At 46.7% G+C, this 52,722-nt stretch carries 44 protein-coding genes and 1 pseudogene; 12 read left to right on the top strand and 33 right to left on the bottom strand.

The features are described 5' to 3' along the window. Positions 1 to 47: 47 nt before the first annotated feature. Positions 48 to 2,075, bottom strand: a complete 2,028-nt coding sequence (locus WIG73_RS00285; RefSeq protein ID WP_337398769.1) for a beta-galactosidase — start codon at positions 2,073 to 2,075, stop codon at positions 48 to 50. 3 nt (positions 2,076 to 2,078) lie between these two features. Continuing rightward, positions 2,079 to 4,610 carry a GH116 family glycosyl-hydrolase gene (locus tag WIG73_RS00280; RefSeq protein WP_337398768.1) on the bottom strand — a complete coding sequence of 844 codons (2,532 nt, stop codon included), beginning with the start codon at positions 4,608 to 4,610 and terminating at the stop codon, positions 2,079 to 2,081. Between the two features lie 120 nt (positions 4,611 to 4,730). Here WIG73_RS00280 and WIG73_RS00275 point away from each other — a divergent pair, with 120 nt between their 5' ends. After that, on the top strand, positions 4,731 to 4,919 hold the full coding sequence (locus WIG73_RS00275) for a DUF1540 domain-containing protein (RefSeq protein ID WP_177678010.1): 189 nt from the start codon (positions 4,731 to 4,733) through the stop codon (positions 4,917 to 4,919). A gap of 20 nt (positions 4,920 to 4,939) precedes the next feature. On the opposite strand, the gene WIG73_RS00270 is transcribed toward WIG73_RS00275, so the two are convergent. The 5 genes from WIG73_RS00270 to WIG73_RS00250 form a co-directional block, all read right to left on the bottom strand. After that, the gene (locus WIG73_RS00270; RefSeq protein ID WP_337398767.1) at positions 4,940 to 5,914 is read right to left on the bottom strand and encodes a GGDEF domain-containing protein; all 975 of its coding nucleotides are present in this window, start codon (positions 5,912 to 5,914) and stop codon (positions 4,940 to 4,942) included. A gap of 123 nt (positions 5,915 to 6,037) precedes the next feature. Further along, the gene (locus tag WIG73_RS00265) at positions 6,038 to 7,840 is read right to left on the bottom strand and encodes an ABC transporter ATP-binding protein (RefSeq protein ID WP_337398772.1); all 1,803 of its coding nucleotides are present in this window, start codon (positions 7,838 to 7,840) and stop codon (positions 6,038 to 6,040) included. Positions 7,841 to 7,915: 75 nt separating this feature from the next. After that, positions 7,916 to 9,652, bottom strand: coding sequence for an ABC transporter ATP-binding protein (locus WIG73_RS00260; protein ID WP_337398766.1), 1,737 nt, complete (start codon positions 9,650 to 9,652; stop codon positions 7,916 to 7,918). Then, positions 9,649 to 10,110 (bottom strand): MarR family winged helix-turn-helix transcriptional regulator, encoded by a 462-nt coding sequence (locus WIG73_RS00255; protein ID WP_337398765.1) that lies wholly within the window; start codon positions 10,108 to 10,110, stop codon positions 9,649 to 9,651. The genes WIG73_RS00260 and WIG73_RS00255 overlap by 4 nt, the downstream gene beginning before the upstream one ends. Before the next feature lie 102 nt (positions 10,111 to 10,212). After that, positions 10,213 to 10,470, bottom strand: a complete 258-nt coding sequence (locus WIG73_RS00250; protein ID WP_337398764.1) for a hypothetical protein — start codon at positions 10,468 to 10,470, stop codon at positions 10,213 to 10,215. 198 nt (positions 10,471 to 10,668) lie between these two features. Here WIG73_RS00250 and WIG73_RS00245 point away from each other — a divergent pair, with 198 nt between their 5' ends. Beyond that, complete coding sequence (locus WIG73_RS00245; protein ID WP_337398763.1) at positions 10,669 to 14,124, top strand: SGNH/GDSL hydrolase family protein; 3,456 nt, start codon at positions 10,669 to 10,671, stop codon at positions 14,122 to 14,124. A gap of 90 nt (positions 14,125 to 14,214) precedes the next feature. Beyond that, a complete protein-coding gene (locus WIG73_RS00240) occupies positions 14,215 to 14,457 on the top strand; it encodes a hypothetical protein (RefSeq protein ID WP_177678271.1) in 243 nt (80 codons plus the stop codon). Between the two features lie 296 nt (positions 14,458 to 14,753). Here WIG73_RS00240 and WIG73_RS00235 read toward each other — a convergent pair whose 3' ends face one another. The 11 genes from WIG73_RS00235 to WIG73_RS00185 form a co-directional block, all read right to left on the bottom strand. Next, positions 14,754 to 15,875: a zf-HC2 domain-containing protein gene (locus WIG73_RS00235; RefSeq protein ID WP_337398762.1), complete on the bottom strand. Its 1,122-nt coding sequence runs from the start codon at positions 15,873 to 15,875 to the stop codon at positions 14,754 to 14,756. A gap of 40 nt (positions 15,876 to 15,915) precedes the next feature. Further along, entirely contained in the window at positions 15,916 to 16,497 is a 582-nt protein-coding gene (locus tag WIG73_RS00230; protein ID WP_249313632.1) for a sigma-70 family RNA polymerase sigma factor, read from the bottom strand. Positions 16,498 to 16,596: 99 nt separating this feature from the next. Next, positions 16,597 to 17,076: a deaminase gene (locus tag WIG73_RS00225; protein ID WP_249313631.1), complete on the bottom strand. Its 480-nt coding sequence runs from the start codon at positions 17,074 to 17,076 to the stop codon at positions 16,597 to 16,599. 8 nt (positions 17,077 to 17,084) lie between these two features. Further along, entirely contained in the window at positions 17,085 to 17,522 is a 438-nt protein-coding gene (rpiB, locus tag WIG73_RS00220; protein WP_337398761.1) for a ribose 5-phosphate isomerase B, read from the bottom strand. Position 17,523: 1 nt separating this feature from the next. Further along, the gene (gene tsaB, locus WIG73_RS00215) at positions 17,524 to 18,231 is read right to left on the bottom strand and encodes a tRNA (adenosine(37)-N6)-threonylcarbamoyltransferase complex dimerization subunit type 1 TsaB (protein ID WP_337398760.1); all 708 of its coding nucleotides are present in this window, start codon (positions 18,229 to 18,231) and stop codon (positions 17,524 to 17,526) included. Between the two features lie 3 nt (positions 18,232 to 18,234). Then, entirely contained in the window at positions 18,235 to 18,654 is a 420-nt protein-coding gene (gene tsaE / locus WIG73_RS00210; protein WP_177678259.1) for a tRNA (adenosine(37)-N6)-threonylcarbamoyltransferase complex ATPase subunit type 1 TsaE, read from the bottom strand. Positions 18,655 to 18,657: 3 nt separating this feature from the next. After that, complete coding sequence (locus WIG73_RS00205) at positions 18,658 to 19,356, bottom strand: hypothetical protein (RefSeq protein ID WP_337398759.1); 699 nt, start codon at positions 19,354 to 19,356, stop codon at positions 18,658 to 18,660. A 137-nt stretch (positions 19,357 to 19,493) separates the two neighbouring features. Continuing rightward, entirely contained in the window at positions 19,494 to 21,365 is a 1,872-nt protein-coding gene (locus WIG73_RS00200; protein ID WP_337398758.1) for a hypothetical protein, read from the bottom strand. 105 nt (positions 21,366 to 21,470) lie between these two features. Continuing rightward, complete coding sequence (locus WIG73_RS00195; RefSeq protein WP_249313626.1) at positions 21,471 to 21,776, bottom strand: helix-turn-helix domain-containing protein; 306 nt, start codon at positions 21,774 to 21,776, stop codon at positions 21,471 to 21,473. Between the two features lie 98 nt (positions 21,777 to 21,874). After that, positions 21,875 to 22,645, bottom strand: coding sequence for a TIM barrel protein (locus tag WIG73_RS00190; protein ID WP_337398757.1), 771 nt, complete (start codon positions 22,643 to 22,645; stop codon positions 21,875 to 21,877). Positions 22,646 to 22,804: 159 nt separating this feature from the next. Then, positions 22,805 to 23,062, bottom strand: coding sequence for a helix-turn-helix transcriptional regulator (locus WIG73_RS00185; protein ID WP_177678247.1), 258 nt, complete (start codon positions 23,060 to 23,062; stop codon positions 22,805 to 22,807). A 122-nt stretch (positions 23,063 to 23,184) separates the two neighbouring features. Here WIG73_RS00185 and WIG73_RS00180 point away from each other — a divergent pair, with 122 nt between their 5' ends. Further along, positions 23,185 to 23,550, top strand: coding sequence for a hypothetical protein (locus WIG73_RS00180; RefSeq protein ID WP_177678245.1), 366 nt, complete (start codon positions 23,185 to 23,187; stop codon positions 23,548 to 23,550). Positions 23,551 to 23,704: 154 nt separating this feature from the next. Beyond that, complete coding sequence (rbr, locus tag WIG73_RS00175) at positions 23,705 to 24,238, top strand: rubrerythrin (protein ID WP_177679871.1); 534 nt, start codon at positions 23,705 to 23,707, stop codon at positions 24,236 to 24,238. A gap of 42 nt (positions 24,239 to 24,280) precedes the next feature. Here the strand turns inward: rbr and WIG73_RS00170 are convergent, their stop codons facing one another. From WIG73_RS00170 to rlmD, 10 genes and pseudogenes are all read right to left on the bottom strand, one after another. Next, positions 24,281 to 25,861 carry an FAD-dependent protein gene (locus tag WIG73_RS00170; protein WP_337398756.1) on the bottom strand — a complete coding sequence of 527 codons (1,581 nt, stop codon included), beginning with the start codon at positions 25,859 to 25,861 and terminating at the stop codon, positions 24,281 to 24,283. A gap of 6 nt (positions 25,862 to 25,867) precedes the next feature. Then, positions 25,868 to 26,971 carry a radical SAM family heme chaperone HemW gene (gene hemW, locus WIG73_RS00165; RefSeq protein ID WP_337398755.1) on the bottom strand — a complete coding sequence of 368 codons (1,104 nt, stop codon included), beginning with the start codon at positions 26,969 to 26,971 and terminating at the stop codon, positions 25,868 to 25,870. Positions 26,972 to 26,986: 15 nt separating this feature from the next. Then, on the bottom strand, positions 26,987 to 28,795 hold the full coding sequence (gene lepA / locus WIG73_RS00160) for a translation elongation factor 4 (RefSeq protein ID WP_337398771.1): 1,809 nt from the start codon (positions 28,793 to 28,795) through the stop codon (positions 26,987 to 26,989). Between the two features lie 16 nt (positions 28,796 to 28,811). After that, on the bottom strand, positions 28,812 to 29,933 hold the full coding sequence (locus tag WIG73_RS00155; RefSeq protein ID WP_337398754.1) for an SEC-C metal-binding domain-containing protein: 1,122 nt from the start codon (positions 29,931 to 29,933) through the stop codon (positions 28,812 to 28,814). Positions 29,934 to 29,949: 16 nt separating this feature from the next. After that, positions 29,950 to 30,780 carry a histidinol-phosphatase HisJ family protein gene (locus WIG73_RS00150; RefSeq protein ID WP_337398753.1) on the bottom strand — a complete coding sequence of 277 codons (831 nt, stop codon included), beginning with the start codon at positions 30,778 to 30,780 and terminating at the stop codon, positions 29,950 to 29,952. 536 nt (positions 30,781 to 31,316) lie between these two features. Next, complete coding sequence (gene ypeB, locus WIG73_RS00145; RefSeq protein ID WP_337398752.1) at positions 31,317 to 32,681, bottom strand: germination protein YpeB; 1,365 nt, start codon at positions 32,679 to 32,681, stop codon at positions 31,317 to 31,319. Positions 32,682 to 32,695: 14 nt separating this feature from the next. Continuing rightward, positions 32,696 to 33,049: pseudogene (locus tag WIG73_RS00140) on the bottom strand (cell wall hydrolase); the annotation flags it as partial. A gap of 221 nt (positions 33,050 to 33,270) precedes the next feature. After that, complete coding sequence (locus WIG73_RS00135; protein WP_337398751.1) at positions 33,271 to 33,990, bottom strand: alpha/beta hydrolase family protein; 720 nt, start codon at positions 33,988 to 33,990, stop codon at positions 33,271 to 33,273. A 30-nt stretch (positions 33,991 to 34,020) separates the two neighbouring features. Next, complete coding sequence (locus WIG73_RS00130) at positions 34,021 to 34,695, bottom strand: ElyC/SanA/YdcF family protein (protein ID WP_337398750.1); 675 nt, start codon at positions 34,693 to 34,695, stop codon at positions 34,021 to 34,023. Between the two features lie 59 nt (positions 34,696 to 34,754). Further along, complete coding sequence (gene rlmD, locus WIG73_RS00125) at positions 34,755 to 36,119, bottom strand: 23S rRNA (uracil(1939)-C(5))-methyltransferase RlmD (protein ID WP_337398749.1); 1,365 nt, start codon at positions 36,117 to 36,119, stop codon at positions 34,755 to 34,757. A 159-nt stretch (positions 36,120 to 36,278) separates the two neighbouring features. Here rlmD and WIG73_RS00120 point away from each other — a divergent pair, with 159 nt between their 5' ends. The 6 genes from WIG73_RS00120 to WIG73_RS00095 all read left to right on the top strand — a co-directional run bounded on the left by WIG73_RS00120 (position 36,279) and on the right by WIG73_RS00095 (position 45,504). Continuing rightward, positions 36,279 to 37,412, top strand: coding sequence for an MraY family glycosyltransferase (locus WIG73_RS00120; RefSeq protein ID WP_249313606.1), 1,134 nt, complete (start codon positions 36,279 to 36,281; stop codon positions 37,410 to 37,412). A 97-nt stretch (positions 37,413 to 37,509) separates the two neighbouring features. After that, the gene (wecB, locus tag WIG73_RS00115; RefSeq protein WP_177679860.1) at positions 37,510 to 38,661 is read left to right on the top strand and encodes a UDP-N-acetylglucosamine 2-epimerase (non-hydrolyzing); all 1,152 of its coding nucleotides are present in this window, start codon (positions 37,510 to 37,512) and stop codon (positions 38,659 to 38,661) included. Between the two features lie 14 nt (positions 38,662 to 38,675). Next, positions 38,676 to 39,005, top strand: coding sequence for a hypothetical protein (locus WIG73_RS00110; RefSeq protein WP_337398748.1), 330 nt, complete (start codon positions 38,676 to 38,678; stop codon positions 39,003 to 39,005). A gap of 49 nt (positions 39,006 to 39,054) precedes the next feature. Then, a complete protein-coding gene (locus WIG73_RS00105; RefSeq protein WP_337398747.1) occupies positions 39,055 to 40,356 on the top strand; it encodes a potassium transporter TrkG in 1,302 nt (433 codons plus the stop codon). A 24-nt stretch (positions 40,357 to 40,380) separates the two neighbouring features. Beyond that, positions 40,381 to 42,111 (top strand): sialidase family protein, encoded by a 1,731-nt coding sequence (locus tag WIG73_RS00100; protein ID WP_337398746.1) that lies wholly within the window; start codon positions 40,381 to 40,383, stop codon positions 42,109 to 42,111. 30 nt (positions 42,112 to 42,141) lie between these two features. Beyond that, positions 42,142 to 45,504 (top strand): PD-(D/E)XK nuclease family protein, encoded by a 3,363-nt coding sequence (locus WIG73_RS00095; protein ID WP_337398745.1) that lies wholly within the window; start codon positions 42,142 to 42,144, stop codon positions 45,502 to 45,504. A gap of 89 nt (positions 45,505 to 45,593) precedes the next feature. Here the strand turns inward: WIG73_RS00095 and WIG73_RS00090 are convergent, their stop codons facing one another. After that, positions 45,594 to 45,947, bottom strand: coding sequence for a helix-turn-helix transcriptional regulator (locus WIG73_RS00090; RefSeq protein ID WP_337398770.1), 354 nt, complete (start codon positions 45,945 to 45,947; stop codon positions 45,594 to 45,596). 282 nt (positions 45,948 to 46,229) lie between these two features. Beyond that, positions 46,230 to 46,880 (bottom strand): hypothetical protein, encoded by a 651-nt coding sequence (locus WIG73_RS00085; RefSeq protein ID WP_337398744.1) that lies wholly within the window; start codon positions 46,878 to 46,880, stop codon positions 46,230 to 46,232. Between the two features lie 174 nt (positions 46,881 to 47,054). On the opposite strand from WIG73_RS00085, the gene WIG73_RS00080 reads away from it, so the two are divergent. Beyond that, complete coding sequence (locus WIG73_RS00080; RefSeq protein ID WP_337398743.1) at positions 47,055 to 49,403, top strand: M13-type metalloendopeptidase; 2,349 nt, start codon at positions 47,055 to 47,057, stop codon at positions 49,401 to 49,403. Between the two features lie 278 nt (positions 49,404 to 49,681). Here WIG73_RS00080 and WIG73_RS00075 read toward each other — a convergent pair whose 3' ends face one another. From WIG73_RS00075 to WIG73_RS00065, 3 genes are all read right to left on the bottom strand, one after another. Continuing rightward, the gene (locus tag WIG73_RS00075; protein ID WP_337398742.1) at positions 49,682 to 51,034 is read right to left on the bottom strand and encodes an FAD-binding protein; all 1,353 of its coding nucleotides are present in this window, start codon (positions 51,032 to 51,034) and stop codon (positions 49,682 to 49,684) included. 3 nt (positions 51,035 to 51,037) lie between these two features. Beyond that, positions 51,038 to 52,507 (bottom strand): xylulokinase, encoded by a 1,470-nt coding sequence (gene xylB / locus WIG73_RS00070; protein ID WP_337398741.1) that lies wholly within the window; start codon positions 52,505 to 52,507, stop codon positions 51,038 to 51,040. Beyond that, on the bottom strand, positions 52,504 to 52,722 hold a 219-nt coding region (locus tag WIG73_RS00065; RefSeq protein ID WP_337398740.1), incomplete at its 5' end, for a DUF4867 family protein. The genes WIG73_RS00065 and xylB, both read right to left, overlap by 4 nt.

Raw genomic sequence — 52,722 nt, 5'->3', positions numbered from 1 at the left:
GAATAACACATCCCTCTCCTTTTGTCAACCCCCTTTTTTATCTTTTTTTAAATTTTTATTGCAATATATCCTTTCGGAGCAATTTTAATACTTTTTCCAAGCTGTTTTCCGGTAATTGCACATGTGCAGTTTTTCTCTGCTTGGACATGAGCATCTTCCCGTTTAAAGTTAAATATATAGTATACAATGCCGCCACCGCTACATTCCCTTGTAATAACCTCAACACCTTTTCCAAAGGTGAAAGGCGTTTTTGCGACACTTGCTTCTTTTAGAATTGTATCTAATAATTTTTTTGTGCAGTCGTCGTCAAACGCTGTTCCTATGTAATAAGCCGTTCCTTTTTGATAACTGTTTTTGCTGACAATCATTTCTCCCCGGCGATAAGAATTTGCAAAGGTTCCGATGGGCTCTGCCCCTTTGCTCTCCAAAACGTCCAGCCAATATTTGTCTTTTCCTTGAAAACTGCCAAAATCAATCGTTGCAACAGTATCTTCAAAAACCGGTTCTATTTCAGAAATGTTTACGCCGAACACCTCTGTCAGCCCGCAGGGGCCCGACTCGCTGATAGCTACATTGTCTGTATCTTTAATCGCCGTTAGAAAGGTGCCTACCAGGGTGCCTCCGGCAGCAGTATATGCTTTCAGCTTTTCCACTGCTTCGTCACAGATAACAAACATATTCGGAACAATTACCGTTTTATAGTCTGAAAAATCGTTCTTCCATGATATAACGTCAGCGCTGTAGCCTAGCTCTTTCAGCGCCGTGTAAAGTTTGCAGGCATAACCGATGTAGGAATGTTCATGCTTGACAGGCTTAATGCGGAGCGCCCACAGAGAGTTGTAGTCAATCAAAATTGCCGTATCTGCTTTTTTCACCTGGGAATGTTCTAAAACCGCGCTGTGTTCCTTTAAATGTTCCATTGTCCTTTGGAATTCAAAATATCGGCGCCTGGGTACGCGGTCCTGGTCAATTAGCGCATAGTTTAACTGCTCTGCACCGGAGCAGAAAATTTTATACTGAAAATGCACCACAGCGCCTGCGTCTGATGCAAAGGTGTGCATAACTGAATTTTCAATTGCGCCGGGATATGGCTGCAGCCTGCCCTCGCCGGACCACAAACCGTGGCCGCCGCCGATGGAAAACTCCAGCATCCAGAACTTTTCGTTTCTAATTACATTTCTGGCAAAGGAATTTTCAAAGGAGGAATTGTCCATATTGTCGCGGTACAAATCCGGGTAGGCGTCTAAGCCGAATACGTCGGCTGTTTGAAACATTTTAAAATAATCCACGCCGTTTGTGCCAAATCCTGTGGTATTTGTCGTTATTTTCTTATCCGTATATAATTTCAGTATGTCCGCTTGCAAATTAAAATATTCAATGAAACTGTCGCTTGCAAACCGCTCAAAATTGAGGCGCAGGGACGGGCTGTCAAAATAACTTTTGATGAGCGGCATCGCGTCGCGCTCTGTGGGAGCAATGGGCAGTTCAATCTGGTTAAAATCAGTATAGCTCTGCCCCCAGAACCGCAGTTCCCAGCTTTGATTTAAATTTTCTGTGGTTTGGTAACGTTCTTTCACCGACCGGATAAACTTTCCGCGGCAAACATCACAGTGGCATCTGCCGCTGCCCTCCTGGGCAAACTCGTTGCCGATTTGAAAACCGATAACATAAGGATTTTTCCCAAATGTTTCACCAATTTTTTCTACAATTTTTTTTGTAAAACCGCGGTATGTTTCGTTGTTGTAACAATAGTGGTGCCGCGCGCCGAAATCACGCCGAACGCCGCGGTTATCCACATAGGCAATTTCCGGATAGTTTCTCGACATCCAGGCAGGTGGACACGCCGTGGGCGTGCAGATAATTGTCTGAATTCCCATTTTTCCCAAATCGTTTACGGCACGCTCAATTGTGGAAAAGTCGTAAACACCCTCTGACGGCTCTAACACATCCCAGCAGAACTCGCCCATTCTTACCACGTTTGCGCCGGATTCTTTAATGAGCTTTAAGTCCGTTTGATATGCTTCTTCCTCATAAATATGTTCGGGATAAAATGAAAATCCATACAATAAATCCATTGTTTATTTCTCCTGTTCTATAATAATTTCTTTTTGCACGTTTTCTGCCGCCACGCACAAAACGCCGTTTTCAAACGAAAACGCTGTTTTTTCTCCGTCTACCGTTACTGTTTTTATATCTTTTATATAAGGCAGGCGGATTTTATTCGCCGTAAGGCGCCCGCCCTTGATGATAATTTTTGTTATCGTTTCTGTCTTTTCATAAACTCCCCAGCCGCAGTCTAAGCTCCAAATGGTTTTAAAGTAAGGCTGGTTTAAAAGAGGGTCAAACCCAATGGTTTTGTTGGGCATGTCAAAATAAAACCCGCTGAAAATGGGTATTAAGGCAAAGCTTGCCATTGAGCGGGCATAGTTGCTGCCGCACTCAATTTCGTTCCACGGGTTGCGGTTTGCACCGTTGTAGCGGCCGCGCACGCCGCGGACAATTTCTAATCCCTCGTCAATCATTCCCTCGCTGATCATAAGGCCCGCCAGCTGATATTCAAAACCGTGCATGGTTTCTTCGCAGTAAGGCACGGGAATCACCGGCTTATACACGTCTTTAGGATAGGCGCAGATAATTGCCCCGCTGTCGTCATTTACGGCAAAATTCCGCCACATATTGGAAATAGACCGCATGGATTTTACAAAATTCAGCTCATACATGTTTTTCAGTGCGGTTTTCACCTGGGCTTTATCAAAAATTTCACCCAGCCCGCAAAGGTTTGCGTGCCACTGTCCGCAAAGCTGGTCAATTTCGCTGCCCCCGGCAATTTGATATTTCATTTCACCGGCTTCACTGTTCCAATAGGTGTCTGCCACACCGAAGTGCTCTAAAATCTGTTTATTGCCCAGGTCCACCTCCTGAACAAAATAGTTTCCGTTAAACAGATGTTCTTTCGTATATTGTTTTCCGTTTTCAAACAATTCACGATACTCGGCGGCTTTGTCATGAAAGCCTAAATGCTCTGCCATTTCGGCTCCCGCTTTTAATGCGGCCAAATAAAATCCCTGAAGCCAGGAGGACGGACCAAACAACTCCATGTCCAGCGTGTGGTGCTGCCTGCCCTCTAACACGCCGTCGTGATTTTTGTCCCACTGGCATATATTTTTGTCGCTCCAGGCGTAGTCAATTACCTTCATCACTTTGTCAAAGTGCCGTTTCAGCCACTCGTCGTCTCCGCTGATTTTCCATTCCCGATAGGTTTTAATTACCGCGCCCATCTGCCCGTCTACGCAGGGAATGTGCGTGTGCGGCGCGGCACCCAAAGGAAGCCTTAACCGAAACTGCATTTCCCCGTCTTCGCTTGTACTGTATGTAAACTCTAAATCGTGGATAGAACGCTCTAATGACGGGAATAAAAAGCACAGAGCATAGGCATAGTTCCACACGTGCTGACATGTTCCCTCGCAGGAACCGGCTTTTTCGTGCACGCCCTCCCAGCCGTAAAACTCGCCGTTTTCCAGCCGGAGCACTGTAGGCGATTTGATAACCGACAGCGTAGAAGCCGCGGCGTCAATCACGGCGCTGTCCAGCGTAGAGGAAAACAAGGCAGAACGGTATTCGTCCGTTTCGCTGTAGAGCCGTTCCCATTCATGGAGCGAATACGCCGCAGATTGAACAGAATTTTCAAAAACGGTTGCATAATAGTTTTTCCAGGTTTTACCTTTCACTTCTGGGGCTTCGTCCCAGTAATTGCAGTTGTTAGGTATGTTCCAGGAGATCACAAACCGAAAATTGCCTTTTTGCTGCGGAGAAAGCGATTCAGACACCATCAGCGCGCATATATCATGAACGCCGGTTTCCTCATAATGCCGCTCCCGCAGCCGGTCGGTTTCCAATAGTTCGCGCCAATAAACTGAAATGCCGTCGCACCAGCCGCCGCGATACCAATATTCCTGAACAGAAGCGTTATTTGTGTCTGTCGCCAGACACAGGTCTCCGTAGGCTATTTCCTCTTGATCTGCCCCGGCGTTTGAAAGCTTGATGAAAGAAATATCTCCGACCTGCCCCGCTTCATTTTTCGAAACGTCAAAGGGGTTTTGAAGAGAAAACGAAACAGAAAATTCCACTTCCGCGCCGGTTTTATTTTCATATGAAATTTCAAAAAACGCCGCCGGAATTGACGAACTGTCGCAGTCGCCCGGGATAAGCGGGTTAAACGCTGTAAGCACCACGGCTCCAGGAAAATCATCGTCCGTAAACGTTAGCTTTGCAACCGGGAACTCACCTAAAAAGGAGCAATTTTTAAAATGGGAAAGCCCGCACATAGACTCTTTGTCCGGCCCGAAACCAAAGCCTGAATACATTTGCTGCTTGTAAGTGCCTGTCAGGTCCTTCAAAATGTCGCCGTTCAAAACCTTAACAAACGTTTTGCCGTTCTTTTCCTTCACACGGACAACAATATTGGTATAGCCGTTTGCGCCGCCCTTGTTGGGACGGTTAAAAATCTCCCAGTCGATTAGCCGGCCGTTGCCTGCAAGGCCAATGGAACCAGTTCCGATTCCTCCTAAGGGAAATGAAATTTCGTTTAAATACTCTCTCTCGTATAACAAAAAAATCCCTCCGCAAAATAAAATTTAGTTCATTTTATCACACGCAAAATTCCATGTCAATTCTTTCGAATAAAATAAATTTATTTGCAAAGGATAACAATTGTAAAGGAGGTTATTATTATGTCATGTTGTTGTAAACCAGAAAAAACACAATCGCCCATTGCAGGTATTTCCTGTGATGTGACAAACTGCGAATATCACGGGGAGGGCCAGGAGTGCAAGGCTTCTGAAATTAAAGTTTGCTCCTGCGACCCAGTTCAGCAGTGCAGCGTGCAGTGTGCAACGTTTGTGCCTAAGGGCGGAAGATAGGTTTGAAAAAACGGCGCAGTTTAAACAACTGCGCCGTTTTCTTTCCGTATTGTTTTTTGTTGATACATCCTTTTGTCAGCCCCGCTTAACAGTTCTTTCAGGCCTACCGCATCACAGGGATAAGTTGAAATTCCGTAGCTCACACCAAAAAACGGAAACCTGTGTATTCCGGAAACCAGTTCTTTTAATTCGTTCATTCCGTCAATTTTTCGTCTTATTTCTTCTTTTTCCCCACCCAAATGCAAGAAGATAAACTCATCCCCCGAAATGCGGTATAATCTGCCCAATCCGTTCAATGCTTTTCCGGCGCGATCAGAGAAAACCTTTAAATATTCGTCCCCCATGCTGTGGCCGAACAGGTCGTTGATGCTTTTAAAATTATCTAAGTCCATAAAATAAATGGAAAATGGTTCGTTTAATTCCATGACAATCTCCAAATCATCATAAAACGAATTTTTGTTATTCAGTCCTGTGGTAACATCAATTTCACTCTTTTGTTTAAACCGCTCTGCGTTGCTTTCCGCCTTCGCTAAGCGATAAAATACTACGCAGCTTAAAACCATTCCGCCCCCTGCAGGAAAGCTTGTGAAAAACTGCACCCCACGGCTTTCTCCCGATTGAAAAGGCAATTCTGCAGCAAATAGAAAAACAAGCCAGCAAACAGACGCTAATAGAAACAATTTTTGTGTCCGTTTCACAGTATGGTCTATGATAAATAAGAATGCCCCGTGAAGAAAACCCCAGAAAAAATAGATGCTTACAAGATAGAATCCGGTTTGAAAAAGTAAAACAGCCGCGCTGAAATAACAGTCCGGTACAAACAAAGCGGCCTGTTTTGCCAGTAGGAACACGAAAAACGAATAGACCAGCGAAGCGCACAGAACCATACCTGCTATCACTGGCTGCCGGCGCACCTTTCCGCAGCAGGCATGGAACGAAAATACAGTTATAAGCATTGCCTGCAAAAGCACCAAAACAAAATAAAACAGTTCCAAACTGCCACCTCCAGACACATCTATTATCTTTCATTATACGTTTTTGCACCTTTTATGTCAAGTAAATTAATACTTTTGTCAAGCAAAAAAATTAAGCACGGTGAAAATCACCGTGCTTTCCAATTAGTCTAATTCTTTTTGTCCTGTGCAGAGCTCATAATACCTGCCGCCCAATTGAAACAGCTCGTTGTGGTTTCCGCGCTCAATAATCTCGCCGTTTTCCAAAACCATAATTGCGTCAGCATTTCTCACAGTAGACAGTCTGTGAGCAATGACAAATGTGGTTCTGTCTGCCATCAAACGATCCATGCCGTGCTCAATGTGACGCTCTGTTCTGGTATCAACCGAGCTTGTAGCCTCGTCCAGCACCAAAATCGGCGCTTTTGAAATCGCCGCCCGGGCAATGTTTAAAAGCTGACGCTGCCCCTGGGAAAGATTTGCGCCGTCACCCGACAAAACCGTGTTATACCCGTCGGACAGCCGCATAATAAATGAGTGTGCGCTGGCTGTCTTTGCCGCGGCGATAACCTCCTCATCGGTGGCATCAAGCCTGCCGTAGCGAATATTTTCCATCACCGTACCAGTGAACAAATGGGTATCCTGAAGCACCATTGCAATGTTCTGCCGCAGAAAATCCCGCTTATAATCGCAGATATCAATTCCATCAATGGCAATCTTGCCGCTGCCAATGTCATAAAACCTGTTTAACAGGTTGGTGATGGTAGTCTTTCCCGCACCGGTAGAGCCAACAAAGGCAATTTTCTGCCCTGGGTGTGCATAAAGAGAAATATTTTTTAAAATTATTTTGTCCGGATTGTAGCCAAAGGTGACATTTTCCAAGACCACGTCGCCGTGAATTTTTTCAGGCGCAACTGCTTTTGGCTTGTCGTCTGCTTCCGGCTCACGGTCCATAATTTGAAATACCCGCTCGGCACCAGCCAAAGCTGAAAACACAGTAGTCATCTGCATGGAAACTTCATTAATCGGCTGTGAAAACTGTCTGGAATAGTTTACAAAAACCGTGAGACCGCCAATGTCAAATTTGCCTAATGCACAGAGCACACCGCCAATGCCTGCAGTCAGCGCATAACAAACCTGGCTCATATTCCCCATGACCGGGCCCATAATGCCGCCGAAGAACTGGGCAAAAAACTGTTTGCCTTTCAGGTCGTCGTTCAAAAGTCCAAATTCTGCTTTGCAGTCTTCCTCGTGATTGAACACCTTCACAACCTTCTGACCTGTAACCGACTCTTCAATGTAACCGTTTAAGGCACCAAGCGCCGCCTGCTGCTGGGAGTAATATTTGCGGCTGCGCTTTGCAATCATGCCGCCGCCTTTCACAAAAATGGGAACAAACACAACCGTAATCAACGAAAGCCATATGTTGGTGTAAAGCATCATGGCAAAAGTTCCCACCAGAGAAATGATACCGGACGCCACCGTCATAACGGAGGAATCTAACATCATTCCAATATTATCAACATCGTTTGTAAACCGGCTCATAATTTCTCCGGTATTTTCCGTGTCGTAAAAACGCACCGGCAGCTTTTGCACCTTGTGAAACAGGTCGTTGCGGATTGCCTCAATGGTGCTCTGCGAAACAGAAAGCATAATGCGGTTCTGCAAATATGTGGAAATAACACCCACAAAATAAATCGATGCCAAAACTGCCAGCGCAAACGCAAATCCCTCAAGCCTGCCCGCCGCTATATAGTCGTTAATAATAGGTCGCAGCATGTAGGATCCCACAATCTGTGAAATTGCACGAGCCAGCATGAAAAACAGCGCAATGCCAATTCTGAATTTATATTTTGAAAGGTAACGGTAGAGCCTTAGCAGCACATTTTTTGTGTCTTTCGGCCTCCCGCTTCCGCCGGAGCCGTGCCTGCCGCCACGAGGGCCACCACCCGGCCCGCCTCCGGGCATGGGTTGTGCGCCAGCTGCGGCTCTTGGTGAACTGTTGTAACGCTTCGTTAAAACTTCTAATGTTCTTGCGGCCATTTATGCATTCGCCTCCTTTTTTTCGTTCTGCGAATAATAAATTTCCTGATATTCTTCGTTGCTTGCCAGCAGCTCCTTGTGGGTACCGACACCGCAGATTTTGCCCTCATCAAGCACCACAATTTTGTCAGCGCCTGAAACGGACGTAATGCGCTGGGCTATGATAATTTTTGTAGAATGTTTCAAATTTGTAGAAAACGCTTCTCTGATTTTTGCCTCTGTTGCCGTGTCCACAGCGCTGGTGCTGTCGTCCAAAATAATGATTTTCGGATTTTTAATCAGTGCACGTGCAATGCAAACCCGCTGCTTCTGTCCGCCGGACAAGTTCACGCCGCCCTGCCCCAGCTCTGTCTGATACTGGTCTGTAAAGCCTTTAATAAACAAATCCGCCTGGGCGTAGCCTGCGTTTTCTTCAATTTCTTCCATGGTGGCGTCCTCTTTGCCCCAACGCATGTTTTCTTCAAGCGTACCCGAAAACAGCACGTTTTTTTGCAGAACCATGCCAATCCCCTGGCGCAGCTTTTTTAAGTCATAGTCGCGCACATCAATGCCGTCAATCAAAACCTCTCCGCTGTCTGCGTCGTATAGCCGCGGGATTAAGGACACCAGTGTCGATTTTCCGCAGCCAGTTGAACCGATAATGCCCACGGTTTCTCCCGGTTCAATGGTAAGTGATATATTCTCCAGCACCTTATCCTGGCTGGTTTTATAGTATTTAAAATCCACATTGCGAAATTCAATTTTTCCGTTTTGAATTTCAGCATCCTTGTGTGCCGCATGAAAATCGTTTAAATCCGGCTCTTCGTCCAGAACCTCAACCACACGGTTTGCGGAGGCCAAAGCACGGGAGCTTGTCATAAACATCATTACAACCATCATAAGGGAAATTAAAATCTGCGTGATATATGTAACAAACGCAGTTAAATCCCCCACCGGCATGCCGCCGGCAATAACCTGGTTTCCACCGAACCAAAGCACAGCAATGGTTGTTAAATTCATAAACAGCATCATAAGCGGCATCATGGTAATCATCACCGTCATGGCCGAGGTGGTGGCTTTTCTTAAATTGTGATTGGATGTACCAAACTTTTGCCGTTCATAGTCCTCCCGTACAAAGGATTTCACCACCCGCACGTTTGTCAGGTTTTCCTGAACGTTGGAGTTGAGCGCATCGATTTTCGTCTGCATTTTTGAAAAACGCGGATATCCCTTTGAAATAACAAACAGCAGCGTTATTAAAATAACCGGCATTGCCACCGCAAAAATAACAGACAGCGACGGGCTTAAAAGAATTGCCATAATTAGCGCGCCAATCAGCATTCCCGGTGCTCTTAAACACATGCGCAGAAGCATGTTGATAAAATTTTGAATTTGTGTAATATCGTTGGTGAGCCGCGTCACTAACGACCCTGTGCTGAATTTATCAATATTCGCAAACGAAAACTCCTGCACTTTTCCATAAACGTCTTTTCTTAAATCTGTGGCAAAGCCAACTGCCGCTTTTGCGCCAAAATAGGCGCCGCCCACGCCACCGGCCATCATCAAAAGCGCCGTAACCACCATGAACGCGCAAATCATCAGCACATATCCTACGCTTTTATCCGCAATGCCGGTGTTGATAATCGACGCCAAAAACTTGGGCATAACTACCTCGCCCACAACTTCAATAATCATACAAAGCGGCCCTAAAATAAAATACCATTTATAGGGCTTTACATATTTCATCCACCGTCTCATGTGTTTTCCTCCTTTTTTAACACATCTGTCAGGTTCTCCGCCATTTTTGCAAAGCAGTGTTCCAAAACGCTCAGCTCCGTATCGTCAATTCCGGAAAACAGCGTTTTATCTACATCTAAAAAAAACTGATGGGTCTTTTGCACCGTTTTCCGTCCTTTTTCGGTTATTGCAATTTCGTTGAAACGGCTGTCACCTTTTGATGAATTTTTTGAAATAAATCCACCCTTTTCCAGCTTTTTAATCATCACCGCAACCGCCGCCGGACTAATTTCCAGCCTGTCGGCCAGCTCCTTTTGTGATGTTTTTGTCCTTTGATGTGCCAGGTTCATCAAAATCATATGCTGGCTTCTGTGCATATCAATTTCCGCCATTAGCCTGTCGCAATAAGCACGGTGCAGCCGATTTACCTTAACAAACCCATGAGCAAGCTCCATAAGCCTGTCGTCCTCCTGCGCCATTTCACCGCCTCCTTAAAAAATAATTAACCTGTTAATTATTAACAGGTTAATTATACTACGCTTCATCGTTCATGTCAATAGACTTCATAAATTGTTCAAACTTTATTTGATGCTGTCAGTGGTGATGTCACTGCCATATGCGGGGCCGCTTCCGGCCTCGGCGCTGTCAGAAATCACAATTGGCGGTGAGAAATCGTAAATATCCATAAAGGACTCTAACTCCTCCTCCGTCAGCGGGGCGTGTGCAATTAATCCCGTACACTCAGTTGCAGAGCTGGCATTTCCATATGCGTCGTCTAAGTGGTCATATTGCTCAGTCGGTTTTTTTCGCGCGTTTATTTCATACATTTTTCTGTTCATAAAACCCACCTCACTTTAAATTAAAAAGGTTTTAACGCCCCTTTTTTAGTTTCTTCACCCAGCGCAAAAATATGTAAAACGAAGTAATTTGACAATGCAGAAAAAAGTTGCACGTTCCGGATTTTTATGTTAAAATCAAATTAATTTAAATTGTAAAAAAGTTTGTCCCTGCATAAGGGCGGAAAGGCTTGAAAACCTATGAAAAAGTTTGTGTGTTTGCTCATTGCTGCTATCCTGATTTTACCTGCGTTTTCCTACACTTGCGAAACAAAAGCTGCGGCGGCTGCCAAAGAATCTGTCCCGTCAAAATATGACGGCGACGCTTTTTGCTTTTCTTTTGAAAATGAGTCCGATTTTAACGATGAAAATCTTCCCATTGCAACAAGTTATGATAACCGTGCAGAGGAAAAAGAATTTGTGCCCGGCGCCGGCGGCTCTGCCGCCGCGCTGCATGTTCGGGCAGAGAGCGCGGCGACCATAAACGGCATTGTGAACAACGGCGTGAAAAACTTAAACCTCGTTCCCGGCAGAACCTACCGGTTAAGCGCTTGGGTGAAGCTGATTGCAAACGAAATTTATAAAGTGGCGCCAAACTTTAATTTTTTTATTATGAACAACGGCACCCCGCTTTATGAGGACGAAGCCTGCACCATTCCCGTCCAAACCGTTTCGGGTTACTATAACCTGGTGAAAATTACAGGTGCAGAAATTGGGTTTAAAAAGGAAGACGGCACCATGTCCGGCGACTGGAAATTTGCGGAAACCACGTTTACCATGCCGGGCAAGCTGGGAAAATATTTTGTTAAAAAAACGGAGCCTGTTTCCTGCTCCATGTTTTTGCGCATTGGCTCTAACGAACATTCTATTAAAACCCTTTCCGACTATACTGACGAATTTATTGCCTCCATCACCGACAGCGAGGGAAATATTGACGAAAACGGTTTTTACAGCGATTATGCCATTGACGACTGGAGCCTAACCCCCTTTGCGGAAAAAGCGGGCGAGGTAAAAGACGCTTCCGTCACCAACGACTTTGAAAGCTCCTCGTGGTCTGCCGCCTCCGGCGTGCGCTGGACGTCTACCGCCTCCAAAGCGGAAATTGAAACGATAGCAAATGACGTCGCTCCATCGCAAAGCAGCACCCACGCTTTAAGGCTGACCTATAACGGCAACCCGAATGGGTATATGGAGCTGTCCGCCCATCTTGACCAAAACACTTCCATTATTCACAACAGGGCCTATAAAATTTCATTTTGGGCAAAAGCATCTGACGCACTTGTCAGCTATTTTGAAGAAAAACCTTTCTATTTTAAAATGATTCCCGAGCGGCCCGGTGAAAACCGTTTAGAACGTTCCAAACACAAATGGGCAGATACGATTTTAAAAAAGAAGCTTTCACAAAACTATGAAAAATTTGAGATAATCTGGTATGAACCAAACGAAACCATGTTAGGCCGCGACACAGAGAACGACGCCTCTGTGCGCTTGGACTTCCGCATTAATGGAATTCCTGCTGCTTTAATAAACGAAACCATTAACGGCCAGGAGATGACCTATGCCTATTCCTATGAGGACCCGTCCGGAAACACAGTTTATGCGGGGTTTGAAGATTTTCAGGTTTGGTTTGACGACATTTCCATCGAGCCTATGGAGCTTGTTTTAAACGGGGACTTAAGCATGAAATCCCCCCAGGACATAAACACCCTTTCCACCTGGGACAGTACCTGCTTCGCCCCCGGTGAAAATAACCTGCTGCCCAACATTTTTGGGACAGGAACCATTGTTCAAGACGAAACCTTTGCCCAAGCCAGCGGCGTGCCCTGCAGCAACGTGCTAAAGTTTTCACAAGAGGATGGCCGTCCCGGTCAAAGCGTTGAGGTGCAAAACAAAACCTATTATAAAATTTCCTTCTGGGCCAGGGCCGACTCGCCGGACAGCGTGGGTCAAAGCCTTTCCCCCATGTTTGACAGAAGCATAACCGGCCCGGTTCGAAACAGCGACGTTACCGAAATCAACACCGAGGGACGCTTCGGCTATGGCAGTCTGACGGGTGATACCGGCGACATTCCATATTATATGTATCAGGGCCCGCTGTTTACCCATAAATACACCGAATTAAATGTAAACAGCGGCGAAACGCTGGTTTATGACGATTATTTTGCCCGCATGAACTCCACAGACGGTTACGAAAGCCAGGAGATGCCCACCGCCTGGAACTATCAGTTTTATAACGGCAGCGGCTGGGTTTCGTCAAACGCCGACGAAGTACCGCCAACGTCCCAGAATATGCAATTGACAGACGAGTGGAAAAAATATGAATGTGTTTACCGCTGGGATTATGAAGGCGACCACTACCGCCTGCCGAAATTTAAAATTGCCGCGTCCGGGCCGGCGGATTTTCGCTTGGCAGACATTCAAATTCAGAAATTGAATAAATTAGACGACGAAATTAAAATTGACAACCTCCACGCGGAAGACACCGGCGCCTCCCTTTACGTGGGCAATTATTTTACAATCTATTACGACTTCGAAACTGTTAACGATAACGTGGAGGAAGGAAACTCCATCTTAAAATTCCTTTCAGGGGACGAAAATGGAAACTATGCCGTAATTGGCATGACCTATTGTAAAGGGGACAGCAAAACGTTATTAAGAATTCCCGACATGCTTTTAGGAAGCCGGCCGGGAATAGAAATTATTCCGAAAAGCAAGGCTGGCGAAACCGGCGCGGTCTGCCGCGTTCAATTTGAGCAAATTGTAGCGGGAAAAGTGCTCCCCAGCCTATCCATAAAGGGGGCTGATGCAGAATATGAAATCGAGTCTGTTTTTGCGCCGAATTTTACACAGCCCAAAGTTGATGTCTGCCTGGCGTTTTACAGTTCGGAAAACCAGCTTTTAAAAACGGTTTATATCCCCGTTGAAACGCAGACGGCCGCAAATGAGCTGCACGGTGCTGCACCCTTAGACGGCGCAGCAAAGGTAAAGCTGTTTGCCGTTGAAAGCTTCTCATCCATGCTGCCCTGCTGCGACAGCAAAACGGCGTTGTCGTTTCCAAAAAACAACACTCCCTTTGATGGGCAGGAGCAAATTACCGTTGCATTCCTGGGCGGCTCCCCCATGTGCGGAAAGGGACTGTATGCGCCTGAAACTGACTCTTACAGCGCCTTTATTTCGGAATATTTTCAAGATACCTATTACAACAAAACCATTCAAATTGTCCAATCTGCAAAGGACGGCAGCACCACGGCAGATGGACTTTTGCGGACGGCAGATGTAGCAGCCCGGCAGCCGGATGTGGTTTTCATTGATTTTTCCGCCGATGACGGCGGGTTGGACATGCGCAGCGAATTGCGTGAAATGGTGAATTTGCTTTGTGCAGGCGAAAAAATTCCGTATATTATCTTTCTATATACCGCCGACCGGGGCTACACCAATCTGTCGCGGTATCACAGCCTGGTTGCAGAGGAGTTTTCCATTCCGCAGATTGACCTGTCCGGCGCTTTGCGAACCCATTTAAATGGAAGCGACGCTGTTTCGGAGGGATATTTATATGACGAAATTCACCCTTCCGCTGAGGGGCATATTGTCTATGCAGACACAATTATCCGTGCGCTGGAAACCGGAAACTATTACTGCAAACCAAAAACCAACTAACATTTGCATTTTTTAAGAAAGCATGATATAATATGTACAGAAAGTCTTTGCTGCGCAAGCCTTATTTGTTACGGAAAGGATTCGGTTAAAATGGAAGAAAAAAATAAAATTGTTACAGAAGATACAGAAAAAGTGGAGTATGAAGATGTGAAACGCCTGTCGCTTGGCGGCTTTATCGGCATTGGTTTTGCGTTTGGCGTTGCCGCTGGCTTTTCTGCAGGAAACCTGTTGTTCGGGAACTTCCTCAGGGGAATGATTATTTGCGTCGTAGCAGGGCTGTTAGGCGGGCTAATCATTGGTCTCATTAATAAAAACAAGCGCAAACCGGAATAATAAAAGACAGATTAGAATCAGCACTATAAAAAATTATATCCAAAAATAAAAAATACATGCAACTTAGTAGCTATAGCATGAATATATAACGCTCAAAAAAAGAAACGGTCACTGCAGAGTTACAACTCCACAGTGACCATTTCAATATATCGCAAGCGTATTTTCCCCTTTGATTCAAGACTATGACATTACACCGTCTTTGTTAAGACGGAAATTCTATAGAACATTCCTAAGCCAAATACGTCTTTTAGTAGCCTTGCTGGTACAGTTCATAATTTACAATTTATTATTTTTATTTATTCACCTTTTAACACAATGTAGTCGCTGTCAGCGTCAGCAGTTAAATCCGCCTTGGCAGAAAAACCCTTCAGTTTTTCCAGCTTGGAAAGCACGCTGTCAGCGTCCTGCTCCATGCGGTAGCCGGTTTTGTCTTTTTGATAGCCCGACAAAATTTCTTTTGCCCTGCTGAATTCCTCCTCAGAAACGGTCACGTTAATCACGCGGAATCTTGCCGCGCGCTCAGCCGTGGCCCCGTTTGCCGTAGGATCTGCTCCTAAGCTTCCTTTAGAGCTTCCTCCGCCGCCGGACTTTGCCTCCTGTCCAGCGCTGTCAGACACAACATTGGGTTCAGCAGCTTCGTCTACGTCATTGTCTGTTTTAAAGGCAGAAATATCGTTGCTGTTCACATCAGCCGGCATAGGCGTTTCCGGTGCCGTTCCCCCATTGCTACGGTTATCCGCCGCCGGTGGCTGTGCCGATGGGGAGTTGTCCGGTTTTACGGTATTTTTGTCCGCCGCGGCAGGTGTCTGGCCGCTCTGGTTGTTATTGCCTGTTTTTACACCAGATGGTGTCTGTGCTGAAGCCGAAGGCTGTGCCTTGGCAGAGGGCTGAGCCTTAGCTGAAGGCTGCGCCGCGTTCCCACTTTCGTCCGATTTAGGTGACTGTGTATGTTCGCTTTTGTCCTCCACGCCCGGCAGCACAACGTCTGTGCCCTGGTCAGAATTCGGCTGACCCGGCGCTTCAGAAGGATATGTTGACGGAATAAATTCATCAGGGTTCACAGAATTTCCGTTCCCCTCAAGATTGATGTACGATACGATTGAAACGGCAACCACCGCGGCAGCCGCGGCAATTCCGGCAAAAGAACGCCAGCCCGAAAATTTGTGCCTGTGCAGTTTTTGGCCTTTTGCCTCTGCCCGAACCTTGTTCATCAGAGTTTCGTGAAAATCTTTCGGAACTTCTATTTCAGGAAGGCTTTCGGCGCCTGCCATGATAGATTTTAAAAATTCATATTCGCCCCTACAGGACGCGCATTCTTTTATATGTTCACACACGATGTCATTCTCTTCGTCGGAAAGCATGTTGTCAATATAAAGCGGTATTAAATTTAATATGTTCGTGCATTCCGATTTTGCCATATGTGCTTCTCTCCTTTCTTCTATAGAATAAGACGAAATTTTAAGTGAAAAGTTCCCTGTCTTCTTCCAAAATTTTTCTGAGGGCAATTCTTGCCCGGCTGATGCGGGATTTCACCGTTCCCAATGAGGTTCCCGTCACCTTTGCAATTTCGTCATATTCCAACCCATGAATGTCCCGCATGACAATTACCGCTTTGTGCTCGTCGGATAGCTTTTCAATTGCCGCCTCCAGCGCTTTCATGGCCGCCTTTTTGCGGTAGCTGTCGTAGGGACCGGGAGAGGAGTCCTCTATCTGAATTTCATATTCATCGTCATCTGCGCTGCTTTGATTAATGCTCACCTGGGCATGTTCGCCGCTGCGCTTTCTCTTTCTTAAAATATCTAAACAAATGTTGTTTAAAATCGTATAAAGCCAGGTAGAAAATGCCGCGTCGCCGTTAAAAGAGTCCAGCTTTCGGTAGGCTCTTAAAAAGGCTTCCTGGGCCGCGTCTTCCGCGTCGTTTTGGTCTCGCAACATTCGAAAGGCATAGTTTATAATCCTGCGCTCATAAATCAGCACAAGCTGTGAAAAACTTTCCGTATCGCCTTCCTTGCTGCGGCGAATCAGTTCATTCTCGTCCAAAACAATGCCCTCCTTTCCATAATCATCTATAGGATACCCAATTAAATGAAGATTAGTAAACCAAAAACCCGGCGCGGGCCGAGTTTTTAAAAAAATTTTTTAATCGGATAGCGAATCGTCGTCTTCAATCCATTTATTTACGTCTATTACGCGGAATTCATCCTTTGTATCGCGGATTATTACGGTTTGAATTCCTGCGTTAATCACCTGCCGCTTACACATGGTGCAGCTGTTGGTGCCCGCTAAAAGCTCTCCTGTCTTTCCGTCCAGGCAGGCCAGGTAAAGGGTCGCCCCCAGCATATCCCGCCGGGAGGCGCTGATAATGCAGTTGGCTTCTGCGTGAACAGACCGGCACAGCTCATACCGCTCGCCGCTGGGAACCTTCAGTTCCTCCCGCACACAGTGGTTTAAGTCAATGCAGTTTTTCCTGCCCCGGGGTGCGCCGTTATAGCCGGTGGAAATAATCTCGTCGTTTTTTACAATAATCGCACCATAGTGGCGCCTGAGACACGTTCCACGGCCCGCCACTGCCTGGGCAATGTCTAAATAATAGTTGGTTTTGTCCCGTCTTTGTTTCATACAGGCTGTCACCCTTCCAAAGCGCTAATTTTTTCAATTCGTTTTTCGTGCCTGCCGCCCTCAAATTCGGCGCCGACATAGGCGTCTAAAATATGTTTTGCCAGATCCGGGCCTGTCACTCTGCCGCCAAAGGCAACCATGTTGGCGTTGTTGTGCCGTTTGGTCATTTCAGCGGAATATTCGTTTGAAACCAGTGCGCACCGAATGCCGTTTACCTTGTTGGCGGCAATGGAAATGCCGATTCCCGTTCCGCAAATCAACACGCCCCATTCACACCTGCCCGAGGTCACCTCTTCGCAGGCCTTTTTGGCAATGTCGGGATAGTCCACAGAATTGGTGTCGTAGGTTCCCACGTCAACAATGTCAAACCCTTTGTCCTTTAAATGGGCGGATAAAACTTCTTTCAGTTCAAAGCCGCCGTGGTCGCAGCCAATTACTACTTTCATGTTACGCATCCTTTCCGCCTGACGGCACCGTTTTTATTCTTTCGTCATATTCCCGCTCCGCCTGGGATTTTCTAAGATAAAGAGGAATTAGCCCCTCACAGTCTGAAACTGCGCCATTTGCGCTCTTTCGGAAAGCAATCTCGCCCAGCGACGCGGCGGAAAGCACATTGCTGCGGCCAAACGCAATTTTCGCGCCCGGCAGCGCAGTTTGAAAAAACTCCCTGTTTTTCAGCGCCCCGTCACCCACCAAAAGGCAGGGCTGATTGCTTCCTAAAGCAGCAATTTCACGGGTGGTCATCACGCAGGGGGAAACAACTTCCTTCCCATTTTCATAAACAGCAGCGTAACACTCATTTTCCCGGGCCATTAACAGCGCAAACACACTTCCGCTGAAACTGGAAACATTGTTGGCCAAAATTTCCAGACTGTTTACAGGAACCACCTTTTTGTTCAGTGTTTTTGCAAACCCGCGCACAGTTGCCACGCCAATTCTCACACCTGTAAATGACCCCGGCCCAATTCCGCAGGCAAACACATCAATGTCTGAAAGCTTTAGCTCCACGTCCTTTAACATTTGCTCAATCATGGGCAGCATTTTCACAGAGTGGGTTTTCATTTGATTTTGCGTATATTCACATAACAGCTCACCGTCTCGCAGAACAGCGGCGGTAGCCGCCTGAGATGATGAATCAATGCTCAGCATTAACATAGGTTACCTCTTTAAAATTACAATTGTCCTGTCGTTTGCACCGTCTTCCTTTTTCAGTTCCACCTCATACCTGTGCTCCGGCAAATACCGCTGTCCGTTCTGGGGCCATTCAATGATGCACACGCCGCCGGACTGCAAATATTCCTCAAGCCCAATTTCCAAAAGCTCGTCTTCGTCTTCAATCCGGTAAAGGTCAAAGTGATAAATGGGGAACGCCTTCCCCTCATATTCGTTCACAACAGTAAATGTCGGGCTTGTAACGTAATCCTCTACGCCCAAAGCCCGACACAGACCTTTTGTAAATACGGTTTTTCCCGCGCCCATTTCACCGCGCAGGAGGATTACATCGCCGGCGCGAAGCCGCGCCGCAAATTCTTTCGCAGCGTTTTGCGTTTCTCCGCTGCTTTTCGTTTTCAGTTCCATGCCTTATGCCGCCGGGTTGCCGGGAACAATGGCAGGAGAAGACGGTTTGGCAGAAGGCGTTTCCGGTTTCGGCGTAGAAGTTGCAGGCGTTGTAGTTTTTGGTGCTTCTGATTTCGGAGCTGCAGAACTTGGCTTAGCGGAAGGTGATTTCGATGCATTGCTGCTTGCCGAAGCGGAAGCCGAAGCTTTTGCGCTGGAGCTTGCCTTTGCGCTGGGCTTTGTGCTCTTGGAGGAGCTTGTTTTCGAGCTGGATTTTGACGTAGACGCAGACGTTGCCTTTGAAGACGGCTTGGAATCGTCGTTGTTTACAACGGGCGCCTCGCTATTTTCAGCCGGGTTTTCTGTGTTGTCCACATCATCAGTCAGGGACTTGTCATCATCTAAGTCAGGTGCGTCGCTCTGATAGCTCGACGGCTCCTGGTTATAGTCCAGCCACAGGCCCGTGAGCTTGGAAGACGCAAAAAACAGCGCCACTAAAGCAACCAAAATGATGGAAACGGTTAAAACCTTTTTACCCTTTCCGGATTTTTTAATGGGTTCGCCGTTTTCGTCGAATTCTTCGTCGGATTCGTCATAGCCTTCTTCGCCGTAATCGTTCCCGTCATAATCCCCTTCGTCATATTCTTCTAAATCTTCTGTTTCATCCAATTCTTCGTTTTCTTCTATATAGTCCTCTTCTCTAGACCGTTTCGACCTTCTCATTCCCATTACCTCCTAATAAATTTAAATTCTACCTTTATTTTGCGTATATTATACCATAAATAAAAGATAAAGTAAAGAAAAACTTGTCCAAACCCCGCCTGATTGCGCTCTGTTGGATGGCAGTTTTCCGAATTGTGTCAATGCAGAATACTTCTGACACAAATATCCAGTTTTTTCCCTCTTTTATTGCCGCTCTTCAGGTATAAATCTCCAAAGCCAAATTCCTTGTTAAAATGCTTAATATAGGCTACGGTTTTTAAGTTTCTTGCGTCAAATTCGTGCACGCTTGTGTCCACAAGCTTAATCTTTCCGTCACGGAACGTTTTCAGTCTGCCCGATTCAGATGCAAAATCATAGTCGTCAAAGAAATAGAGGGTGCCGTCCACATAGAAAAACGAATGGCAGGAGCTGTCTGAAAGGTGCGTATACGTATCTCCCGCGCTCAGTCCCAGCTTGTTCCCGTCAAACACCATCACAATGGTAGAATCCGCGCCGTCTAAGGCAAAATCCGTCACGCCCTCCCGCAGTTCCTTTCTGCTTTTCAGCTCTTTTGCGCTCATGGTATAGCGCACAAGGGTTCCGCGGCCGTCATCGCCTACGTCTTCAATGCAATATAAAAACTTTCCGTCCAAAGAAATTTCAATCTGCCCGCCGGGAAACCGGTCTATTCCCAAAAACGGCATCTTGTCTTTCATCAGCACATAAAGGCTGTTTTCCTTCTGCTCCGCCTGCTTGTCCGCAATTTTTAAAAGCGCATCGTCAACACTTTCAACCGTGCTGAACCTGATTTTTTCATTTCCTTTGGCTTCCTTTTTATAAACAATGGCCTGCCTGCAGCTGTTATAAGCCAGTGATGCTTCCGTCAGTCCGGCGTCCACCTCTTTCGGACCGCTGCGTTTCATGGTATATAGCACATTTGTCGGTTCCATCACAGGATTTATTAAAAAATAATTTCGGATGGATTCGCGGAACTCTTTTTCCTCAAACCGTTTCAGCGCGGCGTTATACCCAGCTTCGTCGAAAACCAGTTGCCCGGTTTCGTCCGGCGTCATAAAATCTGATTTCAACGGCTTTTCCGTCCCTGCGTCCCGGGCTGCCTTGTCGTCATAAAATACCTCCTGAAACCGCTTAGGCCGCACTTCTTCTTTCACAAAATACACATAGTCCCCCAGCAAAATTCCATCTTTCACGTCCTCTGCCAGGCAAACTGCTTCCTTGTCCGTTTCCTTCAAAAAGAGCGCGCCCTGTTTGATATAAAAAACTTTGGCATATTCATCCTTTTCCGAAAGCACCTTGTCAATCTCTGTATCAACCAACACAGGCATGTCCTTCTTCGCCGTTCCGCAGGTATACATTTTTCCGCCGTCTTTATAATATACAATCTGCTGATTGTTTTTACTCAAATAAAAATCGGAAACGTCCGAAGCCACAACGTGTGCGCTGGTTAAATTGGAAAAATACAGCCGCGTCCCTTTTAAATACAGCACAAACTGCCCCTCGGGATGAATTTTAAAATCAGTCACACCGCCGTCAATACGCACGGCCTCCTCCGGTGTGTCTTTGTCGTCGTCAATTGCCGAAACTCTGCGGTAACACAAATCGAAGCCAGCTGCGCTGTCTGCGCTGTCTTGCGCATAAAAAACAGTTCTTCCGTCTGCAGACATTTGTACATAGCGCTGGGCGTCAGAGCTTACAAACCGCTCAGAATTCACCACGCTTTTTCCCTTGCGGTCCTCTTTTGTTTTCAGCGTCACTTCGGAATTTTTAATATATAAAATCGGCTGGGCCGACTTGTCAAACGTCATCACCGGCAAAAAGTATGAGGTGGCAGCCCGGTAGCTTCCGTAAACCACGCTGCAAACCAGCAGAACCACCACAATGTAGCAGGCTAGCTTAATGCCGCTCATCTTCTGCTTTTGGGTGCAGTCGGCCGGAATGCCGAAACTGGCGTTTCCAAAGGCCGGTTCTTCTTCCATATTCACTTTATCCGCTTTTTCATGCTCTTTCATAAAAAAATCACCTCGAAAGCTGCAAAGTGCAGTTAGAACGACACCCGCGCATATTCGCCCCAAAAAAGACAAATACACGCGGGTGCCCCCTTTTAAATTGTGTTCCTATCGTCTACGCTCGCTAATGCCTAAAAAGCATGCAAGTTCTTCCGTGTACGCGCCGGACTCGATAAAGCTCTGTCTTGTTTTCTCGTTGCCCAAAAACAACAGTGAAAACGCTAAAAACATTGTCCAGGTCATTTCCCTTTTCCCATTTTCGACCGCGAGTACCGTCTGCCTTGTTACGCCGATAATCGTAGCCAGTTTCTCCTGCGACCATCCGCACGTTGCTCTGAATCCCCTCAGGCTTTTTGCAAGACAATGAATTAACCTCTGCTTTTCATCTTTCCCCAATGTGCATTCCCTATTCATCTGAATCACATCCTACAAGCCGCAGACGGCCGGCACAAAAACCATCCGAAGCCTTTATATTCATCAACATTTTACGAAGCCGCAAAACGTTAACTCCACTATTTTAAATACCCTCTTGCCTTTAAGTTGTCAGCCGAAATCCGAATGCTGTCAAACGGGTCGCCGGGGCAGGTGTCTTCTTCAACAACATAATGCTTCACGCCGATTTCTTCCGCCGTTTTCAAAACGCCGTCGAAATTGATGTTGCCCTCATAAATCTCGGCAAATGCCCGTTCGCCGTTTTCAATTTTATAATCTTTCAAATGCAGAATATCAATCCTGCCGGCAAGCTTTTTCATCCAGTCAATTACGTCGCCGCCGCCGGCCTGCACCCAGTGCGTATCCAGCACAAAAGAGGTTGCGTCTTTGTCCAAGTTGTCCGCCAAATAGTCCATAATCCGCACATCGCTGTGCTTGGCAAATTCCCAGTGATGGTTGTGATATGTAAGCTTAAAGCCGTGCTTATGAATCTTTCGTGCAACTTCGTTAAACTTTTCAACAAACACCTTCACAGATTCCAGCGTCATTTCAGATAAACCCGGCATTCCGCCGATACCAATGTTAGTGGTACCCACAATTTCGTGCTCTTTCATCACCTCGTCGGTGGCGTCATAAATGCGGTCAAAACTATAGTGTGTTCCGCAAATGGAAAGCCCGGTTTCCCGGCAGATGTCGCGGAACTTTTCCGCGCCCATGCCATACCAGTCGCTTGTTGCGGTCTGCCCTTCGGTGTAGCCCAGCTCTATGAGTTTCGAAAAGCTGTTTTTTACGTCTTCAGGGGTTTTTAAAAAGTCTCTGATGGTGAATAGCTGTAAGCCCAATTTTTCCATTTTACAATCTCCATTCTGCGCAATATTCGTCACATTTTGTCTTTTTTTCTGTCATAATCTGCAAATGTTACACAATTAATTATATTATATTACGAATTACAACGCTTGTCAAGAAACTTTCTCGAACTTTAAAAACTGTTAAAATATAAAAAGGCAGTCTCAAGCATCCGCATCATCCCCGTCTGTAAGAAGCCAGTCAATATCAGTATTCAGCACCTTTGCAAAGGTTAATAGCTCATAATCGGTAACAAACCGGGTGCCAATTTCAATCCGCGAAATGCTGTCCCGTTCCAAAATTACCCCTTCCACCTGCATTTTTGCTGCCAGGTCAGACTGCGACATTCTTCTTCTAACCCTCGCCAACCGAATTTGGTTTCCACAAATATTCTTTTTTCCATTAAAATCATAAATTTTCATACAAATCACACTCACTATATGTTAAAGTTCAGAATTTTTCTTGACTTTAACATATATCTTTTGTATAATTGTGTTAATAATCAGCAAAACGTAAATTTATTTTATATTTTGAGGGGATATCTGTGAAAAAGTTATTAATCATTAACGAAGACATTACGCAATTTGATAACGTAAAACTTTTTTTAAATCGTGCAAATGCATGCAGTTTTGCAGTAAAATATGCCTGCACTCCTTTAGAGGGCCTTGCGGCATATCACCTGTTTCTGCCAGACTTTGTTTTCATCGGCTTTTCCCTGCCCATAGCAGAAAAAATGTCTGTATTAAGACAAATGCACCGTCATAGTAAGCAAACAAAATTTGTCGTTCTCAGCCGTCATGTTTGGATGGATTTTGTGCAGGGCATAACGGAAGGCTGTGCCGACGCATTTTTGGAACTGCCCGTCTTGGAATCAGATTTTTTTGCCTGCCTGAACAAATTGATTTTTTAAAAATTTTCTATACAGGTTTTCCGTATAAAAAAATTTTTTTGGGCAATAATGGTAGATGAAAGCCCCGCGGCAGGGGAAGAAAAAGCGCTTCTTAAAAAAGCCCGCTAAAGAAGCGATGCCATTTTACATCAGCGGGCGGAAAGGCAGAATAAATATGGAACTGAAAGGCTCAAAAACAGAACAAAATTTAATTACTGCGTTTGCCGGCGAATCTCAGGCAAGAAATAAATATGCCATGTTTGCAGGCGCGGCAAAAAAAGAGGGATATGAACAAATTGCAGGCATTTTTCAGACCACAGCGGACAATGAATATGCCCACGCGAAAATTTGGCTGAAAGAGCTGTCTGGCATTCAAGACGTAAAACAAAACCTGGCCGTTGCGGCCGCCGGGGAAAACAGCGAATGGACGCAGATGTACCCCGAGTTTGCCCAGGTTGCAAAGGAGGAGGGGTTCGACCACATCGCCTGGCTGTTTGAGCATGTAGGCGAAATTGAAAAGGAGCACGAGGAACGTTTCAAACGCACATTAGAAAACGTGGAGCAAAACAAAGTGTTCACCAAAGACGGCAACGCAATTTGGATTTGCAGGAACTGCGGATATATTCACAAAGGCCCGGCCGCGCCGGAAATTTGCCCGGTTTGTGCCCACCCCAAGGCCTATTTCGAAGTGTTTCACCAGCTTCCCTAAATCAAAAAACAGGCGGAAACGAAACGTTTCCGCCTGTTTTTTTTAAAACGGCTGATAGGTTTTCATAATTTGATGGGCAATGCGAACGCCGTCTGCCGCGGCGCTCATAATACCGCCGGCATAGCCCGCCCCTTCCCCCGCGGGGAAAAGCCCTCGGACCGACACGCTTTCTAAATTTTCGTTTCGCAAAATACGCACCGGGGCGGAGGTTCGCGTCTCTATTCCGGTCAGCACCGCGCCGGGGTTGGTAAAGCCCCGGATTTTGCGTTCAAAGCGCAACATACCGGCCTTCATAAAATCGTTTATTTGCTTCGGAAGCAGCAGGTTTAAATCAAAAAACCGGGTTCCGGGCAAAAAGCTGGGACGAACATGTTTAAACCGGGCAGAACAGCGCCCGTTTAAATAATCACCCAAAAGCTGCACCGGGGCGCAGAAGTTCTTTCCCCCTGCGACAAACGCCGCTTCTTCCAATTTGCGCTGAAAGGCAATCCCCGAAAGCGGGTGGTCTGTGCCAAAATCCGCTCCGGAAACAGACACACAAATGGCGCTATTGGAATTTTTTCCATCTCTCGCACGTTCACTCATGCCGTTGGTCACCAGCCGCCCCTGTTCGGAGGAGGCGTTCACCACACTTCCGCCGGGGCACATGCAAAAACTGTAACAGCCCCGGTCTCCTTCCCGGTATGAAAGCTTATAGGGTGCGGCGCCAAGCAATGGGTGCCCGGCAAACTTGCCATACATGGCGCGGTCAATGTCCCCGCGCAGATGCTCCGCCCGAAAGCCCACGGAAAAGGGCTTTTGCACCATTGCAATTCCGTGGGAAAACAACATTTCATAAGTGTCTCTCGCGCTGTGGCCAATGGCCGCTACCAGCGGCCCGCAGGGAATTTCGCCGCCGCCGGCCAAGCGGACGGACGTTATTTCCCCGTTTTTCAAGACAATGTCGCTAACGGCAGCTTGAAATTGAATTTCCCCGCCTAATGAGAGAATTTCTTCCCGAATGTTTTTTACAGCACTTTTCAGCACGTCTGTTCCTATGTGGGGCATGGCGTTATATAAAATGTCTTCCGGCGCGCCGTGGCGCACAAACTCTTGTAAAATGGCTTCTAAAGAAGCGTCCCCAATGCGGGTGGTGAGCTTGCCGTCGGAAAACGTCCCCGCGCCGCCCTCGCCAAACTGCACGTTGGTAGTTTCGTTTAACGTTCCGGTTTTCCAAAACGCGTTAACCGCTGCGGTGCGCGCGTCTACATCTGCGCCGCGCTCTAACACCAGCGGGCGGTAACCCCGCCTTGCCAGCCACAGGGCACAGAACATGCCGCAGGGGCCAAACCCCACAATCACCGGGCGGTGTGCAAGCGCCTTTTTGCCGCACTCCGGCTCATCCATTGCTGTTGGCGTTATTGAAATGAGCTTTTTCCCATCGCACAAAACCTCGGCTGTTGTTTCCGCCAAAATGGTATAAACAAACTGCACGCTGCCGTGGCGTGCGTCAACAGACCTGCGCAAAAGCTTCATTGATCGCAGCTCGCTTCTCTGAATATGCAAAAGCCCCTCCGCCGCCTCTAAAACCTCCGGCAGGGGGGCGTCTATGGGCATTTTTAAATTGCTTATTTTAACAAACATAGCACCTCACACAAATTCACACAAAACCGTGTTTGAAACATAAACGCCCTGTTCGGAAAACCGCAGGACGCCGCCGTCACACACCAAAAGCCCGGCCTTTGTGAATTTTTCAATTACGTTATTGTAGCGTTCGTTCATGGAAACCCCGAACCGCGCAAAAAATTCTGTTTCCGACACGCCTGCCGTTTTGCGCAGGCCTAAAATCAAAAATTCGCTCATCTGCTCCTCTTTATTCAAAACCGTCACATCTTCACGGGCGGCGGGATTTTGAATGTAATCCAAAAGATTCGGCCCGTGGCAGAACCGCGCCCCCTCAAAATAGGAGTGGGCCGCCGCTCCGCAGCCGATATATTCTTCGCAGTTCCAATATTTTAAGTTGTGCCGGGAAGAAAACCCGTCTTTTGCAAAGTTAGAAATTTCATACTGGTGAAAACCCCGCGAATTGAGCGCGTCTTTCATTTCACAATACATTGAAAACTCCGCGTCCTCCTCCGGCAACGAAACCGTTCCTGCCTGCACCTGCTCCCAAAGAGGGGTGTGCTCTTCCAAAATCAGCCCATAGCAGGAAATGTGGCGAACGGGCATGGCCGCGGCAATTTCAACGCTCTCCACTGCCGACGCAACGCTTTGCCCCGGCAGGCCGAACATCAGGTCGGCGCTCAGGTTTAAAAAACCTGCCCGCGCCGCATCTTGAATGCACCGTTTCGCATCGTCTGCCGCATGTACGCGACCAATGGCCTTTAAGCACTGTTCGTCAAAGGTTTGCACCCCAATGCTGAGCCGGTTCGCGCCGTGGGAAAGCAGCGCGCGGAATTTTGAAAAATCCGCGGTTTTCGGGTTGCACTCAATGGTGACCTCCGCGTCCTGCGCCACATGAAACGAGGAAAAAACCCCGTCTAACAGCCTGGTTAAGTTTTCCGTTTTCAGGGACGTGGGCGTTCCGCCGCCGAAATACACCGTGTCAACTTTTTCGCCGCGAAAGCTAGCAAATTCTGAAAGCAGGGCGTTTACATAATCGTCCTCTAAGCCAAAAGCGCCGCTATAGGAAACAAAGTCGCAGTAGCCGCACTTTTTCAGGCAAAAGGGAATATGAACATATAATCCGCGCATAGCAGAAAACACCTCTTATTCGTCCAGTTTCAGCACAGACATAAACGCCTCCTGGGGCACTTCCACCGAACCCACCTGGCGCATGCGCTTTTTGCCCTCTTTCTGTTTTTCCAAAAGCTTTTTCTTTCTGGTAATATCGCCGCCGTAGCACTTGGCCAAAACGTCCTTGCGCAAGGCTTTCACGGTTTCTCGGGCAATAATTTTCGTGCCGATGGCCGCCTGAATGGGAATTTCAAACAGCTGGCGCGGAATGCTTGCCTTCAGCTTTTCCGCAATTTTCCGTCCCCGTCCGTAGGCCTTTGTGGAATGGACAATGAAAGACAGCGCGTCTACCATTTCTCCGTTGAGCAAAATGTCCAGCTTTACCAAATCCGACTGCTGATAGCCGGAAAGCTCGTAGTCAAACGAGGCATATCCCTTTGTGCGGGATTTTAAGGTATCGAAAAAGTCGTAAATAATTTCGTTTAAAGGCAGCTCATAGTGAAGCTGGGCGCGGGTGGAATCGATATACGTTGTGTTTTTATAAATACCCCGCCGCTCCTGGCACAGCTCCATAATGTTCCCGATAAATTCCGTGGGGCACATGATGTCTGCGTTCACCATAGGCTCTTCCATATATTCAATTTCGCTTCCGTCCGGCAGGTTGGAGGGATTTGAAATGTCCACCATTTCGCCGTTGGTTTTTTGCACCTTATAAATAACGCTGGGTGCGGTGGTCACCAGGTCTAAATTATATTCCCGCTCTAAACGCTCCTGAATAATTTCCATGTGCAAAAGCCCTAAAAATCCGCACCGAAAACCAAAGCCCAGCGCGGCGGAGGTTTCCGGCTCAAAGGCCAGCGACGCGTCGTTTAGCTGAAGCTTAGACAGGGCTTCTTTTAAGTCGTCGTATTTTGCGCCGTCCGCCGGATAAATTCCGCAGTAAACCATGGGATTCACCTGCTTGTAGCCCGCCAAAGGCTCTTTTGCAGGATTTGTCGCAATTGTCACCGTGTCGCCCACCCGCGTGTCGGACACGCTTTTTATCGAAGCCGTTAAATATCCCACCTCGCCGGCGGAAACCTTGCCGCTGTTTAAAAAGCCCGAAGGATTTAAAAAGCCGGCCTCCACCACGTCAAACTCCGCCCCGGTGGACATGAGCCGAATTCTGTCGCCAGCCTTCACCTCGCCGTCGAACACGCGAAAATAGATAATAACGCCTTTATATGCGTCGTAAACGCTGTCAAAAATCAATGCTTTTAAGGGGGCGTTCGGGTCGCCGTGGGGCGCGGGAATGACTTTCACAATCTGCTCCAGCACGCTTTCAATGCCAATTCCGTTTTTGGCGGAAATTTTAGGCGCGTCCTCTGCGGGAATGCCAATTACGTTCTCAATTTCCTCAACCACCAGCTCCGGCTGCGCCGCCGGCAGGTCAATTTTATTGATAACGGGCATAATTTCCAAGTCGTGGTCAATGGCTAAATAGGTGTTTGCCAAGGTTTGCGCCTCAATGCCCTGGGACGCGTCCACCACCAAAACCGCCCCTTCGCAGGCGGCTAAGCTGCGGGAAACCTCATAGTTAAAATCCACGTGCCCCGGGGTGTCGATGAGGTTTAAAACATAATCCTCTCCGTCAGACGCTTTGTATAACAGCCGCACCGCCCGGGCCTTAATGGTAATGCCCCGCTCGCGCTCTAAGTCCATGTTATCTAAAATCTGGTTTTCCATTTCCCGTTCGGTCATGGTGCCGGTTTTTTCCAGCAGCCTGTCCGCCAGGGTGGATTTACCGTGGTCGATATGTGCAATAATTGAAAAATTTCTGATATTTTTCTGTCTGTCCATCATTTGCTCCATTCCAATTTCATTCATTTCTTCCGCAGCATTTTTTATACTTTTTCCCGCTTCCGCAGGGGCACGGGTCGTTTCGGCCCACTTTTTTCAAAATTCTTTTGGCAGTTCCCATAAGCCGCGCCATTTCCGGCGGCGTAAAGCCCTTGTTCTTCCAAATTCTGCTGCTGTTTTTGGCCTCAATCACCAAATTGGTAAAATTCTGGCCCACGGTTTCCGGCGAAATGCCGTATTGGGGCAAAAGCCCTAAAAACGCCTGTATCGGATAATCCAGCCGCAGCATTTGCAAAAACTCGCTGCAAATGGTGAAAACCTGCGATTCGCTTTTTAAAAGCGGCCTGAAAAACGCCTTAATTTTCTCCGGGATTTCGGGCTCGTCCATATAATAAACATCCAGATATTTTAAAAACGACTCCCGGCTGGCAGGCACAAACCGGGGCTTGCCCTCTGTTTCGTGCCCTAAAATTTCTAACAGCGCAGGCACCTCGTTCCCCGCCGGAAACACAAGGTGCTCGCCATAGAGCACATACTCCCCGCCGGAACCTGCCGAAAGCAGCTCCCCGGCCTCTTTTGCGTCTAACTGTTCTTCATTCTGGCTGTTAAAAATTTTGCAAAAAGTAGAGAGGGAAACAAACCCATAAAGGTTCACCGCGGCGCTTGCATACAGGTGCACCAGCGCCGCCCTGTCGTTTCCGTGAATGGGCAGCTTTTTTTCCGGCTCGTCGTTCTCGCCCTTCACCAAAAGGTCGCTGAAAAAGAACTCGCCCTTGCTGCGCACCAAAATCGGTTTCTTTGTTTCCTCCTCTGAACTTTTAAGGAGCTTCACAGAAAACCGCTGCTCGTTCCCAAAATCGTAAATATAAACGAACCGGGCGCCTTTCTCCAGCTTAAAATCGCACAACCGCACCTCGTCTGTGGCAGGATTTTTGCTTTCTAAAAAGCCGGTGCAATAGTAGCCGCAGGTATTGTCCCAGGCACAGTTATTCATAAAAAACACATGCATGTGGCCGTCGGCCAGGCCAAAAGCCTCAACTATGGCCTCGTGAAACACCGCCAAAGCCGCCTCCGCTGAAATTTTTATGTGGCGGTAACAGCCTGTTTTAAAGGACACGCTGAACGTATAAGAAAGAGCCATTGTTTTTCCCTCCGTTTCAAAATTGATATTCAAAACGTTTTCGTTTCACAAAGTAAGAGCCGTGGGTAAACCCGATTTTTTGAAGCATGTGAATGGCCTCGGGAATTCCCACGCCTAAATTTTCCGCCCTGTGGGCGTCGCTGCCGGTGGTGACAAATCTGCCGCCCAAAGCATAATACCGTTTTAAAATATCTTCATCCGGCATAAAGTGCTTCCAATCCGTGGCCATGCCGGAGGTGTTCACCTCTAAGGCCTTTCCGGTTTTTACAACAGCCGCAAGCACCTGGTCAATCAGCGGATAAAATTCTGCAATGTCAAGCCCGCGGTTTGCCCGGCCGTTGATGTAGCGCAGTGGAAACGTTAAATGTGCGATCACATCAACGTCTGCTTTCTCTGCTGTTTTTCTAAGTTCTGAATAATAAGCTTCAACAAATTTTTTTAAAAAGTCCATGTCGGCCTTTTGTGCCGACTGCAGCAAATCGGAACCAAATGTATGGTCGGGGAAAAAGGCAGAATACATTTTTGTGGAGTGAATAGAACCCAAAATACAATCCAAATCCATTTCATAGTAGGGCGCCGGATCCTGTCCGCCGATAAACTGGTCTGCCAGCTCCACGCCTGCATAAACCTGAAGCTTTCCGCCAAGTTCTTCGTTCTTTCGCTTTGCCGCCGCCACAGATTGCCGTATATGTTCATAAGCGGGAAAGCCGGGCGTGTCCGGCTCGTTATGGTCTGTCACTGTAATTGCGCGCATTCCAAGGGCAAGCGCCCGGCCGCACATTTCATCCAGGGTGGATTTCCCGTCCTTAGAATAGGTGGTATGCAGATGACAGTCATAAATTTCCAAAACAGTTCACTCCTTTTTAACATTATAATCAGTATAACACAACTATACCGCTTAAATCAAGCCCAGGCAGGCACATAATTGCACAAAAACACAAGAGCTGCCCTACGCAAACAGTCAACAGTTTGCACATGGGCAGCTCCCTCGCCGTGATACGTTTTTTTGTGTTACTTCTTTCGCTTCTTCAAACCAATACACTCACATGTTTCACTTCAAATAAAACTACTTCTTCTACGGAACTTACAGTACCTCATTCGGCAAAACCACTTTTCCATTCATCAAAACAAAATCAATCATTTCAAACTAAAAAAGCTGTTTTTGTAACATTTACGTTTCACCGTCTGAATGTTTGCTCAATTTCCTTCGCACAACGCATCACGATTTATATCAGTAACGAACGCTTTCTGATATGGTATTTTCATCATCTCGTTTAAAACGGCCAATGCTTTAAACGTCCGATTTTATCATATCACCGCTTCGTTACAATCATAGTTTGTGCTGCTAAAGCTTTTTTATATCAAGAAAATTTTGTAAATTTTTTAAATGGTTAAAATACCTTTGTCCGACTCCAGCAGCATCAGAATTTTTTCCTCCCGGCCGGTTTCCGCATTGATATAAATTAAGAAATTATTTTTTCCCAAAGTACCTTTAAGCTCATAGCAGAACACTTCACGCTTGCTGTCAAGGGGAATATAGGCTTTTGAAACCGTGTCCACAGATAGGTGTGTGCCTGCCTTTTCACGGGCCTCCTGCTCGCTGATAATGGTCTGGGGAATTTCCCGGTCCCTGTGGCACATAATGTAGCCTAAGGACTCAAATCCCACAATTTCCCCGTTGTCTAATGCAATCTTTACCTTAATCAGATCGGGATACATGGTAGTGCCGTCTTGAAAATAAGCATAGTTCACGGTGGCCACATTGTCCGCCACGTCGTAATAGCTGCTTTTCATATTCGGGTAGCCCCGCTGAGACAAAAACAGCTCTCCTGCCGACATGGCCTGTTCCACGCTGAGCCGTTCCTCTTTCACTTCCCTGGAGTCCAGCATCCAAAGCACCATGCCGCCCTCCTTTGTCACCTCAACGCTGATAGAGCCATTGTCCGAATTGCCGGAAAACATATAGGTTTCTATCTGTCCGCTGCCGTCGCTTTCATATGCCACCTTTGATGCGCGCTCCTCGCCCAAAAACAGCTTGACAACACTTTCCGCGGTAAACCTGGAAATTTGTTGATTTCCTTTTAACAGTTCCGGCTCTGTGGTCTGCAAATGCTCGGAAAACGGGCCGTCGTAAATTAAAGAGGGATATTCCTGGGGCATCGACTCAATCAGCGTCATGCCGTCTTGAAAACTGTCGCCGTCCGCGTGCACCACAAAGGGATTCCGTACCTTTAAAGACTCCACCCGCATGGTGTTGTCGTAAACGGCGCTTTCCATTTTGGAAAATTCTTCGTTCACCGCCTCGGCATAGGCCGAAAGGCTCGCCAGGTTTTGATATTCCTCCTCCGTCACCTCACCGTTCCCAATCACTTTCCGGGACAGGTAGGACGAATAGTCCCCCACATGGGACAAAAATTTCGATGTGTTGTCAAAGGAAGCGTTCTCCACCGGCATTTGCGCAAGGCAGGCCTTTGCCGCCTCCGCCTGCATATAAAGCTGGGCGGACAGGGTGGACATCTGGCCCGCATCCCTTGCCAGCATGGTTTTTTTTAGCTCCACGTCAATGTCGTTTAAATAGTCTGCCATGTCGTGGAACGACCGCATATAGGTGTTGTGCAGCTCTTCCCGCAGGCCGTCGGCCTGTTTATAGTAATAAACGCCGCCCAAAGCCACCACCGCCAAAGATACAAGGGCTATGGTCAGCACGGCATAAAAACCTTTTGATTGATTGTTTGCCTTTTTTGACATGTGTTTTCATCCTCCTATTTCGCAAATCTGTGGCTGCCAATGATTTTAATGACCTCACGGGAATAAATCCACTTGTTTGTGGTCTTTTTCGGGTTATAATAATAAATTGCGCCGCCTGTGGGGTCCCAGCCGTTCATGGCGTCGCGGCAGGCCTTGTAAACCGAAGACCCCTCGCTGATGGGCACGTTAATCTGCCCGTCCACCGTTGCGGTGAACGCCCCTTTTTGATAAATCACACCGGAGATGGTGTTGGGAAAAGACGGGTGCTTCACCCTGTTTAGAATAACAGCCGCAACAGCCACCTGGCCTGCATAGGGCTCGCCCCGTGCCTCGCCGTTTACACATCTTGCCAAAAGCTGAAGCTCATTTTTATAATTTCCCGCCGCCATTACCTGTTCCTGCTTGCCAATGGTCACAAAGGCAACCTGCATGGTGAAAATAAGTATGAACGAAACTGCCGCCAAAATATATTTTTTCATAAAACCGTTCCTTTCCTTTTTTGGTTACAGTTATTTTCTGTAAATTCAGAAAATATATGCACGGTTTAGAAAAAAATCCCCCGCCTTCCAACGAAAGCGGGGGATGGGGTTTAAAACCCAAATAACTTCAGTGTTTTTTCAATTTCCCTGTCCCAGTAAACCCAGCTGTGGTCGCCGGGGGACTCGGCATAGGTATAGTCAAACGAAAGCGTTTCCATAAAGTTTTTAAATTTAACGTTTCCTTTATATAAATAGTCCTCCGTGCCGCACCACTGATAAAACTTGGGCTTCACAGGGCTTTGGTCTGCCAGTTCCGCCATGGTGAAAAGGTCCTGCTCCTCCGGCACGAATTCGCTTCCGGCAATAAGCTCATACCGCTTTTCGTCCAGCTTTAAAAGGGGCTTCATATCAAGCGCCCCGGAAAAAGACGCGGCCCACTCATACCGGCCGGGGTTTTTAAACGCAATTCGAAACGCGCCATAGCCGCCCATGGAGGCCCCGGCAATAAACCGGCGGTCTGACGCGGGAAATGTGGCTTCAACCATGTCCGGCAGTTCCTTTGCAATATAGTCATAATAATTTAACCCATACTTTTCGTTCATATAAAAGCTTTTTCCAGCGTAGGGCATCACCACAATAATTTTCTTGTTTCTCACATACCGTCCAATGGCGGTATATTTGTCCCACGAGCGGCTCCCGCTTCCCAAGCCGTGCAAAAGATATAAAACGGGGAGCCGCTCCCCTTTTTGAATTCCCTCCGGCAGATGCAGGTTGATGTCTGTGTCGCAGGCAAGCTGTTCCGACCGGTAGGTCATTTCAATGTGTGCCATTTTGTTGCTCCTTCCAGGGTTTTAAAAAAATTATTTGTCGTTGGTCACGTCGCCGTTGTTCCACAGCGGAATTGCTTCTCCCAAATATTGGGGCTTTTGGCGGGCCATTACCTTCACCATGTCTTTGCACCGGGCAAGCATCTCCCGCACCTCGCGCCGGGCCTGCCCCGCATATTGCCGCTGGTCTGAAGAGACGCCGCAAACGTCAATTCCAAGCTTGTCCCCAATGTAGAGCGCCCTGTATAAGTGGTATTTTTGCGTAACCACAATCAAGTTTTCCGCACCGAAAATTTCTTTGGCACGATACATGCTGTCGTAGGTGGAAAACCCGGCATGATCCATAAAAATATCCTCCGACGGAACGCCGCACGAAACGGCATAGTCTTTCATGGCGTTCACTTCGTCATAATGCTCCCGGCCGTGGTCGCCGCTCATAACCAGTTTCGGCGCGGCGCCGTCTTTATAAAGCGCAATGCCATAGTCCAGCCTGTCCCGCAACATGTAGCTCAGCGTGCCGTTGTCATACACCGCGGCGCCCAAAACCACAATACAGTCGGCCTTTCCATTATTATACGCCTCCGGCGCAGGAAAAATACGGTTCTTTACCTTATTTTTCATATACACGTTCATGCCCAAAACGGCTGCCGCACAAAGCACCGCCGCGGCTATCACACAAATTGCAATGCGAAAAATTATTTTTTTCATACGCGCACCCCTTTGTTTGCTTTTAAACACAATCATCTACCATTGATCTGCTTCAAATTTCATTTATTTAATAAAGCCACGCATTCCACATGCGCCGTATGGGGGAACATGTCAACCGGCACGGCGCGGGTTAAGCGATATCCGCCGTCAGCCAAATACCGCGCGTCCCTTGCAAGCGTTGCCGGGTTACACGAAACATACACAATGCGCTCAGGCCGTGCCGACAAAATTGCCGACAGGGTTCTTTCATCGCTGCCCTTTCGCGGCGGGTCTAAAAACACAACGTCGGGTCTGATATCCCGGCCGATTAAATCCGGCACAACCTGTTCCGCCGCCCCGCAGTAAAATTCAGCATTTTTAATGTTGTTTCTCTCTGCATTCACACCTGCGTCTAACACTGCTTCCTTCACAATTTCCACGCCAATTACCCGCTTTGCCAGCTTTGCCGCGCAGAGGGAAATGGTTCCAATGCCGCAGTAAACGTCTAAAACCGTTTTTGTGCCGTCAAGCTCTGCAAGGCTCATTGCAGTTTGATACAGCACCTGCGTCTGCACGGGATTCACCTGGAAAAAGCTGTGGGGCGAAATGGAAAAGATAAGTCCCATCAGTTCATCTTCAATGGTATCGCTGCCCCACAATGTAATATTTTCATCCCCAAGCACCAAATTGTTTATTTTTTGATTTACATTTAAAACCACGCTTTTTAGGCAATATCCTGCAAATTCTGTTTCCCGCAGGGCGGAAACGAGTCTGTCCAAATGTCTGATGCGCTCTGTAAAAGAGGAGATTACCACCATAAGCGCTTTGGTGTGAAATCCGGTGCGGACAAAAACCCGCCGCACGGTTCCGTACTTTTTCGCCTCGTGAAAGGGGGCGATGCTTTCGTCATTTAAAAACTGCACCACGCAGGAAAGCGCCTGCATGGCAGCCTCCTCCCCGGCCAAACAGCTGTCAAGCGGCACAATGTCATGGCTTTTGGGGGCGTAAAACCCGCCCACGGCCTTGCCGCCTGCCTGTCCCACAGGGAACACCATTTTGTTGCGGTAGCAAAAGGGCCTGTCCATACCCAAAGCGTCTGAAATTTCTACCGTCTGCAAATCAAACCCGCCGATGCGGGCAAGAGCGTCGGTAATCGTCTGCTTTTTTATTGCAAGCTGCTTTTCATATTGAATGTGCGAAAGCGGGCAGCCGCCGCATGCAGACGACGCCCGGCAAAAACTTTCCTGCCGGAAAGGTGAAGGCGCAAGCACCTGAACCGCTGCCGCCGTGGCATAGGTCTTGTGCACGGTTAAAATGTTTGCCAAAACCAAATCGCCCTCGCAGGCGCCGATTACAAAAATTACAAAGTGATCTATTTTTCCAATTCCGCGCCCGTCCGGCGCGGTATTTAATATGTTCAGCTTGATTGTGTCACCCGGCTTCAATGGCAATGCTCCTTTTAAAATGATTATGTCAAGTATATCATAACCACGCAAAAAATACAACTGAATTGTATTGACAAACCCTGCTTTTCGGTATATAATTTTATACAATATCAAATGATAAAATTAATTTCAATTGTAAATTGCTTTCGGGAGTATGATATGACTGAACAAAACGGACTTTTTATTGTGTTTGCGTTTGTGGTTGCGCTGATTGTGGCCTATGCCACAACGCCGCTTTCCATTAAGCTTGCATTTAAAATCGGCGCGCTGGACGTTCCGAAGGACAACCGGCGGATGCATAAAAAACCAATTCCCAGAATCGGCGGAATTGCCATTGTCTACGGCTTCCTCATCAGCGTGTGCTGTTTTTCCAGCTTCATGGTGGACGGGGCTTTAAACAAGCCGCTCATTGGCATTTTAATCGGCTCTATGATTATTTCTGTGCTGGGCTTTTTAGACGATTTAAAACCAAAGCCGGCCCTTTTAAAATTCGTAATACAAATCGCCGCGGCCTGCATTCCGGTGCTTTTGGGCGTGCGGGTCATTGCGGTTGCAAACCCCATGAACGGCCTTTTGGTGCGCGTGCCCGAATGGCTTTCCATCGGCGGCAGCGTTTTGTGGATTGTGGGCGTTACCAACGCGGTGAACTTAATCGACGGGCTGGACGGGCTTGCCGCCGGCGTGTCTTCTATTGCCGCCGTGGCGCTTTTGTCCATTCTTTTAATGCAACACAACGCCAATGCCACCATGCTGATTTTGGCAGCCGCTTTGGCGGGCTCGTGCTTCGGCTTTCTGCCCTTTAACTTTAATCCCGCCAAAACCTTTATGGGGGACACCGGGGCAACGTTTTTAGGCTTTGTTTTAGCATGTATCTCCATTCAGGGACCCTTTAAAACCTATGTGGCTTTTGCTCTGCCGTTTTTAATTTTGGGGCTTCCGATTTTCGATACTCTGTTTGCCATTATCCGAAGGCTTTTAAAAGGCCAGGGTATTATGACGCCGGACAGAGGCCATTTGCACCACCGGCTGATTGACATGGGCTTTTCCCAGCGCTCCGCCGTGATTATACTCTACGCGCTGTCGGCAATTCTGGCAATCAGCGCCATTGTGATGTTCGTGTCGAACTTCCTGCGGGCGTTTGTTCTGTTTTTGTCCATTGTGCTGTTTGCGGTGTTCACCATGATGAGCCGCACAAATTCTGCCGATAAGCAGGAGGACGAAAGTACGGAAACCGAAAGTCCCCAGGACGCACAGCCCGGCGCTGAATGTGTGACGAAAAAGACAGAAAAATAGTTTATTTTAACGATAATCATAAAAAAGAAGGTATGCTTTTTCATATCTTCTTTTTACATTTCAAAAAGATTGATACGAAAAGAAAGGTTTAAACAACATGGAAAAGCTAAAGGTAATGACGGTTTTCGGCACCCGGCCGGAAGCGATTAAAATGGCTCCGCTGGTAAAAGTTTTGGAACAGCGGGAGGAAATTGAATCCGTTGTGTGCGTCACCGCGCAGCACAGGCAAATGTTAGACCAGGTAATGGACATTTTTAATATCCGCGCGGATTTCGACTTGGACATTATGAAATCGGGGCAAACCCTGTCCGACATAACGGCGCGGGTGATGAAAGGCATTGAAGAAACCATAAAGGCCGCCCGGCCCGACATTGTTTTGGTTCACGGCGACACCACCACTACCTTTGCCGGTGCTCTGGCCTCGTTTTACTGCCAGACCAAAATCGGCCACGTGGAGGCAGGCCTGAGGACCTACGACAAATATTCCCCTTTCCCTGAGGAGATGAACCGGTGCCTCACCACCTATCTTGCCGACCTATATTTTGCACCTACCATTAACAACGAAAATAATTTGTTAAAAGAAAATGTGAACCCCTCTGACATATACGTCACAGGCAACACCGTGATTGACGCAATTAAACACACCGTTCAGCCAAATTACGTGTTTCACGACGACACCTTAAAACAGATTGATTTTGATAACAAACGGGTCATTTTGGTAACCGCCCACCGGCGGGAAAACCTGGGCGAGCCGCTGCAAAACATTTGCCGGGCAATTTTAAACGCAGCAAACGCCGCGGAGGACGTGGAAGTGGTTTACCCTGTGCATTTAAATCCACTTGTTCGGAACACGGCAAACGAAATTTTGGGAAACCACAGCCGCATCCATTTAATCGACCCGTTAGACGTTACTGAGCTTCACAACCTGATGGACCGGTGCTATATGGTGATGACCGACTCCGGCGGCCTGCAGGAGGAAGCTCCCTCTCTGGGCAAGCCCGTACTGGTTTTAAGAAACGAAACCGAGCGGCCGGAGGCCGTGACCGCCGGAACGGTGAAAATTGCCGGCGTAGACGAAAACCACATCACCGATCTGGCAAAAACCCTGCTGTTTGATAAAACCGAATATGAGAAAATGTCCAAAGCCGTGAACCCCTATGGGGACGGCTTAGCGTCGGAACGCATTGCAGACGCGATTCTATACGCCTTTGGAAGAAAGGCCGAAAAACCTTCAAATTTCAGCTATTAAAGGAGCGTATGTTTATGGCGGAAGAAGACAGAATGAAAAAAATCGTTTCCATGCCCCAGCAGGAGTATGAAGAGCTGCTGGCAAACCTCATTGTGAAGTATTACCACCCCGGATTTGACGAAATTCAGTTTAACCTGCGGGACAAAAACCGCCTGAGCCTCATGCGGTTTATCGTTATGCTGAACGCAAAATTCAAGGCAACGGGCAGGGTTGTGCCCCTGCTGAAAATTGCGGCCCAAACGGCTGACATTCAGGGCGGCTTTGTGCTTACCGATGGGGCTAATACCATCGACTGCACGCTGGCAACGCTACTGCAAAATGACGAAAGCCTTCTTCCCGTTTAACCGCGCGGTCTTTGCGCGTCAATTAGAAAAAACATAACTGGTGAAAAAAATGATATTTAAAAAACATTTACGGCCGGCGGCCATAACTGCCATCGGCTTTTTGGTTCTGATTTTATCCGGCGCATGCCTGCTTTCCCTCCCTTTCAGTGTTCGCGACGGCGTGCGCCTCTCTTTTTTAGACGCTTTTTTTACCGCCACCAGCTCTGTCTGCGTGACGGGATTGGTGACTGTTGACCCCTTCGACACCTTTACCGGCTTTGGTCAAACCGTCATTGCCCTGCTTATTCAGGCCGGCGGCCTGGGTATTTCGTTAATTGGCGCGGCGTTTATGCTCGCCCTTCGCAAGCGCATTGGTTTAAACGAGCGGCTTTTGCTGAAAGAGTCCATCAATTTAGGCTCCTTTGAGGGCCTTTTAATGCTTTTGAAAAAAATTTTTCTCATTACTATTGCCTTTGAGCTTTCCGGCGCTGTTTTAAGCTTTTTTTCCTTCTACCCACAATATTCCTTTTGGCGCGCTGTGCAAATTTCGGTGTTTCACGGCATTTCTGCGTTTAACAACGCCGGGTTCGACATTTTGGGCGGCATGAAAAGTCTTACGGACTATTCGGGAGACGTGCTGTTGAATATCGTTACCTGCACGCTCATCTTTTTTGGCGGAATTGGGTTTTTAGTCATTCACGACCTTACCTCCACCATAAAATTCCGCACCGTGAAAAAGCTTCGTTTTCATACAAAGGCGGCGCTTTTCATGAGCTTGGGGTTAATTCTTGCCGGCACGCTTTTGCTGAAGCTGACAGGTGATTTCACCTGGCTGGAATCACTTTTTAACAGCGTGTCTGCCAGAACGGCAGGGTTTGCCACCCATAATCTGGGCGCGTTTCCCAGCGCAGCCCTTCTGGTGATGATTGCGCTGATGTTTATCGGCGCTTCCCCCGGCGGCACCGGCGGCGGCATTAAAACCACCACGCTTTTTTGCGCATTAAGCTCCACTGGCGAGGCGGCGGGCCTGCATCCCGGCTCGTTTTTCAAATATAAAATCGCACGAAACACCATTGTCCGCTCGTCGCAAATCATCACCCTGGCTTTCACTGTGGTGATTGTGGGAACCTTTCTGCTGCTGTTTTTTGAACCGGGCATGAGCTTTTCCCAAATTCTGTTCGAGGTGGTTTCCGCTTTCGGAACGGTGGGGCTTTCCTGCGGCATTACGCCGGAGCTTTCCTCCGCCAGCAGAATTGTGTTAATTTTTATTATGTATATCGGTAGAATTGGTGTTTTAACGGTGGCCACCATGTGGCACTCGGAAGATGACAATACCTTTTCTTACCCGGAGGGCTATTTGTCCGTTGGGTAAGATAAAACGAAAGGCGGAAAAGAGATGCGCAACACAAAAAATGATGCATCGTACGATGCGAGAAACATCAAAAACGGAAGCAAAATCCCTGTGGAATATTATTCCGACCAGCCCTATGTTGTGGAGGCGGACGACGGCGCGTGGGTGCTTGTGGTGACCACCGGGGCAGGCATGGAGGGCGACGCCGGCCAGCACGTGATTTCAATGCGCAGCACAGACTGTGGCAAAACCTGGACAGACGTAACCGACGTGGAATCCGCAAGCAGCCCCGAATCCTCTTATGCGGTGCTTTATAAAACCAGTTCCGGCAGAATATACTGCTTCTATAACTTTAACGCAGACAACACAAGAAGCATTTTGGCAGACGATCCTCCCTTTGAAAACGGCGTAACCACCCGGGTAGATACGCAAGGTCATTTTGTGTTTAAGTTCAGCGACGACTGCGGGCGCTCCTGGTCAAAGAACTGGTACGACATTCCCCTTGAAAATTATCAGGTGGATTTAGAGAACCCCTACGGCGGAAAAATCAAGTTTTTCTGGAATGTAGGCAAGCCATTTTCTTATAACGGCGGGGTGTTTGTTCCCCAATATAAGGTTGGCAAATTCGGAGAAGGTTTTATGTATCATTCCGAAGGGACGCTGTTGTTTTGTCAAAACATCGAAACGGAAACAAACCCCGAAAAGCTTACCTGGGAGACGTTTCCCAAAGGCGGCAGGGGCATTCGTACAGACCGGGCGGTGAGCAATATCTCAGAGGAGCACAGCTTTGTTGTGCTGAGCGACAACAGCATTTTCTGCACCTTCCGAACGGTGACCGGCCATCCCTACTGTGCCTACAGCCGTGACGGCGGCGTGAGCTTTTCGAAGCCCGAGCCCCTCACTTATGATAACGGGCGGCAGTTGAAACACCCGCGGGCGGCCAACTTCATTTGGAAGTGTGAAAACGGAAAATATTTATACTGGTATCACAACAACGGCTGCCGGTGGTATGAGGAGCGGAACCCGGCCTGGCTGTGCGGCGCGGTGGAGGCCGACTCTCCCCAGGGCAAAATTTTAAGGTTTTCCCAGCCGGAAATTGTGTTGTATGACGACGACATTAACATTCGCATTTCCTACCCCGACCTCATTGAAGCAAACGGGGAATATTACATAACCGAAACCCAAAAACAGAACGCGGCGGTGAACCACATTGATAAAAATCTGATTGAGGGCCTCTGGGCGCAGTTGGAGAACGCAGGACGCGTACCAAAAAACGCTGCGACCCTTGAAAACGGCAGCGCCATGCCCTACCTGCAACCGTTCACCGTGAAAGATTTTGAGGCGGAGATCGACTGCCGCTCAAAATTCATCAATTGCGGCTTTACATTAGATTTCGACATCACGGGAGCAAACGGCATGCTGCTCTCCACCGTAGAAAACGAAAAGGGAATTGCCGTTGAACAAAAAGACGGGCAACTGATATTCTCCATTGGCGACGGCAAGTTCTGGTGCACCAAAACGACAGGAGAAAATGCCTTATCCTCCGGCCCACACCACGTCACTATCATTGTGGACGGCGGCCCCAGAATTGTAATGTTTGTAATTGACGGCGTTTTATATGACGGCGGAAACGAGCAAATGTTTGGCTTCGGCTGGTTCAACCGCTATCTGTCCGATATAAATGGCGCGAAAGATATAAAAATTAACAATAACACTAAAAATGTGAAGCTTTATCTCAAGGCGCTGACGGTGAGCGAAGCCATCGCCCTCGCTTAACTGGCTTTTCATCAAAAAAGGAGGCTTTTTATGCCGCTGCAATTTGTGCTCGGACGGGCAGGAAGCGGAAAAAGTGAATACTGCGTGAAACAGGCGGCTCAGGCGGAGGAAAAAGGCTTGCGCACATTGATGATTGTTCCGGAACAATATTCCCATCAGGGCGAGAGCGCCTTTTTAAACGAAAAGGGCTATATTCACGACGATTTTAACGTAACCTCCTTTGGCCGCCTTGCGAAAAAACTCATTGCCGGCGCGGGCCTGAACCATAATCCCACAGACGGCGCAGGCAAAGCCATGCTGGTGTTAAGGGCCTTTGGCAGCTGCAAAAACAAGCTGGTGTTTTACCGCACGGCGGCGGACAAGCAGGGCTTAATCCGTCTATTTATGGATGCGGTTTCCGAACTGAAAAAAGGGCAGGTAACGCCGGAAGCGTTGCGGGCAGCAGCAGAAAAAACAGAGGAACACCTGTTTTCAGCGCGGCTGCGCGACCTTTCTTATATCTATGAAGCATATAACAAGCTTCTGTCTGAAAGCATTTCAGACAGCGACGACGATTTAACGCTGATGGCGTCTTTGTGCTTTGACAGCGACTATATTAAAAATGCAAATATTTTTATTGACGAGTTCTATCGATTTACACAAAACGAGCTTGCCTGCATTGAAGCGTTTCTGGCGGTGGGCGCCTCTGTCACTGTGGCCTTGACCATGCCCGGCGAGCACGTGCCCCCCAACTCGGTTTTTGCAAGCGCAAACAACACGAAAAAGGCCTTAGAACGCATTGCGCAAAATGTGGGTGCAAAGGTTCTGCCGCCTGTAGTACTGAATCTTGCGCCGCGTTTTTCCTCTCCGGAGCTGTCTGTTTTGGAACAGGCCATGTCCGGCAAAAAAGCGGTTTGGAAAACAGACGCCCCCGCCGACGTTTCCCTCTATGTTGCAAAGGGCAAATATGAAGAGGCGGTATATGCAGCGGCGGCAATCAAAAAATTTGTGAAAGAAACCGGGGCAAGCTACCGCGAAATTGCTGTGATCACCGGTGACTACGACGGATATGCCGACCTCATTCAGTCCGTTTTCCCTCTGTATGACATTCCGGTTTTTGCCGACACGCGCCGGGATTTTTTAAACCACCCCATTGTTTTATACCTGTTTTCCCTGTTCGATTTGCTCTTGGGCATCACCACAAAGCGTGTAACGGCCTATATGAAATCGGGCTTTGCGGATATCAGCGAGGAGGAGGCGTTCCGCCTGGAAAACTATGCGTTAGCCGGTGCAGTGGAATTTGGCGACTGGCTCAGCGACGAACGCTTTCTGCGCAAAGCAAGGGGCGTTTTTGACAGTGAAGACGCGCAGACGGACGAAGCCGCATCTTGCCTGGAAGTGAAAAATCGTCTGCTGAAACCCGTTTTGCTACTGAAAGAAACAATTACGGCAGCAAAAACCGTTGGCGGCCGCATTGCTGCTTTTCTGTCCTTTTTTGAAGCGACTCATCTGCAGGAAAAAAATGAACAGCTTATCAGCAAGTTTCAGGCAGAGGGCCTGCTGCGCCAGGCGGACGAATATACAGAAGTATATAATATTTTAACGCAAACCTTTAGCTTGATGGAAGAGTTGCTGGGAAACGAAACCATAGGCCTTTCCGGCATGCGGGCAATTTTAGAAGCCGGGCTTTCCCAAAAAAGCATTGGAGTGATTCCAACGGTTTACGACCAGGTATCGTTCGGTGATTTAAACCGCTCCGTAATCAAAAACGTCCGCGCGGCCTTTGTTATCGGCGCAAACGACGGAATATTCCCGCCCGCCCCCGCCCCCAGCGCCCTCCTGTCCGACAGCGAACGGGAATTTTTGCTTTCGCAGGGTATATCTGTGGCACCTGATGCAAAAAAACTGATCAGCGACGCAGAATTTTCGGTTTACACTGCTGTGAACATCTGCCGGGAAAAGCTGTTTGTTTCCTACCCCGTGGGGGACGATTTTGGCGGCGGCCTGCGCCCCTCTATGTTCATATCAAAATTAAAGCGCACCTTTCCCGGGCTGAAAGCTTCAAACGAGCTCAGCTTAAAAGAGCAGCGGCCGGAAACAACGGTAGCCTCCAAGCAGTCGGCCTATACCTATGTTTTAACGCATATGGACCAGCTGGGCGAAAACGACGCGGTAAAAGCCCTGTTTTCTGTTTTGATGGAGGATGAAGCTTACCGGCAGAGGCTCGAGAGGGCCCAGCGGTTCTTTAAATATACAAACACAGCCGGAAAACTTTCAAACGACACGGTTCTAAACCTTTACGGCAGCAGTTTATACGGCAGCGTTTCCCGCTTTGAGCGGTATTCTGCGTGTCCGTTTTCATTTTTCATTGAGTATGGGTTAAAGGCAAAGGAACGAAAGGTGTTAAAGGTGGAGGCGCCGGATATTGGCAGCCTGCTTCATGAAATTATTGAGCGGTTTTCCGCAGAAATGAAAAAACAAAATCTGTCTTTTCGCACCATTACGCCAGATGAGCAGCGCGATATGACAGACGCCATTATAGAAAATTTATTTAGCACTATGTTTATTAAAAATATATATAGCGCCGGCCGGCTGGAAGCCCTGAAAAAAAGGCTGAAAAGCCTGGTTTCAAAATCTGTTTGGGCCATTTGTGAACATGTGGCCCGGGGAGAATTTGAACCAGCGGCATTTGAAGTGAAGTTCGATAAAAACGGCGAATTGCCTCCTGTAACCGTTACGCTGCCCGGCGGCGGCGAAGTTACCATGTCTGGCAGAATTGACCGGATTGACACCTTATCCCGCGGCGGGAAGCTCTATTTAAAGGTCATAGACTATAAATCCGGCGCAAAGGGATATTCTCTGGCGGACATTTTTAACGGCACAACCCTGCAGCTCGCCGTATATATGGCGGCCGCAGCAAAAGGAATTGCGGAAAAAACAAACGGTGACACAGAATTCGGCGGCATGTTTTATTTTCGGTTAGACGACCCGGTGTTAGACGGCACACCGGAAACCGGAGCTGACAACGCCAAGGATATAAAAGCCTTTAAAATGAGCGGTCTTTCCTCCGACGACCCAGAGGTTATCCGCGCAATCGACGGAGAAATCAGCGGCTGGTCGGCCGTAATTCCCGTTTACTTAAAGTCAGACGGAACCGTGTCCAAATCGCAGTCGAAAACCGCCAGCAGAGAACAGTTTGAAACGTTAAACCGGTATATTCATAACACGCTTATAAAAATCGGGCAGGAAATTATGGGTGGAAATGTGGATATTCGGCCTGTGAAATCTGGAAAAGCTCTCCAATGCTCTTTTTGCAAATATGTATCTGTGTGCGGATTCGACCCGAATATCCACCCGTGCCGCAGGGCCTTTGAGTTTTCATCTGACGATGAAGTGTGGAACAAAATGAATTAAAACCTCTGTGGCAACGCACCACCCCGGACCCGTTTGGCAGGTCCTATGTCAAGCCCTGTTCGGGCTTTGACACTGAAAATATCAGTGATTTAAGAACCTTTTTCCCGCCTCATTTTTTCAAGCTTTCGAAACGAATCCAACATCTGTGTCAGGTTATCCTCTATGAACCGCGCCTCGTAATCGTCGCAATCTTTCATGAGTAAACTGATTTTTTTGATGTATGCCTGTTTGGCATTGATCATAGAATCACACAAAAGTGTGTCGGGAGAAACTTCAAGTTCGTTTGCAATATCGAGAAAAATAGGCAGGCTCACCGTGGTGTTACCCGTTTCAATGTTGCTGAGGTGTTTGCTGCTGATATGAACTTTCTCAGCCAGCAATTTTTGCGATATGTTGGCTTTCGTTCTGGCCATTTTAATTCTTCTACCGAGTGCTTTTAAAATCTAATTCCAAAATAACCACTCCCTTTTCAAAATACGACAAATATTGTATCGCAAAAATCAGAAGAATAAAATAAACTAATAAAGGTTTTTCCTTAATTAGTTCCTATTATGGAAGAATATAACAAATATAGAATTGTTACATTTATTTATATTTTATAATGTTTTAAAGCGAAATACAATACCACATAAAAATCGTGACATAAACTGTCAGAAAGGGACTGATTTTGAAGAAAAATGGTTATAAAAAAACCTGCGCGAACTGCGCAGGTTTTTGGTCTTTTTTTACTCTTTTTCGCTCAGTTTCAGCAACATGGCAGCTGCATTTTTCCTATGAGTTTCAAGACTTGGCGTCCCCTCCTCCGGAACAAACATAATCCCTGCATAAACGTCGTCAATAAAAAACTGCATGTCTAAAAGCAGCTTACTGTTTGTTAGCTTTACAGCAACCGCTTTGTCGTCACGGTAAACCAAGCTGCCACTATCAAACTGTGAAATATCAACATAGTTTTCCAGGGGTTCTAAAAAATCCTTTGATTGAAACCGATTCAAGTTCGTGCCGTCTAAAAGCACCAAATCCGACTGGGCATAGGCTATGGTGTTTTCAAACTTGCTGATGGCCAGAGAGTCCTCGTCGCTCTTCCCGCCTTCTGTAATATAAAGGGCGTTGGTAGAAATCTGCTTTGTGCCGTTGCCGTCTGCATCTTCAATCACACCCTCCAGCCTGGATTGAAACTCAAACTCCTGTGTGGTGAGCGGACGGGCAAACACCGCCAGCACGCTGGCGTCTGACGGCTCCTCCACGCTGGAAAAATTTATCATTGCAATCATCACGACAAAGAAAATTACAATCCCTCCCAAAAAGGGCCATTTATAATAATACCAAAAATTTTCCAATGAAGAGAGCAAAAAACCTTTTTCTTTTTTTTCTGCCATGAAATCCCGCCTTTTTCTAATAATATCTTTAGTATAGCAAGATTTTGCAAAATAATCAAGACCAATCTTTTCCCCCAATCATAAAAAAAGTATGAACATTGGCATATAGCGCTTGATTCACCCCTCGAACAGGCGTATAATGAAGACAAACTGATAAAAAGGAGAACTACATTTATGCTTGCAAAAAAAATTACTTCTTTTCTGCTGTGCGCGGCGCTGCTTGGCAGCGTTCCTGTGGCAATGGCGGAGGAAGACTATGCAACAAGGGGCGACGTTGCCGCCATGCTGCTTTCCGCGGCAGACGACTATAACCCTGCAGTTCAAAAAACGGATATTATAAAAGGCTATGAAGACGGCCAGCTTCACGAGGAGCGGTCCGTTACCAGGGCTGAGGCATTGGTGATGTTAAAGCGCGCCTTTGGCGAGCTTCCACAGCCCACAGGCCACAACGCCAGAGTGGCTATTCCAATGGAGAGCTTCACCGATATTCCCGAATGGGCAAAAACCGAGCTTTCAGGCGTGTTTCAAGCAGGAATTGTGGCCGGAACTGCCCCGGGCGTTTTTTCGCCCAACCAGAACGTAACAAAAGATCAGATGGAACTGTTCATCGACAGAGTGTTTTCCCTTTACGGCACAAATTTAAAAGACGACTTTTATGCCGCGGTGAACAAGGACAAGCTAAACAGCCTGGAAATAAAACCGGGCAGAACCATCAGCGGCACGCTGTATGATTTGAACGACAAAAGTACCGAAAATGTGGATGCCATTATCAAAGAAATTATCGGCGGTACATATGAGGCCGGCAGCAAAGAACAAAAAATTGCTGACTTTTATAAAAACATCACAGACATGGAGTCGCGAAACAAGGCCGGCATCGCCCCCATTCAACCATATCTTGATTTGGTTGACTCTGCCAAAACAACAAAAGATTTAATCAACGTGCAAAACACCTTGTCACAGGAAATGTATATAACGCCGTATATGGGCTTTAATCTGTCGGTAGACTTAAAGGACAGCACGAAATATATGCCTGTATTCAACACTTTTTCTCCCAGCCTGCCCAAAGACACCTATCAAAACGGCGCAGAAACGCAGAAAAACAGCTATATAAATTATTTAAAAAACCTGCTGGTTTTAGGCGGTGAACCGGAAGATAAAGCAGCAGAAATGGCGCAGAAGTGCTATGACATGGAAGCGGAAATTGCCGCCTCTATGATGAACACCGAAGACGGCAACAACGTGGATAAGATATACAACGTCTTCACCATGCAGGAAATTAAGGACATGTTCCCGAACGTGGATATTGACGCGGTGTTTGAAGCGTCCGGTCTTTCCAAAGCAGACAGCTTCGTTATTTTTGACGTAGAACGCACCAAGGCGTTTGCCGGCATTTTCAGCGATAAAAACACCGAAACCTTAAAGGCATGGGCAAAAATCAGCCTGCTCTCCGGCTGGGGCGGCGCGCTGAACCAGGAATTTATCGACGCGGCCGACAAGTTTAACCAGGAATTTATGGGCACCGCAGGCAGTTATTCGCCGGAGGAGCGTGCGGCCATGACGCTGCAAAGCACCATGCCGGACTATATCGGAGAAATTTATGCAGAAAAATATTTCACGGAAGAAGCAAAGCAGGACGTGGAAAAGATGGTGCAGGACATTATATCCGTTTATAGAAAGCGGATTGAAAACCTTACCTGGATGAGCGGCGCCACAAAAGAACGCGCCCTGAAAAAGTTAGACACCATGGGCATTAAAATTGGCTATCCCGACAAATGGGAAACGTATTTAGACGGAGCGGAAATCCGATCCGCGGCAGACGGCGGAAGCTATTTTGCCAACATGTTAGAGATTGCTGCAGCCCAGCGGGAATATACCCTGTCGCTGCAAAATAAGCCTGTGGACAAAACACAGTGGATTATGTATCCCTTCACAGTGAACGCCTGCTACAGCGCAACCCAGAACGACATCACGTTCCCGGCGGCAATTCTGCAGGCGCCTATGTATGATGTAAATGCCTCCTACGAGCAAAACCTGGGCGGCATTGGCTACATCATTGCCCATGAAATCACCCACGCTTTTGATAACAACGGCGCAAAGTTCGACGAAAACGGCAACGCCGCCGACTGGTGGACAGAAGAGGACTATGCGGCCTTTCAAAAGCTGTGCGACGAAATGGTAAGCTTTTACGACGCTCAGGAGGGTGTTCCCGGCATTCCCATGAACGGAACGCTCACCTTAAGTGAGAATGTTGCGGATCAGGGAGCGGCTGCCTGCATTACGGAAATTGCAGCCGGACTTGACAACCCGGACTTTAAAACCCTTTACACCAGCATGGCGAACTGCTGGGCGTCTACCGCCAGCAGAGAATATTGCCAGTTTGCGTCCCAGGCAGACGTGCACAGTACGGAAAAGCTCAGAGTGAACCGCGTGGTGGTAAATTTAGACGAATTTTATGAAGCCTTCGACATTGATGAAAACGACGGGATGTGGGTAACTCCCGAAAACAGAGTGAAAATTTGGTAAAACATACACATTAAATAACCCCTCGTATATGAAGTGAACCCAAAAGTTTAGACTAAATTTAATATTAACTTTCTTGTGAATGAGTTCGGTATTGCTCCGGACTCATTCCTTTTAATTTCAAGGATATTCTATCATTGTATTCTGATGAAATTACTGAAATTAAATTTGCTGCATATGTTCTATATTGAATATATATAACACCATTAAGCTTAACCATACGTTGTCACGTTTTCATTAAGCGAATGGGAATATACAAATATATGCATACATATTGGCCGTTAAAACTCATCTATTATACCAAAATCTGCATATTCAAAAATACGTGCATCTTTATCAGGATTTATTGCAATTATAGCATCTGCATTTTCAATTGCTACGGTATGATGAACTGCTCCTGATATTCCTATAGCAATATATATTTTGGGGCAAACCGTTTTCCCTGTAAGACCGATTTGAGCGCTATATGGGATTTTTCCCATATCAACAAGGCCACGAGAAGCGCCAAGCTCGGCATTATATTTCAATGCAATTTTTTCTAATTTATCTATTTTATTTGCAACACCTTTGCCACCGGAAACAATAATGTCGGCAAAATCAGAGGTTGTGCGAACTGTTGCCATTTGGGGTTTCGTCTTGCACTCAATTTTGGCAATTATATTTCCGCCAAGAGCAGGTCGATACATATATAATCTTTCACCATCATTTTCAAGTGCAGTACAATCAGCACACAAACCTGTTTCCAAAAGCGATGCCACAATTGGTGCGTTTTTTCTACCCCATAAATCTGCACTCCAAAGAATAACATCGGGACAATCTTTTCTTGCTATTTCTGCAATTTTAAATGGATCTTTTTCATCAAGAACAATAACATTTTCTGCAATTGCAAACGCTTCTTGCTCAACTTCTTTTCCGATTGCCCATACCGATTTTAATTTTGTTTTACTCGGACTAAATTCAATACCCGATTTTTCTTTTTTAAGCAAATCATCAATTAAAGAATCTAACTCATGAAAAGAAATAAATTTACAATGTCGTTTACCTTTTTCGTTTTCAAAGGTTTTTAATACTTGGGTGGGAGATCCATTTAGCCCACATTTACTTAAATCTGCCTTCAAATCAATATTGTTCCAGAGCATAGGAGTTCCCGCTTTTGAAAATATACTCGGGAATCTAAGTTCGTTTATCCTCTCTACTGTAATTAATGCAGGAAGTGTGCAAGTTTCATCTTTAATACGAGTTTTACAACTTAAAGTGTTATCGTTTAAAGAAACATCCAAAACATTTGTTATTAGATTAATATTAAGTCTTGTAGCAAGGGACGGGCCCACCTGCGCTGTATCACCATCAATGGTTTGTCTTCCGCAAATGATTAAATCATAGTCGATTTTATTTATTGCACAAGACAAAATATATGATGTTGCCAAAGTATCAGACCCTGCATAAGCACTATCTGTTATAGATATAACTTTAGCACCAAGTCTTGTTAAGCGAGTAAGTTCATTTATAGCAGATGGTGGTGCCATAGACACCACCGTTACATCATCACTAAGTCTAAGCGCTATTTCCAACGCACAGGCATCAAATGGATTTATCTCGCCTTTGATTATTTTTGCACACACAACTATTTTCATAAATTAATCCTCATTATAAACTAATTCTAATGCCTGTTGTATTTTTTTGTATTTTTCAAAAAGTGATTTATATTTTTTATTGTTTTCAATATTTGGCACAGTTTCGGATATAGTTTCATTACATATATTCAGGGCATCTACTGCCGAATCCCATACACCTATTGCAACACCAGCAAGCATTGCACTTCCAAAAGATGAATCAGAATATTTATTTTGAACCAATGTTATTCCAAGACTGTCGGCTAATATTTGACGCCAAAGGGCACTTTTTCCGCCACCGCCTATAACAACTGCCTTTTTATCATACTTGATACCAATTTTTTTCAAAGCATCCAAACAATCCATCATAGACATACAAACACCTTCCATTACAGCTCTTGCAAAGTGTGATTTTGTATGATACGCTCTGACACCTACGAAACTTGCACAAAGTTTAGGATTTTGATAAGGTGTAAGTTCTCCATTAAGATACGGATGAAAAACAAGACCATCCGATCCTATAGGCAGCATTTCCGCCTCATTATCTAATTCTTTGTAATCCCCGCCAAAAGTATCGCGAAACCATCTATAAGATGCGGCGCAAGCTTTTGTTGCAGTGCCAGGATACCAAAGTCCGTCAATAAAATGCGAATAATTTATAAGATTTTTGTCAGGATACGTCTTATCTGTAATGACACAAATTCTACCTGCAGTGGCAAGCTTAATCGTCATAGCTTCTTTTTCTATACCGCCTGCGGCAAAAACCTCCATAACCGTATCGGTGCTTCCGCAAATAACAGGTGTACCTTCAAAAAGTCCTGTATCTTCAGCAGCCTCTTTTGTTATTTTACCAACTAAATCCGTAGGGCTTACAATTCGAGGGAGTTTTTCTGTATCAAAATCTATAATATCGCATAATTCCTTTGACCAACACTGTTTGTTATAGTCAAAGAGCATACTACCCTCAGCCTCAATATTATCAGTTACATAATCATCTGTTAATTTATGGCGTACATAATCTTTTGCAAAACAGATTTTTTCAACATTTTCCCAAACTTCAGGTTCATTTTCCTTTATCCACATAAGCTGTGGCAGAGTCCATATTGTTCCCGGATTGTGTAAAACTTGTTTCAAAATAATATGGTAGTATTTTTCATTTAGAATTGCAACTTCTTTTTGTGTTCTTGTGTCTGTCCAATATATGCTTGGTCTTAAAACATGAAAATCCTTATCCATAACAACTGCAGTATGTGTTGCGGCATCTAGTGCAACTGCTTTAATATCCGATGGGTTGATTTTACTTTTTTCAAGAACTGCCTTGATATTTTCTTTGGTCGCAATGTACCAATCTTCAGGATTTTGCTCTACCCATCCATTTTGTGGATAATATGTATCGTATTCGTATGTGGCAGTTGCTGTAATCTCACCATTTTCGCAAAGAAGTGTGGCTTTAGATGCGCCCCCACCAAAATCAATTCCTATTAAATACTTCATATATCCTTACCTACCTCAAAGTTTTTTCCATAAACTCCCGGAACAACGCCTCTTTTCAACAAATTGTCATTATCTTCGTGTGCGATTATCCACTTATTTTTTTTAAACATTTTTTTGTCTTTTGGTGTGTGTTCTAAATTTGTGTTTGTGCCTTTTGGCAATGCAACCACCACTCCAAAGCCATCTTTTGTAACTTCGCAAGGACAAAAATGCAA

The organism is Congzhengia sp., from assembly GCF_037235575.1.
Taxonomy (GTDB): Bacteria; Bacillota; Clostridia; order UBA1381; family UBA9506; genus Congzhengia; species Congzhengia minquanensis.
Note: the sequence above shows the minus strand (reverse complement) of the source record. Positions and strands in the feature narration are given on the sequence as shown.

Excerpts from the sequence above, each read along its gene's own strand:
- WIG73_RS00285 (WP_337398769.1), bottom strand. The coding sequence starts at position 2,075 with ATGGATTTATTGTATGGATTTTCATTTTATCCCGAACATATTTATGAG.
- WIG73_RS00275 (WP_177678010.1), top strand. The coding sequence starts at position 4,731 with ATGTCATGTTGTTGTAAACCAGAAAAAACACAATCGCCCATTGCAGGT.
- WIG73_RS00265 (WP_337398772.1), bottom strand. The coding sequence starts at position 7,840 with ATGCCCGGAGGCGGGCCGGGTGGTGGCCCTCGTGGCGGCAGGCACGGC.
- WIG73_RS00260 (WP_337398766.1), bottom strand. The coding sequence starts at position 9,652 with ATGAGACGGTGGATGAAATATGTAAAGCCCTATAAATGGTATTTTATT.
- WIG73_RS00255 (WP_337398765.1), bottom strand. The coding sequence starts at position 10,110 with ATGGCGCAGGAGGACGACAGGCTTATGGAGCTTGCTCATGGGTTTGTT.
- WIG73_RS00250 (WP_337398764.1), bottom strand. The coding sequence starts at position 10,470 with ATGAACAGAAAAATGTATGAAATAAACGCGCGAAAAAAACCGACTGAG.
- WIG73_RS00245 (WP_337398763.1), top strand. The coding sequence starts at position 10,669 with ATGAAAAAGTTTGTGTGTTTGCTCATTGCTGCTATCCTGATTTTACCT.
- WIG73_RS00240 (WP_177678271.1), top strand. The coding sequence starts at position 14,215 with ATGGAAGAAAAAAATAAAATTGTTACAGAAGATACAGAAAAAGTGGAG.
- WIG73_RS00235 (WP_337398762.1), bottom strand. The coding sequence starts at position 15,875 with ATGGCAAAATCGGAATGCACGAACATATTAAATTTAATACCGCTTTAT.
- WIG73_RS00225 (WP_249313631.1), bottom strand. The coding sequence starts at position 17,076 with ATGAAACAAAGACGGGACAAAACCAACTATTATTTAGACATTGCCCAG.
- rpiB (WP_337398761.1), bottom strand. The coding sequence starts at position 17,522 with ATGAAAGTAGTAATTGGCTGCGACCACGGCGGCTTTGAACTGAAAGAA.
- tsaB (WP_337398760.1), bottom strand. The coding sequence starts at position 18,231 with ATGTTAATGCTGAGCATTGATTCATCATCTCAGGCGGCTACCGCCGCT.
- tsaE (WP_177678259.1), bottom strand. The coding sequence starts at position 18,654 with ATGGAACTGAAAACGAAAAGCAGCGGAGAAACGCAAAACGCTGCGAAA.
- WIG73_RS00205 (WP_337398759.1), bottom strand. The coding sequence starts at position 19,356 with ATGAGAAGGTCGAAACGGTCTAGAGAAGAGGACTATATAGAAGAAAAC.
- WIG73_RS00200 (WP_337398758.1), bottom strand. The coding sequence starts at position 21,365 with ATGAAAGAGCATGAAAAAGCGGATAAAGTGAATATGGAAGAAGAACCG.
- WIG73_RS00195 (WP_249313626.1), bottom strand. The coding sequence starts at position 21,776 with ATGAATAGGGAATGCACATTGGGGAAAGATGAAAAGCAGAGGTTAATT.
- WIG73_RS00190 (WP_337398757.1), bottom strand. The coding sequence starts at position 22,645 with ATGGAAAAATTGGGCTTACAGCTATTCACCATCAGAGACTTTTTAAAA.
- WIG73_RS00185 (WP_177678247.1), bottom strand. The coding sequence starts at position 23,062 with ATGAAAATTTATGATTTTAATGGAAAAAAGAATATTTGTGGAAACCAA.
- rbr (WP_177679871.1), top strand. The coding sequence starts at position 23,705 with ATGGAACTGAAAGGCTCAAAAACAGAACAAAATTTAATTACTGCGTTT.
- WIG73_RS00170 (WP_337398756.1), bottom strand. The coding sequence starts at position 25,861 with ATGTTTGTTAAAATAAGCAATTTAAAAATGCCCATAGACGCCCCCCTG.
- hemW (WP_337398755.1), bottom strand. The coding sequence starts at position 26,971 with ATGCGCGGATTATATGTTCATATTCCCTTTTGCCTGAAAAAGTGCGGC.
- lepA (WP_337398771.1), bottom strand. The coding sequence starts at position 28,795 with ATGATGGACAGACAGAAAAATATCAGAAATTTTTCAATTATTGCACAT.
- WIG73_RS00155 (WP_337398754.1), bottom strand. The coding sequence starts at position 29,933 with ATGGCTCTTTCTTATACGTTCAGCGTGTCCTTTAAAACAGGCTGTTAC.
- ypeB (WP_337398752.1), bottom strand. The coding sequence starts at position 32,681 with ATGTCAAAAAAGGCAAACAATCAATCAAAAGGTTTTTATGCCGTGCTG.
- WIG73_RS00135 (WP_337398751.1), bottom strand. The coding sequence starts at position 33,990 with ATGGCACACATTGAAATGACCTACCGGTCGGAACAGCTTGCCTGCGAC.
- WIG73_RS00130 (WP_337398750.1), bottom strand. The coding sequence starts at position 34,695 with ATGAAAAAAATAATTTTTCGCATTGCAATTTGTGTGATAGCCGCGGCG.
- WIG73_RS00120 (WP_249313606.1), top strand. The coding sequence starts at position 36,279 with ATGACTGAACAAAACGGACTTTTTATTGTGTTTGCGTTTGTGGTTGCG.
- wecB (WP_177679860.1), top strand. The coding sequence starts at position 37,510 with ATGGAAAAGCTAAAGGTAATGACGGTTTTCGGCACCCGGCCGGAAGCG.
- WIG73_RS00110 (WP_337398748.1), top strand. The coding sequence starts at position 38,676 with ATGGCGGAAGAAGACAGAATGAAAAAAATCGTTTCCATGCCCCAGCAG.
- WIG73_RS00105 (WP_337398747.1), top strand. The coding sequence starts at position 39,055 with ATGATATTTAAAAAACATTTACGGCCGGCGGCCATAACTGCCATCGGC.
- WIG73_RS00100 (WP_337398746.1), top strand. The coding sequence starts at position 40,381 with ATGCGCAACACAAAAAATGATGCATCGTACGATGCGAGAAACATCAAA.
- WIG73_RS00095 (WP_337398745.1), top strand. The coding sequence starts at position 42,142 with ATGCCGCTGCAATTTGTGCTCGGACGGGCAGGAAGCGGAAAAAGTGAA.
- WIG73_RS00085 (WP_337398744.1), bottom strand. The coding sequence starts at position 46,880 with ATGGCAGAAAAAAAAGAAAAAGGTTTTTTGCTCTCTTCATTGGAAAAT.
- WIG73_RS00080 (WP_337398743.1), top strand. The coding sequence starts at position 47,055 with ATGCTTGCAAAAAAAATTACTTCTTTTCTGCTGTGCGCGGCGCTGCTT.
- WIG73_RS00075 (WP_337398742.1), bottom strand. The coding sequence starts at position 51,034 with ATGAAAATAGTTGTGTGTGCAAAAATAATCAAAGGCGAGATAAATCCA.
- xylB (WP_337398741.1), bottom strand. The coding sequence starts at position 52,507 with ATGAAGTATTTAATAGGAATTGATTTTGGTGGGGGCGCATCTAAAGCC.